47 protein-coding genes, 1 tRNA gene and 3 pseudogenes (2 of these 51 cut by a window edge) are annotated in these 57,671 nt (G+C 70.9%); 23 read left to right on the forward strand and 28 right to left on the reverse strand.

All coding sequences use genetic code 11. The annotated features are described in order from the left end of the window. A protein-coding gene (locus OGH68_RS12225) for a GTP-binding protein (protein ID WP_264243412.1) crosses the window boundary here: on the reverse strand, positions 1-1,673 show its 5' portion. Its footprint begins 136 nt before the window's first position; 1,673 of the gene's 1,809 nt are visible here — the first part of the coding sequence; it begins with the start codon at positions 1,671-1,673; its stop codon lies beyond the left edge, outside the window. A 6-nt stretch (positions 1,674-1,679) separates the two neighbouring features. Beyond that, entirely contained in the window at positions 1,680-3,293 is a 1,614-nt protein-coding gene (locus tag OGH68_RS12230; RefSeq protein ID WP_264250044.1) for a dynamin family protein, read from the reverse strand. A gap of 303 nt (positions 3,294-3,596) precedes the next feature. Here OGH68_RS12230 and OGH68_RS12235 point away from each other — a divergent pair. After that, a tRNA-Arg gene (locus OGH68_RS12235) sits at positions 3,597-3,669 on the forward strand. A gap of 562 nt (positions 3,670-4,231) precedes the next feature. Here the strand turns inward: OGH68_RS12235 and OGH68_RS12240 are convergent. Continuing rightward, complete coding sequence (locus tag OGH68_RS12240) at positions 4,232-4,786, reverse strand: flavoprotein (RefSeq protein ID WP_264243413.1); 555 nt, start codon at positions 4,784-4,786, stop codon at positions 4,232-4,234. 105 nt (positions 4,787-4,891) lie between these two features. On the opposite strand from OGH68_RS12240, the gene OGH68_RS12245 reads away from it, so the two are divergent. Both OGH68_RS12245 and OGH68_RS12250 read left to right on the forward strand, forming a co-directional pair. After that, positions 4,892-5,335: a cytidine deaminase gene (locus tag OGH68_RS12245; RefSeq protein WP_264243414.1), complete on the forward strand. Its 444-nt coding sequence runs from the start codon at positions 4,892-4,894 to the stop codon at positions 5,333-5,335. A gap of 510 nt (positions 5,336-5,845) precedes the next feature. Continuing rightward, on the forward strand, positions 5,846-6,547 hold the full coding sequence (locus tag OGH68_RS12250; RefSeq protein ID WP_264243415.1) for a DUF4142 domain-containing protein: 702 nt from the start codon (positions 5,846-5,848) through the stop codon (positions 6,545-6,547). A 254-nt stretch (positions 6,548-6,801) separates the two neighbouring features. On the opposite strand, the gene OGH68_RS12255 is transcribed toward OGH68_RS12250, so the two are convergent. Both OGH68_RS12255 and OGH68_RS12260 read right to left on the reverse strand, forming a co-directional pair. Next, complete coding sequence (locus tag OGH68_RS12255) at positions 6,802-7,305, reverse strand: MarR family winged helix-turn-helix transcriptional regulator (protein WP_264250045.1); 504 nt, start codon at positions 7,303-7,305, stop codon at positions 6,802-6,804. A gap of 135 nt (positions 7,306-7,440) precedes the next feature. Beyond that, positions 7,441-8,445, reverse strand: a complete 1,005-nt coding sequence (locus OGH68_RS12260) for a PP2C family protein-serine/threonine phosphatase (RefSeq protein WP_264250046.1) — start codon at positions 8,443-8,445, stop codon at positions 7,441-7,443. 400 nt (positions 8,446-8,845) lie between these two features. Between OGH68_RS12260 and OGH68_RS12265 the strand changes: the two genes are divergently transcribed. Beyond that, on the forward strand, positions 8,846-9,349 hold the full coding sequence (locus tag OGH68_RS12265) for a nitroreductase family deazaflavin-dependent oxidoreductase (protein WP_264243416.1): 504 nt from the start codon (positions 8,846-8,848) through the stop codon (positions 9,347-9,349). A gap of 23 nt (positions 9,350-9,372) precedes the next feature. On the opposite strand, the gene OGH68_RS12270 is transcribed toward OGH68_RS12265, so the two are convergent. The 4 genes from OGH68_RS12270 to OGH68_RS12285 all read right to left on the reverse strand — a co-directional run bounded on the left by OGH68_RS12270 (position 9,373) and on the right by OGH68_RS12285 (position 15,426). After that, complete coding sequence (locus OGH68_RS12270; protein WP_264243417.1) at positions 9,373-9,846, reverse strand: DUF1772 domain-containing protein; 474 nt, start codon at positions 9,844-9,846, stop codon at positions 9,373-9,375. A gap of 149 nt (positions 9,847-9,995) precedes the next feature. Further along, a complete protein-coding gene (locus OGH68_RS12275; RefSeq protein WP_413471106.1) occupies positions 9,996-11,600 on the reverse strand; it encodes a YfbK domain-containing protein in 1,605 nt (534 codons plus the stop codon). Positions 11,601-11,737: 137 nt separating this feature from the next. After that, positions 11,738-12,625: an ABC transporter permease gene (locus OGH68_RS12280; protein ID WP_264243419.1), complete on the reverse strand. Its 888-nt coding sequence runs from the start codon at positions 12,623-12,625 to the stop codon at positions 11,738-11,740. Further along, entirely contained in the window at positions 12,622-15,426 is a 2,805-nt protein-coding gene (locus OGH68_RS12285; RefSeq protein WP_264243420.1) for an alpha/beta fold hydrolase, read from the reverse strand. The genes OGH68_RS12280 and OGH68_RS12285 overlap by 4 nt, the downstream gene beginning before the upstream one ends. 354 nt (positions 15,427-15,780) lie before the next feature. On the opposite strand from OGH68_RS12285, the gene OGH68_RS12290 reads away from it, so the two are divergent. After that, entirely contained in the window at positions 15,781-16,971 is a 1,191-nt protein-coding gene (locus tag OGH68_RS12290) for a S8 family peptidase (RefSeq protein WP_264243421.1), read from the forward strand. 32 nt (positions 16,972-17,003) lie between these two features. Here OGH68_RS12290 and mmsA read toward each other — a convergent pair whose 3' ends face one another. From mmsA to iolC, 5 genes are read right to left on the reverse strand one after another with little or no spacing between them, the layout of a single operon-like run. After that, positions 17,004-18,506 carry a CoA-acylating methylmalonate-semialdehyde dehydrogenase gene (gene mmsA / locus OGH68_RS12295; RefSeq protein WP_264243422.1) on the reverse strand — a complete coding sequence of 501 codons (1,503 nt, stop codon included), beginning with the start codon at positions 18,504-18,506 and terminating at the stop codon, positions 17,004-17,006. A gap of 14 nt (positions 18,507-18,520) precedes the next feature. Continuing rightward, the gene (gene iolD / locus OGH68_RS12300; RefSeq protein ID WP_264243423.1) at positions 18,521-20,425 is read right to left on the reverse strand and encodes a 3D-(3,5/4)-trihydroxycyclohexane-1,2-dione acylhydrolase (decyclizing); all 1,905 of its coding nucleotides are present in this window, start codon (positions 20,423-20,425) and stop codon (positions 18,521-18,523) included. After that, a complete protein-coding gene (gene iolB / locus OGH68_RS12305; protein WP_264243424.1) occupies positions 20,422-21,240 on the reverse strand; it encodes a 5-deoxy-glucuronate isomerase in 819 nt (272 codons plus the stop codon). The genes iolD and iolB overlap by 4 nt, the downstream gene beginning before the upstream one ends. Before the next feature lie 9 nt (positions 21,241-21,249). Further along, the gene (locus tag OGH68_RS12310) at positions 21,250-22,140 is read right to left on the reverse strand and encodes a deoxyribose-phosphate aldolase (protein ID WP_264243425.1); all 891 of its coding nucleotides are present in this window, start codon (positions 22,138-22,140) and stop codon (positions 21,250-21,252) included. Further along, positions 22,137-23,177, reverse strand: coding sequence for a 5-dehydro-2-deoxygluconokinase (gene iolC, locus OGH68_RS12315; RefSeq protein ID WP_264243426.1), 1,041 nt, complete (start codon positions 23,175-23,177; stop codon positions 22,137-22,139). The genes OGH68_RS12310 and iolC overlap by 4 nt, the downstream gene beginning before the upstream one ends. 138 nt (positions 23,178-23,315) lie before the next feature. Here iolC and OGH68_RS12320 point away from each other — a divergent pair, with 138 nt between their 5' ends. The 3 genes from OGH68_RS12320 (at position 23,316) to OGH68_RS12330 (ending at position 25,234) form a co-directional block, all read left to right on the forward strand. After that, on the forward strand, positions 23,316-24,227 hold the full coding sequence (locus OGH68_RS12320; RefSeq protein WP_264243427.1) for a sugar phosphate isomerase/epimerase family protein: 912 nt from the start codon (positions 23,316-23,318) through the stop codon (positions 24,225-24,227). A 212-nt stretch (positions 24,228-24,439) separates the two neighbouring features. Further along, complete coding sequence (locus tag OGH68_RS12325) at positions 24,440-24,637, forward strand: helix-turn-helix transcriptional regulator (protein ID WP_264243428.1); 198 nt, start codon at positions 24,440-24,442, stop codon at positions 24,635-24,637. Between the two features lie 276 nt (positions 24,638-24,913). Then, positions 24,914-25,234 carry a heavy-metal-associated domain-containing protein gene (locus OGH68_RS12330; protein ID WP_264243429.1) on the forward strand — a complete coding sequence of 107 codons (321 nt, stop codon included), beginning with the start codon at positions 24,914-24,916 and terminating at the stop codon, positions 25,232-25,234. Positions 25,235-26,036: 802 nt separating this feature from the next. On the opposite strand, the gene OGH68_RS12335 is transcribed toward OGH68_RS12330, so the two are convergent. The 7 genes from OGH68_RS12335 to OGH68_RS12365 all read right to left on the reverse strand — a co-directional run bounded on the left by OGH68_RS12335 (position 26,037) and on the right by OGH68_RS12365 (position 32,716). Next, positions 26,037-27,326 carry a citrate synthase gene (locus OGH68_RS12335; RefSeq protein ID WP_264243430.1) on the reverse strand — a complete coding sequence of 430 codons (1,290 nt, stop codon included), beginning with the start codon at positions 27,324-27,326 and terminating at the stop codon, positions 26,037-26,039. 247 nt (positions 27,327-27,573) lie between these two features. Continuing rightward, positions 27,574-29,790, reverse strand: coding sequence for an ATP-dependent RecD-like DNA helicase (locus OGH68_RS12340; protein WP_264243431.1), 2,217 nt, complete (start codon positions 29,788-29,790; stop codon positions 27,574-27,576). Positions 29,791-30,077: 287 nt separating this feature from the next. Further along, positions 30,078-30,770 (reverse strand): hypothetical protein, encoded by a 693-nt coding sequence (locus OGH68_RS12345; protein ID WP_264243432.1) that lies wholly within the window; start codon positions 30,768-30,770, stop codon positions 30,078-30,080. 13 nt (positions 30,771-30,783) lie between these two features. Continuing rightward, on the reverse strand, positions 30,784-31,284 hold the full coding sequence (locus tag OGH68_RS12350) for a SigE family RNA polymerase sigma factor (protein ID WP_264243433.1): 501 nt from the start codon (positions 31,282-31,284) through the stop codon (positions 30,784-30,786). A 109-nt stretch (positions 31,285-31,393) separates the two neighbouring features. Then, on the reverse strand, positions 31,394-32,020 hold the full coding sequence (locus OGH68_RS12355; protein WP_264243434.1) for a hypothetical protein: 627 nt from the start codon (positions 32,018-32,020) through the stop codon (positions 31,394-31,396). 118 nt (positions 32,021-32,138) lie between these two features. After that, entirely contained in the window at positions 32,139-32,438 is a 300-nt protein-coding gene (locus OGH68_RS12360; RefSeq protein WP_264243435.1) for a hypothetical protein, read from the reverse strand. Next, positions 32,435-32,716, reverse strand: a complete 282-nt coding sequence (locus OGH68_RS12365) for a hypothetical protein (RefSeq protein WP_264243436.1) — start codon at positions 32,714-32,716, stop codon at positions 32,435-32,437. Before OGH68_RS12365 ends, OGH68_RS12360 begins: the two co-directional genes overlap by 4 nt. A 130-nt stretch (positions 32,717-32,846) precedes the next feature. Here OGH68_RS12365 and OGH68_RS12370 point away from each other — a divergent pair, with 130 nt between their 5' ends. The 8 genes and pseudogenes from OGH68_RS12370 to OGH68_RS12405 all read left to right on the forward strand — a co-directional run bounded on the left by OGH68_RS12370 (position 32,847) and on the right by OGH68_RS12405 (position 41,690). Beyond that, positions 32,847-33,698: a helix-turn-helix domain-containing protein gene (locus tag OGH68_RS12370; protein WP_264243437.1), complete on the forward strand. Its 852-nt coding sequence runs from the start codon at positions 32,847-32,849 to the stop codon at positions 33,696-33,698. Further along, positions 33,685-33,909: a DUF397 domain-containing protein gene (locus tag OGH68_RS12375; protein WP_264243438.1), complete on the forward strand. Its 225-nt coding sequence runs from the start codon at positions 33,685-33,687 to the stop codon at positions 33,907-33,909. The genes OGH68_RS12370 and OGH68_RS12375 overlap by 14 nt, the downstream gene beginning before the upstream one ends. Before the next feature lie 143 nt (positions 33,910-34,052). Beyond that, on the forward strand, positions 34,053-34,541 hold the full coding sequence (locus OGH68_RS12380; protein WP_413470973.1) for an SseB family protein: 489 nt from the start codon (positions 34,053-34,055) through the stop codon (positions 34,539-34,541). Beyond that, positions 34,538-34,801: pseudogene (locus tag OGH68_RS12385) on the forward strand (hypothetical protein); the annotation flags it as partial. The gene OGH68_RS12380 and the pseudogene OGH68_RS12385, both read left to right, overlap by 4 nt. A gap of 232 nt (positions 34,802-35,033) precedes the next feature. After that, a complete protein-coding gene (locus tag OGH68_RS12390) occupies positions 35,034-36,224 on the forward strand; it encodes an IS110 family transposase (protein ID WP_264241780.1) in 1,191 nt (396 codons plus the stop codon). 15 nt (positions 36,225-36,239) lie between these two features. Beyond that, a pseudogene (locus OGH68_RS12395) lies at positions 36,240-36,626 on the forward strand (hypothetical protein); the annotation flags it as partial. Next, positions 36,626-41,254, forward strand: a complete 4,629-nt coding sequence (locus OGH68_RS12400; protein WP_264243441.1) for a putative T7SS-secreted protein — start codon at positions 36,626-36,628, stop codon at positions 41,252-41,254. The pseudogene OGH68_RS12395 and the gene OGH68_RS12400, both read left to right, overlap by 1 nt. Before the next feature lie 22 nt (positions 41,255-41,276). Beyond that, on the forward strand, positions 41,277-41,690 hold the full coding sequence (locus OGH68_RS12405; RefSeq protein ID WP_264243442.1) for a hypothetical protein: 414 nt from the start codon (positions 41,277-41,279) through the stop codon (positions 41,688-41,690). 4 nt (positions 41,691-41,694) lie between these two features. Here the strand turns inward: OGH68_RS12405 and OGH68_RS12410 are convergent. The 4 genes and pseudogenes from OGH68_RS12410 to OGH68_RS12425 form a co-directional block, all read right to left on the reverse strand. Next, positions 41,695-42,016, reverse strand: a pseudogene (locus tag OGH68_RS12410) (hypothetical protein); the annotation flags it as partial. A 731-nt stretch (positions 42,017-42,747) separates the two neighbouring features. Further along, positions 42,748-43,545, reverse strand: a complete 798-nt coding sequence (locus OGH68_RS12415; RefSeq protein WP_264250047.1) for a sugar phosphate isomerase/epimerase family protein — start codon at positions 43,543-43,545, stop codon at positions 42,748-42,750. A gap of 32 nt (positions 43,546-43,577) precedes the next feature. Further along, positions 43,578-44,732 carry a dihydrodipicolinate synthase family protein gene (locus OGH68_RS12420; protein WP_264243444.1) on the reverse strand — a complete coding sequence of 385 codons (1,155 nt, stop codon included), beginning with the start codon at positions 44,730-44,732 and terminating at the stop codon, positions 43,578-43,580. Continuing rightward, positions 44,729-45,880: a Gfo/Idh/MocA family protein gene (locus OGH68_RS12425; protein ID WP_264243446.1), complete on the reverse strand. Its 1,152-nt coding sequence runs from the start codon at positions 45,878-45,880 to the stop codon at positions 44,729-44,731. Before OGH68_RS12425 ends, OGH68_RS12420 begins: the two co-directional genes overlap by 4 nt. A gap of 139 nt (positions 45,881-46,019) precedes the next feature. On the opposite strand from OGH68_RS12425, the gene OGH68_RS12430 reads away from it, so the two are divergent. The 5 genes from OGH68_RS12430 (at position 46,020) to OGH68_RS12450 (ending at position 51,407) form a co-directional block, all read left to right on the forward strand. Then, positions 46,020-47,093, forward strand: a complete 1,074-nt coding sequence (locus OGH68_RS12430; RefSeq protein WP_264243449.1) for a LacI family DNA-binding transcriptional regulator — start codon at positions 46,020-46,022, stop codon at positions 47,091-47,093. A gap of 642 nt (positions 47,094-47,735) precedes the next feature. Continuing rightward, positions 47,736-48,170 carry a hypothetical protein gene (locus OGH68_RS12435; RefSeq protein ID WP_264243450.1) on the forward strand — a complete coding sequence of 145 codons (435 nt, stop codon included), beginning with the start codon at positions 47,736-47,738 and terminating at the stop codon, positions 48,168-48,170. A 142-nt stretch (positions 48,171-48,312) separates the two neighbouring features. Continuing rightward, a complete protein-coding gene (locus tag OGH68_RS12440) occupies positions 48,313-49,641 on the forward strand; it encodes an ion channel protein (RefSeq protein WP_264243451.1) in 1,329 nt (442 codons plus the stop codon). 36 nt (positions 49,642-49,677) lie between these two features. Continuing rightward, a complete protein-coding gene (locus tag OGH68_RS12445) occupies positions 49,678-50,634 on the forward strand; it encodes a helix-turn-helix domain-containing GNAT family N-acetyltransferase (RefSeq protein ID WP_264243452.1) in 957 nt (318 codons plus the stop codon). Next, positions 50,631-51,407 carry a sugar phosphate isomerase/epimerase family protein gene (locus OGH68_RS12450; protein WP_264243453.1) on the forward strand — a complete coding sequence of 259 codons (777 nt, stop codon included), beginning with the start codon at positions 50,631-50,633 and terminating at the stop codon, positions 51,405-51,407. The genes OGH68_RS12445 and OGH68_RS12450 overlap by 4 nt, the downstream gene beginning before the upstream one ends. Positions 51,408-51,453: 46 nt before the next feature. Here the strand turns inward: OGH68_RS12450 and OGH68_RS12455 are convergent, their stop codons facing one another. Further along, on the reverse strand, positions 51,454-52,362 hold the full coding sequence (locus tag OGH68_RS12455) for an EamA family transporter (RefSeq protein WP_264243455.1): 909 nt from the start codon (positions 52,360-52,362) through the stop codon (positions 51,454-51,456). Between the two features lie 107 nt (positions 52,363-52,469). On the opposite strand from OGH68_RS12455, the gene OGH68_RS12460 reads away from it, so the two are divergent. Both OGH68_RS12460 and OGH68_RS12465 read left to right on the forward strand, forming a co-directional pair. Next, positions 52,470-53,381, forward strand: a complete 912-nt coding sequence (locus OGH68_RS12460) for a LysR family transcriptional regulator (protein WP_264243456.1) — start codon at positions 52,470-52,472, stop codon at positions 53,379-53,381. 504 nt (positions 53,382-53,885) lie between these two features. Beyond that, positions 53,886-55,718 carry a glycoside hydrolase family 3 protein gene (locus OGH68_RS12465; protein WP_264243458.1) on the forward strand — a complete coding sequence of 611 codons (1,833 nt, stop codon included), beginning with the start codon at positions 53,886-53,888 and terminating at the stop codon, positions 55,716-55,718. A gap of 81 nt (positions 55,719-55,799) precedes the next feature. On the opposite strand, the gene OGH68_RS12470 is transcribed toward OGH68_RS12465, so the two are convergent. Then, entirely contained in the window at positions 55,800-57,233 is a 1,434-nt protein-coding gene (locus OGH68_RS12470; RefSeq protein WP_264243460.1) for a S28 family serine protease, read from the reverse strand. A gap of 89 nt (positions 57,234-57,322) precedes the next feature. Further along, positions 57,323-57,671, reverse strand: partial view of a hypothetical protein gene (locus OGH68_RS12475; protein WP_413470974.1) — the 3' portion only. The gene runs 17 nt beyond the window's last position; only the last 349 of its 366 coding nucleotides appear in the window; the start codon falls outside the window, past its right edge; its stop codon occupies positions 57,323-57,325.

The following is a 57,671-nucleotide window of genomic DNA, read 5'->3' on the forward strand; positions in this document are numbered from 1 at the left end:
CGCCCGCACCCCGCCGCCGCCTGGTGCAGCCGGCGCCGGGCCTCCTGCCCGTACCGCCGTGCGGGCCCCTTGGTCGCCGCCGCGCACGCCCATTCCACCAGCGGGCCGCCCAGGATTCCGCCGAGCATCACCAGCACCGGCGGAATGAGCCCCGGCTCCAGTACGCCGACGATCTGGCCCACCAGCCACAGGCCGCCGAAGATCTGCAGCAGCGTCATCGCCGCCTGCGCGAGCACCGCGGCCGGCCACCATGCGGGACGCAGCGGCCGTCCCTTGGTCTCCGCCGCCTCACGCGCCGCCAGTTCGTCGAGCGCCTCCGGCAACCCTTCGGCCCCCCGCGCGGCCGCTTCCCGTACCGCCTGCCCCCATGGCGTCGGCAGACCGTGCGCGGCCTCGTCGGCAACGGCGCGGACCGCCTGCTCGACCCGCTGGCGTGCAGTCGGCTCCTCCTCCGTGGGCACCGGGGGCTCGGACGACGCGGCCCCCGGGGTGCGCTTGCGCTCGTACCAGCGCCACAGCCTCAGCCACGGAGTGCCGCACGCCCGGCCGGCGTTCCTGCGCCACTCGCGCTCCGCCGCCTCACCGACCGCCGTCGCGCCGATCGCCTCCGCGAGGCGCGCCGAGAAGTCCTCGCGGGCCCGCTCGTCCAGACCGGTCCGGCCGTCGGCGACGTACACGGGCCGCAGCTTCGCCGCCGCCGCGTCCACATCGGCGGACAGCCTGCGCGCCGCCGCGCTCCGCTCCTGGACGAACGCACCGACCATCTCGCGCAGTTCCCCCACTCCCTCCCCGGTGAGCGCCGACACCGCCAGGACGGTGGCGCCCGGATCGCCGTGCTCCCCCAGCGCCATGCCGTCCTCGTCGAGCAGCCTGCGCAGGTCGTCGAGGACCTGGTCGGCGGCCTCGCCGGGCAGCCGGTCGATCTGGTTGAGCACGACGAAGGTGATCTCGGCGTGTCCGGCGAGGGGCCGCAGATAGCGTTCGTGCAGGGCCGCGTCGGCGTACTTCTCCGGGTCGACCACCCAGATCACCGCGTCGACCAGGGCCAGCACCCGGTCCACCTGCTCCCGGTGCCGCACGACGGCCGAGTCGTGGTCCGGCAGGTCGACCAGTACGAGCCCGTGCAGCTGTTCGTCGCCGTCACCGCCGGCGAGCGGCTTGCGCCGCAGCCGGCCGGGGATCGCGAGCCGGTCGAGCAGCCCCGCCGCCCCCTCCGACCAGGTGCAGGCGATCGGCGCGGACGTGGTCGGCCGGCGCAGCCCGGTCTCGGCGATGCGCACCCCGGCGAGCGCGTTGAACAGCGCCGACTTGCCGCTCCCCGTCGCACCGGCGATGGCCACGACGGTGTGGCGGGACGAGAGCCGCTGCCGCGCGGCGGCCTCGTCGAGCACGCGTCCCGCCTCCGCGAGGGTCTTCCCGTCCAGCCGGGTCTGCGACAGGCCGAGCAGCTCGCGCAGGGCGTTGAGCCGCTCCCGCAGCGGGCCGCCGTACGTGCCGCCGATGGGCAGGTGGTCGTCGCCCGCCTGGTGACTTCCGTCGAGACCCTCGCCGCCCCGGGCCGCGGTCATGCCCTCTCCCTCGCCCGCCTCCGGCGGCTGACCGGCCCGGCGGGCGATCAGACCGTCGTCCCAGCGGTCACCGGTCTCGTTCTGGTCGTCGGTGATGGCGGTCACCCGCGGTCACCTCTCCTTCTGCAGTAGAGACAGCGCTGCAATCAGCTCGGCCTGTGGTTCCGGGCTCACCTCGAGCCCGTCGAGGGGCGCGAGGCGGCGCTCCCGCTCGCTGTTCAGCACGTCGTCGACGTACGTCGTCACCAGCTCGCCGCCCTTGTCGCGCAGCCGCAGCGCGCTCTGGGCGCCGATCCGCTCGGCGAGCCGCTCGCCCGCGCTGCGCGCCCGGCGACCGCCCAGGAGCGCTGCCGCGAGCAGTGCGGCGACCGTCTCGGGGTCGGGAGCGGCGTTGCGTTCCATGCCCCGCACCTCTTCCTCCGCGAGCTCCTCGAGGACCCGGCGCCAGCGCCGTACGGCCATGCCGATCCGCTCCCCCACCTCCAGGTCGCGCCGGCGGTTCACCGTGACGGCGGCGGCCGCGGGCTCACGCCGCCAGGCGTTCTCGACCTGTTCGTCGGCGGCGGCGACGGCGCACTGCAGCAGGGCGGACAGGCTCGCGACGAGGGAGTCCAGCAGCTCGCCGGCCGAACTGTCGCGTGGATAGCCGCGCCAGCGCGTCCGCGCGTCACCCGCCAGCACGGCACCGGCCCGCACCTGCTTGCGCACCCGTCCGCGCTGCGACTCGTACGCCTCCTCCACCGCGCCCGTGAGCCGTACGGCCGCCGCGTACTGGGCGGCGACGGCGCTCGCGAGCTCCGGCATCCGCACATTGAGTGAATCGATCACGCCACCGGCCGTACGTCCCAGGGCCTGCTGACGCGCCGCCGGGTCCTGCGCCCGGTGCGCGAGCCAGGAGAACAGCCCCGCGACGGCCGTGTTGGGCAGCAGCCCGTTCGCGCCCCCGGCCGACTCCGGCAGCTCCGGGATCGTGAACCTCGGCACCTCGCCGAGCCCGGCCTTCGTCAGCAACGCCGCGTACTGCCGCGACACCTCCTCGATCACCTGGTGCGGCACCCGGTCGAGCACGGTGACCAGCGTGGCGTTGTACTCCTTCGCCGTACGCAGCAGATGCCACGGCACGGCGTCCGCGTAGCGGGAGGCCGTCGTCACCATCACCCACACGTCGGCGGCGCAGAGCAACTCCCCCGCGAGCAGTCGGTTCTCCACGACGAGGGAGTCGATGTCCGGCGCGTCGAGCAGCGCGAGCCCGCGCGGCAGGGACGACGCGGTCTCGATCCGCAGCGCCTTCTCGTCGACGGCAGGCCGGCCGCCCGTCCTGCGGGGCGGGTGCTCCTCCTCCACCTCGTCCTGCGGCGGCAGCCAGACGCGGGGGAGCTGGGGCAGCACCCGCATCCCTGCGAACCAGTGGTGATCGTCGGGATGGCACACCAGCACCGGCGTCCGGGTGGTGGGCCGCAGAACCCCCGCCTCACTGACCCGCCGCCCCACAAGGGAGTTGACGAGCGTGGACTTCCCGGCCCCCGTGGATCCGCCGATGACGGCGAGCAGAGGCGCTTCGGGTTCTTTGAGGCGGGGCACCAGATAGTCGTCGAGCTGAGCGAGCAGTTCGGCCCGCGTCTGCCGCGCCCGTGGCGCCCCTGCGAGGGGGAGCGGTAGACGCACGGCGGCGACACGGTCGCGCAGGGCGGAAAGTGCGTCGATGAGCTGAGGCCGTGCATCCAAGGTCACCACAAGCGAAGAATGCCCAATTTTGGCGGCTTTTTGAAGCGTATGACGATCTCTGCGCGCCGATCCGACAGACGGGACACACGGGACGAGTGGGACGCAGGCATAACGAGTGCACAACACCCGCGACGTGAGACGTCAAAAGCGATGCATGAATCGCACCTGCCTGCGATTATCGTTCCGCTTCACCGAACCTCCACATCGTGCCACGCAGGTGAAGCAACCGGGCCAAGGGGATCGGAGCCCTATCCTTGTGCCCGGCAAGGTCACGGACCACCCGACCGGGGCTCCAGGCCACCGGCCCCCGTAGCTCAGTGGATAGAGCAGGCGCCTTCTAAGCGCTTGGCCGCAGGTTCGAGTCCTGCCGGGGGCGCTCCCAGCGCACCACTGCGAGGCCCTCCGACCCGGAGGGCCTTTTCGCTGGTCAGGGGCACGGTAGCGGGTCGGGCGTAGCGGACACGTAAGCGCCGGACCGATCGAGGCGGCCCCTTTCCACTCGCCGCGCGCGGCATCCGGTCACTCGCTCAAGGCCGCTCCCTTCACCACCCCTCGTGCGGCGGCTCCGGTCGCCTCCCCTGCCACACTGGCGCCCAGCCGCCGAAGAGCGGCTTCAAGGGGGTAGGCGTGGGAGCGGCTTTCGGGGCGATGGCGCTGGTTGTACTGATCCTGGTGATCACACTCGCGTTCGCGGGGACCGTGCTCGGCATTCATGGGCTGCTACTCGGACGAATGCCGGGCAGTTGGCTGCCGCGGCACGTCAGGCGACCAAGGGTGTGGGGCGCCGGTGCCTTGCTGCTGGTGGGCGGCACATTCTGGTCTCCGACCGTCGCCGTCATCGGAGTGGGGCTCCTCGCTATCGCTCACGTGAGGACAGGCTGAACCGGGGACGCAGTGATCAGCCAGAGGGCGGGGCGGCCTCCCCGGGAGCCCGGGGGTCAGGTCCCGGGCGCCGGGGCGAGGAGTTCCAGGGCCTCCTCCCAGTGGAAGTCCGGCTCGTCGTCGGACTCCGTGCCGCGAGGGCGGTGTGAGCCGATCAGGACGCCCATCTCCCGGAGGCGTTCCAGGCTGCGCGGGTACGCGGGGTGGGCGGCCTGGGCCGCGTTCAGGTACGGGAGGGCGGCGGTCGGGATGCCGGAGCCGTAGGCCTCGCACAGGATGCCGAGCGCGAGGGTGTCGGAGACCCCGGCCGCCCACTTGTTGATCGTGTTGAAGGTGGCCGGGGCGACCGCGATGGCGTCGGCCGGAGGCAGCGGGCGCGGTTCGCCCGGCAGGCGCCAGGCCGAGCGGATCGGGTAGCCGGTCTGTACCTCGACCGCTTTGTCGTCGATGAAGCGCAGGCCCTGCGGGGTGGCGACGACGCCCACCTCCCAGCGCTGCTCCTGTGCGGCGGTGATCAGCTTGCCGACCTCGCCGGCGATTTGGGAGGCGCAGACGACGACGTAGAGGAAGGGTTTCTTCGGCGGTACGGGCTGCTCTGGCTGCTCGGTCACGCGGGGACTCCCGATGTGCGGCTGGAAGGGGTGGAGTTCAGCAGCGTACGGCCCCGCGGGCCATGGCCGGCGGCCCGGACAAGCCGCTGTGACAGACTCCCGCGCATGGGACTCGACCAGGAACTCGTGGACGCGGCCATGGCGCTGCTGAACCGGCGCTGGCCCGCGGAGGAGCCCGGCGGGGCGGCCGCCGTGCGGCTGGCCGACGGGGGAATTCTGAGCAGCATCGGACTGGACAACATGAACGGAGCCGTGACGCTCTGCCACGAGACGGGGGCCTTCATCCAGGCGTACACCCAGGACCGGGCCGTCACGGCATCCGTCTGCGTCTGCCGGGACCTGGACCACGACAGGGTCCTGATCCTGCCGCCCTGCGGCATCTGCCAGGAGCGGCTGGCGCTCTGGGGACCGGCCGTCGAGGTCGCCGTCCCGCAGGAGGACGATCCGACCCGCTGGGAGTCGCGCACCCTCGAGCAGGTCAGCCCCTACTACTGGGGAAGGTATTTCACCGACGGCAAGTGGCCCTCGACGGCACAGCACAGTGAATGACAAGAGAGGGGCAACGGGCGCGTACAACGCTCCAGGACGCTGCGACGCTCGGGCAGCTCGGATCGTCCGGTTCGGCGAAGGCACGCCGGGCCGTCACCGAGGGGGTGCCCGTCGTCGACGAGCGGGAATCCTCAGGCTCCTGGACGACGTACGGTCCGGAGGCGCACGACCTGCCGGTGCCGGCGACCGCCCCGGTCCCGTCGGCCCCGCCTGCCGGGACCACGCGGCGCCCGCCGTGGCAGTCGGTACAAGGCCCTGCGTACAACCGTGCGCAGGGCCTTTCGCATTGCTGCCTGCCCACTGCCCACTGCCGCTCACCACCCGCTCACGACGCGTACAGCCACGCGATCAGTCAAGTGAACAGCCATCCGCACGGTCTCCGTACGGCGCGCGTTGAACGCCCCGGTCCTCGCGCCCGTACTCACCCCTGTGTGCCGTGCCAGTCACCACAGCGGCTCCCCGAGTGCCATCACGCAACTGTTTCCTCACATGCCGAGCCGGGAGGCATCTATGCATTCGAACCGACGCGCAGCACGTTCCGGGGTCTCCATGCGGGTCGTCGCAGTGGTCACCGCCGCTGTGGCCGCGATCGCCCTGGTGGTCGTCCTGGTCCAGACGGGCAGCGGAGAGGCCACCGCCGGCACCACGGCGGCGGGCGGGTCCGCACAGCACGGAGCCGGTCACGCGGGGGCCGGATTCTCCGGTGCGACGGCCGCGGAGGCCCAGGGGCCGCAGAAGGTGACCGATGTGGACCGGACGTTTCTCGTGAAGGTGCGGCAGGCCGGGCTGTGGGAGATACCCGCCGGGCGGCTGGCTCAGACGCATGCCTCCAGCGAGGCCGTGAAGCGTGCCGGACTGCATCTGATCGACGGTCACAGCAAGCTCGACCAGCTCGTGCGCGAGGACGCCGAGATCCTCGGTGTCGAACTGCCGAACGAGGCCACCGAGGAGCAGCAGGGCTTCGTGCGGCAGATGGAGAACGCCCGGGGCGAGGAGTTCGACCGGCTCTTCGCCAACCTGCTCCGTTCGTCGCACGGCAAGATCTTCGCCACGATCGGTGAGGTCAGGGCCGCCACGCAGAACGATCTGATCCGCCGTCACGCCCGTCAGGCCAACCAGACGGTGCTGGACCACCTCGAGGTCCTGGAGGACACGGGGCTCGTCGATGCCGCGACGTTCGCCGAGGTCGAGGCCGCGGTCGAGCCGAAGTAGTCCGCGCCCACCGCGCCGCGGCGCACCGGACCCCCTGGCCGTGGACACGGCGCGGCCAGGGGGACGAAAAATCCCTTGCACTGTGCAATGCTTCTCGTGGTGGAGGACCCGGCGGCCCGCCGGCCTCTGCCCGGGAGCGGCACTGGCACGGTGACGCAGCTCGACCACCGCATGCCGGCGATGTCGACCGGGTCCTCCCCGTTCAGCCCAGACCGCTCCTCATGCCGCCGCCGGCGTCGCCGGCGGCGGCCTCGTCAGCGCGTGGGACGCGGCGGGCCCAGGTCCGACCAGCCGAGCGGATACAGCCCGCCGTCCTCGTCCGGAACCGCCGGTTCACCGCCGGCCTCCGTGAAAGCAGCAAGTGCGTCGACGAGCGCGGCCCGCTGTGCCGGGCCGAGCCGTTCGACGATGGCCGCGATCTCCTTGCGGCGCTGCGCGGTGACGTCCTCCACGATGCGCCGGCCCTCCGCCGTCAGCCGCAGCACCGTCTCGCGCCGGTTGTCGGGGTTGACCTGACGGTCCGCGAGGCCCGCGGCGATCAGCCGGTCCATCATCCGCATGGCGGTCGACGGGTTCACCCCGAGCCGGTCGGCGAGTGCGACCAGTTTCGCCGGCCCCTCCAGTGAGAGCACGACCAGCAGCCGGAACTGCGGCAGCGTCACCTTGTCCTCGACCGCGGCGAGCGAGCGGGCGGAGACGGCGACGAGCAGCCGGGAGGCGGTCAACACCGCCCGGGTCACGGCGTCGACATCGTCCATCCCTCGTGAGGAGTACGAGGAGTGCGCTGGTTCCGTCATTTCTTCTTTGTACCGTGCGCCGGCCCCGTACCGCGTGCCGGCCTCGCAGCAGGCGCACCGCCCGGGGCTCCCGCCACGCCCCGGCACCCGCCGGACTCACACGCGGCGGTAGCGGATCAGCAGCATCGCGGCGTCGTCGTGCGGCGGTGCCTGCGCGTACTCCTCCATGTCCGCGCGCAGCGCCCCGAGCGCCGCTTCCGGGTCGTCGGTCTTGAGCAGATGGCCGCGTTCGCCGAGCGGGTAGAACCGGCCGGCCGGGTCGCGGGTCTCCGTGACGCCGTCCGTGTAGAGGAACATCTGGTCCCCCGGCGCGAACTCCGTCGCGAACGGCTCCGGACCGGCCGTACCGTGCAGGCCCAGCCCGAGCGGCAGCGCGCGCCGGGGCGGCTCCGCGAAGGTCACCGTGCCGTCGGCGCGCACGACCAGCGGCGCGGGGTGCCCGTAGTTGAGAAGGACCACCCCTTTGTCCGCCGCGAGTTCCGCCAGGACCGCCGTGACGAACTTCTCCCCGCCCTGCAGCTCGCGTTCGAGTGCCCTCTCCAGCCGTTCGCCGACCCCTTCGAGCTCGTCCTCCTCGTGCGCGGCCTCACGGAACGCTCCGAGGACGACGGCCGCCGTCTCGACCGCTTCGAGCCCCTTGCCCTGGACGTCACCGACGATGACCCGGACACCGCCGGGTGAGGTGACCACCTCGTACAGGTCGCCGCCGATCCGGGCCTCCGCGAGCGCCGAGGTGTACGAGACGGCCACCCGCAGATGGCCCGCCGTGCGCGGCACGGGCCGCAGCAGTACGCGCTGCGCGACCTCCGCGATGGAGCGCATGCTGGCGAGTTCGGCCTCCCGCCGCTGCCGCATCACCGCCGCCGCGATGCCCGCGCCGGTCACGCCGGCGACGGAGGCCATGGCGGAGTACCAACGGCGTTCGCCGATCACGTCGTCGTAGATGCCGAGGCCGAGGCAGAACACCAGTGACAGAAGGCCGATCAGGGCCGTGCGCCGCCAGCCGCCCACCAGGCCGGCGAAGGCGGGACCGAGAGAGACGAGCGCCAGGTATCCCACGCTCGATCCGGCTGTCACGTCGACCACGGCCACGATGCCCATCACCAGGAAGGGCAGGGCGGACAACAGTCGGAACCGCGACTGCTTCTCGTCGGCCAAGGCGGACTCCGGGCGTTTGGTCGGACGGTGACGGTGGCGGATACGGGAGCGGACGGTGGCGGGCACAGGGGAAGTGACGGGTGGCGGTGGAGGTGGCGGGGACGGCCCTGGCCTGCGGCGCAACCGAGCGGCCGGTCGAGCGGGCGGGGAGCGGCGGCTCCACCACCCCTGGCTGACCTGGCCACCACCTTTAGACTATGCAAAGGTTGCACAGTCGAATCGCCCTGTTCCGCCCCCGTTACCGAATCGAAGCCGCTCTCACAGAACTCCCGGCCGAGGTTCTCTGCCCCGCCCGCCAAATGTCCATGCCACCCCCGCACCGCCGCTGACGAGAGGCAGGTTCGTGACTCATCCGCACCCCGCGCCGCAGCGCCGCCCTCCGCTCCCCCGCGGCTGGAAGCGCTTCGCGGCCCGCCTTCCGATCCATCTGTACCGGATCGGTCTCGGACCCCTGTTCGGGCGGCGTCTGCTTCTGCTGATCCACACCGGCCGTACGTCCGGCCTGACCCGCAAGACGGTCATAGAGGTCGTGGAGCACGACCGGGTCGGCGGGGCGTGGACGGTGGCGTCCGGCTTCGGGCCCGGGGCCCAGTGGTACCGCAACCTCCTCCACACGCCGCAGGCCACCATCCAGGTCGGCCGCCGCTACTACCCCGTGACCGCCCACCCGGTCACGGCGGAGGAAGGCGGTCGCCTCATGGCCCGCTACGCGCCCCGCCACCCCTTCGCCGCCCGGCAGCTCTGCCGGTTCATGGGGTACGAGGTCGACGGCAGCGAGGCGGACTACCGGCGGGTGGGCGAGTCCATCCCGTTCCTGCGCCTGGAGGCGGCGCCGGGGAGCTTCTGACCCGGCCCGGTCCCGTCGCGGCGTCACGGCGTCGCGGCGCAGACCAGGAGGACGAACGCGGCGAGGGCGAGAAGAGTACGGACCAGGTGCAAGGCGTTCCACCTGGACTCGAAGGCCGCTCGCGCCTCCCGGGCGGGTACGGACCGTGCGGAGCTCTCCGACGCCGCCAGGGCGTTGTTCAACGGGACGTTGCCGGCGGAGGTGACCAGGTGGCCGGCGACCGCGCAGACCAGCGCGGCGACGACCAGCCACCGGTCCGTCGCTGTGCGGCCGTCGACGGGGACGAAGAGGGCTGCCGCCGGGAAGCCGACGCTGCCCAGGAAGACCAGCATGAACGTGGCGCGCGGCACCTTCTCGTTGAGGCGTCGCATGGCGGTCACGAACTGGTCGTCGGACAGGCGCGCGAGCGCCGGCATCACGCCGGTGAGGAAGATGACGAAGAAACCCGCGTACAGACCTGTGGTGACGACGGCGAGAGCGAGCAGCAGGGCGGCCATGCCGTTCATGATGGCGTGACGCGGAGGCCGATGCGCCGTCTTTTCACACACGGGGTTGTCGGGGTCCGGTCGCCGCCCGACTCCCGACCGGCCCCGTCCGACCCCGCCCAGCCCTACCTCAACAGACCCCGCCTCCTTGTCCGCAGCGCTCAGTCGCGCGAGCGCCGCTGCGCCTGGTCGATCGCGTCCGCCAGTTCACCGACCGCGCTGTCCTCGGTCACCTCGGCCAGCGCCCGCGCCCGGTCCTCCAGCGCGGCCAGTCCCGGCGCGCCCGGCATCGAGCCGCCACGCAGCGACTCGGCGAAGTACGCGGCCACCGCGGTGATCTGGAGCCGCTCGGACGGCGCGCCCCACAGGGCACCCTCGACGGCGTCGGTCTCGATCGAGCCGCTCTCCTCGTGCGGTGCCCGGGTCTTCGGGTCGAGCCAGCGCACCGTCGCGGTCGCGACATGGCCACTGGCGCCGTCCCGCAGACGCACCGCGTACAGCGCGGTGACGGTGTGGCCGGGGCCCACCTCGCCGCCGTCGACGCGGTCGTCGCGGAAGTCCTCGTCCGCGACCTCGCGGTTCTCGTAGCCTATGAGCCGGAACTGCTTGACCGTCTGCGGGTCGAACGCGACCTGTGCCTTGGCGTCCCGCGCCCGCAGTTCCACATGGCGGGGCAGCTGGTCGACGAACACCTTGCGGGCCTTCTCGTCGGTGGACACATAGGTGGTGTGCCCGTCGCCCTTGTCGGCGAGGCGTTCCATCAGCTCGTCGCCGAAGGAGCTGCCGACACCGACGCCGAACAGCGTGATGCCGTGGTCCCGGCGGGCGTCCTCGATCCGTTCGAGGATGGCCTCGGCCTCCGTCTCACCGGTGTTGGCGAGGGCGTCGGACAGCAGCACCACTCGGTTGGTCGCCCCGGTCCTGCGGCCCTCGACCGCCTCGTCGTAGCCGGTGGTGACGCCCGCCTCCACGTTGGTGGAGTCGGTGGGCTCCAACTCGTCGATGACCGAGTGGATGCGGTCGCGATTGCCGTCGAGGCGCGTCATCGGCAGCCGGGTCTCCGCCTCGCCGCTGAAGGTGACGACGGCGACCGAGTCGCTGCCGCGGAGCTGGTCGGTGAGGGTCCCGAGGGACCTCTTGACGAGGTCGAGCCGACCGCGCTCCGCCATGGAACCGGAGATGTCGATCACGAAGGTGAGGGCGGCGGGAGGCCGGTCGGCCTCGGGGTCGGTGGGCCGGGTGGAGAGCCCGACCCGTACGAGGGCCCAGTCCTCGCCCTCGTACTCCGCGGAGTCGGGTCGGGAGGCCTTGATCTCGCCGTCGGCGCCGCCGTTCGGCCGTGCTCCGTCGACGGTCACGGAGAAGCCGTTGTCCTTGGGCCGCGGGTAGTCCTGACGGAAGCTGTTGATGAACTCCTCGGGCCGGACCTGCCCCGGCGTGGGCGTCCCGCCCTCTTTGAGAAGGCGGCGCGTGTAGTCGTAGGAGGCGGTGTCCACGTCGAGGGCGAAGGTGGACAGATAGTCGGCGGGCGGCGCGAAGTCCCGCTTACCCTCCGCGCTCTCGTCGCCCTCCCGGTTCGGCCCGCCCTTGCCGCCGTCCGGCAGGACGGGCGCGGGCGCGCCGTCGGGCCGCCCGCCGTCGTAACTCGCGTCGGTGGCCCGGTTCCCTGAACCGGACCCGCAGCCTGCGGTCAGCAGTACTCCACCGGCCAGGACGGCCGCCGCAACCGTCCTGCCCATCCTCGAACCCACCCCTGCACGGAACATCATCCGGTCTCCCCCTCGGGTCGTCGGCACTTGTGAATGTGACGTCCCAGTCGGCCGGACGGAGCAGTCGGTGGCGTTGCGGAAGGGTCTCGATGCGGCAACAGGGCGCATGGTTCGCCCGCTATGCGCATGATGTCCTACGACACGATGTCCTTGCGGGCGAAGTTCCGGAACGCGAGCGCGAACAGGACCAGTGCGTACGTGACGGAGACCGCCGCCCCCTTGAGCATGCCCGTCCACTCCAGCTGCGGCTGCAGCGCGTCGATCCAGGCGAACTGCCAGTGCGCCGGCAGTACTTCGCGCCAGCCGCCCAGTGCGGTCACCGCGTCCAGCACATTGCCGATGATGGTCAGGCCGACGGCGCCGCCGACCGCGCCCAGCGGGGCGTCGGTCTTGGTGGACAGCCAGAAGGCCAGGCCTGCGGTGACCAGTTGGGAGACGAACACGAACGCCACGACGAGCCCGATACGGGCCAGCGTGTCGCCCGCCGCCAGTGAGCCGCCGGTCGGAAGCTTCAGCGGCCCCCAGCCGTAGGCGATCGTTCCCGAGACGAGCCCGACCAGCGGCAGCAGCAGCATCGCCGCCGCGCTGAAGCCCAGCGCCACGGCGAGCTTCGACCACAGCAGCCTGGTACGCGGCACGGGGGCGGCCAGCAGATAGCGCAGTGAGGACCAGTTGGCCTCGGAGGCGACCGTGTCACCGTGGAACAGCGCCACCGGCACCACCAGGAGAAAACCGGCGGACACGAACAGGCAGGTCGCCGCGAAGTTCGCGCCGGAGGCGGTGGCGGTGTCCATCAGGGTGATCCGGCCGCCTTCCCGGCCGCCCGGAGTACCGCCGATGGCGAACGCCGCGATCAGGATCAGCGGCAGCACGCCCAGCACCCCGGCCATCACCAGGGTCCGGCGTCGTTTCAGCTGCCGCACCGCCTCGACCCGGAGCGGCAGGGTGTGCCGGGCCCGGTAGCCGGGGGCGGAGTCGACGAGCACCGCGCTCGGCGTGCCGGTCTTCACGGGCGCGCTCATGCGGAACCTCCGATCAGGGTGAGGAACGCGTCCTCCAGGCGGCGGTGCGGGCCCACGCCCGTCAGGGGCACGTCCAGCCGCACCAGTTCGGTGATCATGGCCGTGGCGGTGGCTCCGTCGAGCCGTACGAGCAGTCCGTCGTCCGTACGCGCCGCCGAGCCGATCCCGGGCAGCGCCGCGATCTTCTCGACGACCGCGTCCGGCACATCGCCGGCGGTGGTGACGAGCAGGGTGTCGCTCCCGCCGGTGATCTCGGCGACCGGCCCGGCCTGCACGAGCCGGCCACGGTCCATGACCACCAGGTGGGTGCAGGACTGCTCGACCTCCGAGAGGAGGTGGCTGGAGACGATGACGGTCCGGCCGCCCGCGGCGTAACGGATCATCACGTCCCGCATCTCACGGATCTGCGGCGGGTCGAGCCCGTTGGTCGGCTCGTCGAGGATCAGCAGGTCCGGCATGCCGAGCATGGCCTGGGCGATGGCGAGCCGCTGCCGCATGCCCTGCGAGTAGGTGCGCACGGCGCGGGCGAGCGCGTCCCCGAGGCCGGCGATCTCGAGCGCCTCCTCGATGTGCGCGTCGGCCGCGGGGCGGCCGGTCGCCCGCCAGTACAGCTCCAGGTTGTCGCGCCCCGACAGGTGGGGCAGGAATCCCGCGCCCTCGACGAACGCGCCGACCCGGGAGAGCACGGGCGCGCCGGGCCTGATCGCGTGGCCGAAGACGCGGATCTCGCCGTCGTCGGGCCGGATGAGACCCATCAGCATGCGCAGTGTGGTCGTCTTGCCGGCGCCGTTGGGACCAAGGAGGCCGAGCACCTGGCCCTTCTCGACGCGGAAGGACAGGTCCTGTACCGCGTACCGGTCGGCGGACTTCGCGTACCGCTTGGTCAGGCCGGTGATCTCCAGCGGCACGTCGGCACGCTCCGGGTCGGGGGCCGGTGCGACGGTGCGGCGGTGAGCGGTCAGCAGCAGCGCCACGGCCACGAGGGCGCCCGCGGCGGGCAGCCCCCAGACCCACCACGGCAGACCGGCCGCCTCGGTCCGCACGGCGGGCGCGGTGGGCACGGAGAGCCGCCCCGCGAGGGAGACGGTGTAGGTGGCCGGGGCGGCCGGTGAGGCGTAGCCGAGGTCGGTCGCCGACAAGGCGAGACGCAGCCGGTGCCCGGCGTCGACCTCGTGGTCCACGGCCGGGAGGGTCAGCTCGACCTCCTTGCCGGCCTTCGCGTCCTCGACCAGGACCGGGGCGACGAGTTGGGCGGGCAGCACCTGCTGCCGGCCGTCCGGGCCGACGTCGTAGACCTTGCCGAACAGGACGGCCTCGCCGCTGTCGGAGGCCACCTTCACCCTGATCGACGGCGAGCCGGTGATGCGCGTGGAGGCGCCGAGCGGCGCCGACTCGAAGCTCGCGAACTGGCCGGGGAAGTCGAGGGACAGACCGACGCCGAGCGAGGACAGCGCACCCGCGCCGCCGGTGAGGCCCGGGACCGCCGAGATGGCGGGCGGTGTGCCGCCGGCCGGGTTGGAGAAGCGCTGCTCGCGGCCGGTGAGCGTGAACTGCCGGGCGCTGTCGGTGAGACCGGGGTAGGCGGGGGCGGTCGCGCCCCGCAGCAGCGCCTGGCCGTCGGTGGAGTCGACGCCGCCGGTGCGGCTGACGCGGAAGGCGGGCCCGGTGTCCGCGCCCTTGTCCTCCTTCAGGTACCGGTCGAACCAGTCGGCGATACGGGCCTCGACGCGGTCGGTCTCCCGGTCGCCGCCGTCGTGGCCGCCGGCGATCCAGTCGACGGCGACGGGCGCGCCGTTGGCCTTGATCGTCTTGGCCATGGCGTCGGCGTGTGTGAGGGGGAAGAGCGAGTCGGACTGGCCCTGCACGATGAGCGCGGGCACCTTGATCCGGTCGCCGACGGCGGAGGGACTGCGGCTTTCGAGGAGCTTTCGCGCCAGGGCGTCGGCCTTCCCGGCGACGGCGACGCGCTCGTACATGGCGCACAGCACGGGCTGGAAGCGGCCGCATCCGTCGGGGTTCACCGGCACGGCGGTGCGGCCGGAGGCCGTGGTGGTCCGTGTGCCGCTGCCGGCGGCATCCTGGCCGGCAGCGCGGTCCTGGCCGGCCGGGGCTTCGCCCGCGGGCGGTTCGGCCGGCTCGCCGGGGTCGGCGGGCGGGCGGCCTCCCGGGGCCGTGCCGTCCGCCGCGGCCGTCGAGCCGGTGGTGAAGAAGATGCCGGCCCAGAGCTTCTTGAAGACGCCGTCGGGAAAGAGCGCGTCGGCGAGATTCCAGTAGGTGATCTGTGGCGCGATCGCGTCGACCCGCGGGTCGTACGCCGCGCCCAGCAGCGAGACGGCGCCCCCGTAGGAGGAGCCGCTCATGCCGACCCGCGGGTCGCCGTCCGCGTCGAGCTCGACCTCCGGGCGCTTCGCCAGCCAGTCGATCAGCCGGGAGACGTCCTTGACCTCGTGGTCCGGATCGTTCATCCCGATCTGCCCGGTGGACCGGCCGAAGCCGCGGGCCGACCACGTGAGCACGGCGTACCCGTCGCGGGCCAGCCGCTCGGCCTGCGCGCGGACGTCGTCCTTGCTGCCGCCGAAGCCGTGGCCGAGGAGGACGGCAGGTCGGCGGCCGTCGCCGCCGCTCGTGAAGTACGAAGTGTCGATCTTCGCCCCGGGCATGCTGTGCACCCGGTCCTCGCGGTGCACGGCGGGCGCGGTGTCGTCGGCGACGGCGGTCCACGTGCCGGCGCCGGCGAGGACGGCGAGGGCGGCGGCACCCGCGAGCCAGCGGTCCCGCGCCCGGGGAAGTCGGATCTGCATGGTTGAAACCCTAAGCGCACGCCGACCGGACGTCGGCTGCCGCCGGGCGGAACCTGTACGCCTCCTCGGGTAGTACGCGGCACCGCAGCCGTACACCAGGTGCGGTATCCGCAGAGGTTTCTGAGACGGTGACAGGGGCGCTCCCGACAACGGACATTCCGGACCGTGACGACGGGGCACACAAGATCCACACCTGGTGAACCCCCTTCAGGAGGGGTACTTTTCCGGCCAGTTACCCACCAGCCGCCCTCTTGTGGCGCAGGTCACATCACAGCACTCTGGTTCTCATAGCCGCACGTCCTGGCACCATGCACGCCCGTACTTGCCCGTAACAACCGGTCAACGAAAGGTCAGGTGCACGAGATGAGAGCCACTGCCCGTCGCGCCGGGGCGCTGATATCAGCAGTCGCCGCCGCGACCGGTCTCCAGTTCGCCGTCTCCCCCACCGCGCACAGCGCGTCCATCGGCGATCTTCGTCTCGCCCCCACTGCAACTGCCGTCCCGGGCAGCTGGATCGTCGTCCTCAAGGACGGCACGACCCGAGCCGCCGACCTCGGCGTCGCACCGAAGCACACCTACAGCAGCGTCCTCTCCGGCTTCTCCGCCGCGATGTCGCCCTCCAAGGCGAAGGAGCTCGCGGCCGATCCGCGGGTCGCCTACGTCGAGCAGGACTCCACGGTCCGGCTGAACGACACCCAGGCGAACGCCACCTGGGGCATCGACCGCATCGACCAGCGCGACCTGCCGCTGTCGAAGACGTACACCTACAACACGTCGGCGTCGAACGTGAACGCCTACATCATCGACACCGGGATCCGCACCTCCCACGCAGAGTTCGGCGGACGCGCGAGCGTCGGCACGGACACGGTGGGCGGCGGGCAGAACGGCCAGGACTGCCAGGGCCACGGCACCCATGTCGCGGGTACCGTCGGCGGCAAGAACTACGGCGTCGCCAAGAGCGTCAACCTCATCGCCGTACGGGTCCTCGACTGCAACGGCTCCGGCACCACCGCCGGGGTCATCGCGGGCGTCGACTGGGTCACCGCCAACGCACAGAAGCCCGCCGTGGCGAACATGAGCCTCGGCGGCAGTGCGAGCACCGCGCTGGACAACGCCGTGAAGAAGTCCATCGCTTCCGGCGTCAGCTACTCCGTCGCGGCGGGCAACGGGCTCCCGATCCTGGGCATCCCCGCGAACGCGTGCAACTACTCACCCGCCCGCGTCCCCGAGGCGATCACGGTCGGGGCGACGGACAGCGCGGACCGCCGGGCATCGTTCTCCAACTACGGAACCTGCCTGGACCTGTTCGCGCCGGGCGTGGGCATCACCTCCGCCTGGAAGGACAACGACACCGCCACCAGCACCATCTCGGGCACCTCGATGGCGAGCCCGCACACCGCGGGCGTGGCCGCGCTCTACCTCTCGTCGCATCCGACGGCCACCCCGGCGCAGGTCCGGGACGCCCTGGTGGCGGGCGCGACGTCGGGCAAGGTCCAGAGCCCGATGACCGGTTCCCCGAACAAGCTGCTGTACTCGCTGTTCTGACCCACCGCATCGCCGTGCCGGCGGGCGTCGCCTCAGTGGTTGCGGGGGAAGCCCAGGTCCACACCGGCCGGGGCGTCGGCCGGGTCGGGCCAGCGGGTGGTGACGACCTTGCCACGGGTGTAGAAGTGCACGCCGTCGTTGCCGTAGATGTGGTGGTCGCCGAAGAGGGAGTCCTTCCAGCCACCGAAGGAGTGGTATCCCACCGGCACCGGGATCGGCACGTTCACACCGACCATCCCGGCCTCGATCTCCAGCTGGAAGCGGCGCGCCGCGCCGCCGTCACGCGTGAAGATCGCCGTGCCGTTGCCGTACGGGGAGCCGTTGATCAGCGCCACACCGTCCTCGTACGTCGCCGCGCGCAGCACGCACAGCACCGGACCGAAGATCTCGTCGCGGTAGGCGTCGGAGTCGGTGGAGACCTTGTCCAGGAGCGACAGCCCGATCCAGTGGCCGTCCTCGAAGCCGTCGACCGTGTACCCGGTGCCGTCGAGGACGACGTCCGCGCCCTGGGCGGCGGCGCCCTTGACGTACGAGGCGACCTTGTCGCGGTGGGCGGCGGTGATCAGCGGGCCCATCTCGGACGTGGGGTCGTTGCCCGGACCGATCTTGATCTTCTCGGCGCGCTCGCGGATCTTGTCCACCAGTTCGTCGGCGATCGCGCCGACCGCGACGACCGCCGAGATCGCCATGCACCGCTCGCCCGCCGAGCCGTACGCCGCGGAGACCGCCGCGTCGGCGGCCGCGTCGAGGTCGGCGTCGGGCAGCACCAGCATGTGGTTCTTCGCGCCGCCGAGAGCCTGGACCCGCTTGCCGTTGGCGGAGGCGGTGGTGTGGATGTAGCGGGCGATCGGGGTGGAGCCGACGAACGAGACCGCGGCCACGTCGGGGTGCTCGAGCAGCGCGTCGACGGCGACCTTGTCGCCGTGGACGACGTTGAGCACGCCGTCGGGCAGACCGGCCTGGGAGGCCAGCTCGGCGAGGAGGTTGGCGGCGGACGGGTCCTTCTCGCTCGGCTTGAGGACGAAGGTGTTTCCGCAGGCGACGGCCAGCGGGAACATCCACATCGGCACCATCGCCGGGAAGTTGAACGGGGTGATGCCGGCGACGACGCCCAGCGGCTGCCGGATCGCGGCGACGTCCACCCGGCTGGAGACCTGGGTGGACAGCTCCCCCTTGAGCTGGGTCGTGATGCCGCAGGCGAGCTCGACGATCTCGAGACCGCGGGCCACCTCGCCGAGGGCGTCGGAGTGCACCTTGCCGTGTTCGGCGGTGATCAGGTCCGCGATGTCGTCGCGGTGCGCGTCCAGCAGAGCGCGGTAGCGGAAGAGGACCGCGGTGCGCTGCGCGAGCGAGGACGTGGACCAGGTCGCGTACGCCTCGCGCGCCGCCGCCACGGCCGCGGCGACCTCGTCGGCGGAGGCGAGGGCGACACGCGTGGTGACGGCTCCCGTCGCCGGGTCGGTGACCGGGCCCCAGTTCCCCGACGCACCTTCGACGGTCTTGCCACCGATCCAGTGGTTGACGGTCTTCGTCATGACGAAAAGCTCCTTCAGAGATGGCGGCGTCGGGCGGCGGCCTGCCGGTCGTACTCCTCACGGGCCTTCACCGCCGACGGGCGGGTCGCGGTCTCGGCCACAGGAACATCCCACCACGCCTGTGCTGCGGGCGGGCCCGACACAGTGTCTGCCGTTTCGGTCTCGACGTAGACACATGTGGGCACGTCGGCGGCGCGGGCCTCGGCCAGTGCTTCCCGCAGGTCACGCACGCTGCGGGCGCGGATCACCCGCATGCCGAGCGATGCGGCGTTGGCCGCGAGGTCGACGGGCAGCGGGGCGCCGGTGAAGGTCCGGTCGTCGGCGCGGTGCCGGTAGGCGGTGCCGTAGCGCTCGGAGCCCACCGTCTCGGAGAGTCCGCCGATTGAGGCGTAGCCGTGGTTCTGCAGGATCACCATCTTGACCGGCACTCCTTCCTGGACGGCGGTGACGATCTCGGTGGGATTCATGAGGTACGTACCGTCGCCGACGAGGGCCCACACCGGGCGGCCGGGGGCGGCCATGGCGACGCCGATCGCTGCCGGGATCTCGTAGCCCATGCAGGAGTAGCCGTACTCGACGTGGTACTGGTCGGCGGAGCGGGCGCGCCACAGTTTGTGCAGGTCGCCGGGGAGGGAGCCGGCGGCGTTGATGACGATGTCGTCCTGCGTGACCAGCGAGTCGAGCGCGCCGAGGACCTGCGCCTGGGTGGGCGGCAGGTCGGGGTCGGGGGCGGTGAAGGCCGCGGTCACCCGCTGTTCCCAGGCCGCCTTGGCCCGGCCGTATCCGGCTTCGTACGCGGCGTCGACGCGGTGGCCCCCGACGGCGGCGGTGAGCTCCTGGAGGGCGGCGCGGGCGTCGGCGACGAGGGAGAGGCCCGACATCTTGTGGGCGTCGAAGGCGGTGATGTTGATGTTGAGGAAGCGGACCTGCTCGTCCTGGAACAGGGTCGAGGATGCGGTGGTGAAGTCGGACCAGCGGGTGCCGACGCCGATCACCAGGTCCGCGGTGCGTGCCAGGTCGTCGGCCGTGGCTGTGCCGGTGTGGCCGATGCCGCCGACGTCGCACGGGTGGTCGTACGGCAGCGACCCCTTGCCGGCCTGCGTGGAGGCGACCGGGACGCCGGTCGCCTCGGTGAAGACCCGCAGCGCGTCCTCCGCCTCCGAGTGGTGCACGCCGCCGCCCGCGACGAGCAACGGCCGGCGGGCGGAGCGCAGAGCCGTCGCCGCCTCCGCCAGTGCCTCGGCGTCGGGACGCGGCCGGGGGATCCGCCAAGTCCGCTCGGCGAAGAACTTCTCGGGCCAGTCGTACGCCTCCGCCTGCACGTCCTGCGGAAGCGCGAGCGTGACCGCGCCGGTCTGCGCGGGGTCGGTCAGGACCCGCACGGCCTGGAGCGCGGCCGGCACCAGCGCCTCCGGGCGGACGATCCGGTCGAACCAGCGGGAGACGGGACGCAGGCAGTCGTTCACCGACACGTCCCCCGCGTACGGCACTTCGAGCTGCTGGAGGACCGGGTCGGCCGGACGGGTGGCGAACGTGTCGCCGGGCAGCAGCAGGACGGGAAGATGATTGACGGTGGCCAGCGCCGCGCCGGTGACCAGGTTGGTGGCGCCGGGGCCGATGGACGTGGTGACGGCGTGGGCGGCGAGCCGACGGGACTGGCGGGCGTGTCCGACGGCGGCGTGGACCATGGCCTGTTCGTTGCGGCCCTGGAGGTAGGGCATGTCCTGAGCGGATTCCAGGAGTGCCTGCCCGACACCCGCCACGTTGCCGTGGCCGAAGATGCCCCAGGTCGCGCCGATCAGACGGTGGCGCCTGCCGTCGCGTTCGGTGTACTGGCGGGCGAGGAAGGCGACGAGGGCCTGGGCCGTGGTCAGCCGCCGGGTCGTCGGCGGCGGGCCGGCCGGGCGCGAGGTGGTCACCGGTAACCCTCCGTGTGGTCGGGGTGGAAGCGGATCAGCCACTCACGCTCGGCGCCCGCCATCACATTCAGGTAGTACATGGTGTGGCCCGGCTCCGCCATGGACGGGCCGTGCCAGCCGTCGGGCACGAGGACGGCGTCGCCCGTGCGGACCTCGGTGAGCAGTTCGGCGCCGCCGGGCCTCGACGGGGAGACGCGCTGGTAGCCGAGGCCGCCGTCCTCGATCTCGAAGTAGTAGATCTCCTCGAGTTCGCTCTCCTCACCCGGTCGGTGCTCGTCGTGTTTGTGCGGCGGGTAGGAGGACCAGTTGCCGCCGGGCGTGAGCACTTCGACGGCGATCAGCCGGTCGCAGGCGAAGGCGCCCGCGGCGGCGAAGTTGTGGACCTCGCGGGCCTGGCTGCCGCTGCCGCGGGCCTCGACAAGTACCTCCGGCGCGGGGCCGTAGCGAGCGGGGAGTCGGCGCTCGCACCTCGCTCCTGCCAGGGCGAAGCGGCCTCCCGCGCCGGAGGCGATCTGGGCACGGGCGTCGCGCGGCACATAGGCGAAGTCACTCACTCCGCCGAACACGCTCTTCCGCCCCTGCAGTTCAAAGATCTCGCCTTGCGTCCGCACGGTGCAACCACCGGTGAGCGGCAGCACGATCCACTCGCTGTCTCCTGCGGCCAGCAGATGCGAGCCTCCCGGATCCAGCTCGAGCACGCGCAGGGCGGAGTAGTCCCAGCCGGCCTGCTCGGGACCGATGCTCACGGCGTACGGCGGGCTCGCGGTGCAGCCTGCGGGAAGGTGGAGGTCTCGCGGCTCGTGGTTGTCTTCCATGCCTTCTCCCTACCCCTGAAGCAGTCCGACGGCCGTGTCGACCGCGCCCGCGACGTCGCCGTCGACCGGATAGAGCAGCGAGCGGCCCACCACCAGGCCCTGGACCGTCGGCAGTTGCAGGGCACCGCGCCATTTCTCGTACGCACGGTCCTGGTCGTCCCCTATGTCACCGCCGAGCAGCACCGCCGGGAGGGTGGAGGTCTCCATCACCGTCCGCATGTCGTCGGGGTCGTCGGTGACGGGCACCTTCAGCCAGGTGTACGCGGATGTGCCGGCCAGTCCGGAGGCGATGGCGATGGAGCGGGTGACGGCTTCGGCACTGAGATCGTTGCGGAGCCGGCCGTCGGTGCGGTGACAGATGAACGGCTCCACGAAGACGGGAAGCCGGCGCTCGGCCATCTCGCCGACGACGCGTGCCGCGGCAGTCAGGGTGTCGAGGGAGGACGGGTCGCCGTAGTCGATGCGCAGGAGCAGTTTGCCCGCGTCGAACCCCAGCCGCTCCAGGTCGCGGGCGCGGTGACCGGTGAACCGGTCGTCGAGTTCGAAGGCGGCCCCGGCGAGTCCGCCGCGGTTCATGGAACCCATCACGACCTTGTCGTCGAGGGCTCCGAGGAGGAGCAGGTCGTCGAGGATGTCGGCGGTGGCGAGTACCCCGTCGACGCCGGGGCGGGACAGTGCGAGGCACAACCGCTCCAGCAGGTCGAGGCGGTTGGCCATGGCGAGGCGGCGGTCACCGACGGCGAGGGCCCCGCGCGCGGGGTGGTCGGCGGCGATGACCATCAGCCGGCCGCTGTCGCCGACGAGCCGGGGACGCCGGCGCCGGCGGAGGGCCGCCTCGGCGACCGCTTCCGGATGGCGTGCACGGATCCCGACGAGCTCGGAGAGTGCGACCCGGCTCACGAGGGCTCCCCACGCCCGGGGCGGGGGTCGAGGCCGGGGGCGGCGGGGTTGCGGACGGCCGCGCCGGGTGCGCTCGGGTCCGGTGGGGGCGGGCCACCCGCGAGGACGCTCTCGACCTCCTTTGCGTACGGCATCGCCGTCGAGCAGGCGAGCCGCGACGCCACGATCGCCCCCGCCGCGTTGGCGTACCGCATGGTCTCTTCCAACTCCCGCCCGGCGAGCAGCCCGTCGCACAGCGCGCCGCCGAACGCGTCGCCGGCTCCCAGGCCGTTGACGACGTCGACCGGCACGGGCGGCACCGATGCCTGCGTGCCGTCCCGGTGCACGGCGAGCACGCCTTTGGGGCCCTGTTTGACGACGGCGAGTTCGACCCCGGCGGCCAGCAGCGCGCGGGCGGCGGCGTGCGGTTCCCGCTCGCCCGTGGCGACCTCGCACTCCTCCAGGTTGCCCACCGCGACGGTGGCACGGGTCAGGGCCCGGGCGTAGTACGCCCTCGCCTCCCGCGGGTCCGGCCAGAACATCGGCCGCCAGTCGAGGTCGAACACGGTGATCCCCGACCGGGCCCGGTGCGCCAGCGCCGCAAGCGTCGCCGACCGGCTCGGTTCCGCGCACAGACCCGTACCGGTCGTCCAGAAGACCCGGGCGTCACGAATGGCGTCCAGGTCCAACTCGTCTTCCCGGATCTCGAGATCGGGCGCCTTCGGCAGCCGGTAGAAGTAGAGGGGGAAGTCGTCCGGCGGGAAGATCTCGCAGAAGGTGACCGGCGTGGGGTACGCGTCCACGGGGGTGACCCAGCGGTCGTCGACACCGAACTCGCCCAGCGCCTGGTGCAGATAGTCGCCGAAGGCGTCGCGTCCCGTCCGGGTGATCACCGCGGTCCGCCGGCCCAGCCTGGCCGCGGCGACGGCGACGTTCGCCGCCGAACCGCCGAGGAACTTCCCGAACGTGTCGACCTGTGCCAACGGGACCCCGGCACGCAGCGGATAGAGGTCGACCCCGATCCGGCCCATCGTGATCACGTCATACGGCTGAGGCATGCGCGTCCCTTCGGTTCGAACCCGCCGGTGCCGGCTGACACCAGGTCTAGCCCTCTCCGGCGAACCCTGTCAACATTTTGTCCTTACATTCGGACCAAGCCTTGACACCTTTCTTCGGCGGCCGGAAAGCTGACCGGCATGACCTCATCCGTCCCCGCCCTGAACCGCATCCGGGTCGGCTCGGCCCCCGACTCCTGGGGGGTGTGGTTCCCCGACGATCCCCGCCAGGTCCCCTGGCAGCGCTTTCTCGACGAGGTCGCACACGCCGGTTACGAGTGGATCGAACTCGGGCCTTACGGCTACCTGCCGACCGACCCGGCCCGCCTGGCGGACGAGACCGCGCGGCGCGGCCTCAAGGTCTCGGCCGGGACCGTCTTCACCGGACTGCACCACGGCCCCGCGGTGTGGGAGGAGACATGGGCGCATGTCTCCGACATCGCGGCGCTGACCCGGGCGATGGGCGCCTCGCATCTGGTGGTGATCCCCTCGTTCTGGCGCGACGACAAGACGGGCCGGGTGCTCGAGGACCGCACGCTGACCCAGGAGCAGTGGCGGGATCTGACGGAGCAGACCGAGCGGCTCGGCCATGAGGTGCGCGAGCGCTACGGCCTGGAGATCGTCGTGCACCCGCACGCCGACACCCACATCGACACCGAGGAGAACGTCACCCGCTTCCTCGACGCCACCGACCCCGACCGCGTCTCGCTCTGTCTGGACACCGGCCACTACGCCTACTGCGGCGGTGACAGCGTCAAGCTCATCGAGACCTACGGGGAGCGGATCGGTTACCTCCATCTCAAGCAGGTCGATCCGGAGGTGCTCGCCCATGTCGTGGCCGACGAGGTGCCGTTCGGGCCCGCGGTGGGCCGGGGTGTGATGTGCGAGCCGCCGGCCGGGGTGCCCGCGCTCGAACCCGTGCTGACCGCCGCCCAGTCGCTGGGCGTCGATCTGTTCGCCATCGTCGAGCAGGACATGTATCCGTGTCCGCCGGACAAACCTTTTCCGATCGCCGAACGCACGCGCGGATTCCTGCGCTCCTGCGGCGTCTGACGCACTGCATCACATCTGTCACGGTTGTCGCCGGTGCATCACACATGTCTTCATTACGCGGGCGTTCCGTCACAGGCGTTCAACAGGCACCTCCCTACGGGCACTCCGAGTCGTTCAACGGGCAAAGACTCAGTGAACACCAGCGTCCGCGCGGCAGTTCCCCCCGACGGCATACCGACCGCCCCTGTCGCGCACGCAGGGAGGTGCCACACATGACGGACGGAAGACTCTGGTCCTACAAGGACATCGCCGCGCACATCAAGGTGCAGCCGGACACCGTCCGCTCCTACCGCAAGCACGGCCTACTGCCGTCCCCCGACCACGTGGAGTCCGGCAAGCCGTACTGGTACCCGGAGACCATCCGCGTCTGGGTGGCCAACCGGCCCGGTAACAGGGGTCGTAGAGAGTGAGGCACAGCACGCCCTGAGAGCGGGCGGCTCCGCACCGACCACGGTGCCGGGGCCGCCCGCTCGTCGCGGGGACGCCGTCCCGCCAGACCTCGACCCCCGTCCCGCTCGGCGGCCGCCGCAACGACGCCGCGCGGCCTCTCGACGGGGCGGACACTGGAATTCATACCCCCTAGGGGTATAGTGGTTTCCGCACGGCAGGAGGATGCGTCGTCCGCAGCCCCTGGCGCACCGTGTCCGCACCATGCACGCGTCCAAGCCCTCGAAGAGGAGAACGCCATGACCGCCGAGACGAACACCACCATCGAGATCGAGGACACCAAGGCCGCGGGCTCCTGCTGCTCGCCCACCGGCTCCTGCCACGACACGTCCGCTGCCCCTCAGGGCGGCGTGACCACCGTCTACCAGGTCACCGGAATGACCTGTGGCCACTGCGAGGGCGCCGTCGGCAGCGAGATCTCCGAGATCGCCGGCGTCACCTCCGTGACCGCCGTCGCCGCCACCGGTCTGGTGACCGTGGTCTCCGAGGCACCGCTGGACGACGACGCGGTGCGCGCGGCCGTCGACGAGGCCGGCTACGAACTCGCGGGCAGGGCCTGAGGACACCCGGGGCAGGCGCCCCGGACCGTGCCCGGGCCGGGCCGCACCCGACCGTAAGGACACCGGTGGGGTACGGCCCGGCCCGGCTGCACGTGCGGCCCCGACGAGGGTGCCGGTGATGACACCGGTATGGGTGTGGCGATCGAGGCGGGGGCCTTCAGCCCGTACGGCCGGCCCATGCGTCGTGGCCGTGGCCATCCGTCTCGCAAGGCGGACTTCGGCCACCGTCGAAGGCAATCTTTACCCAGCCTTTGGCCGCCACGCCGCCGCACCCACTCTGACGGCATCCGGCCTGCTCAGGCCCATGACCGCCGGATTCACCGCAGCCCTTTCGTCCGTGTTTGCGATGGTCGGCACCCCAGGCCCGCACTCCTTCTCGCGACTACAAACAGGTCACAAGACCTTCACAACGAGACCTAGATCACAGATATTTGGGGGTAACCATTCAGGCTCGCCGCGAGTCTGAATGGGCGATGCCGAGAACGTCTTGGGGGACGTTCATGGGATGTCTTGGGGGACGTCCCAGGCAAGCGTTGGCCGGGGCACGTGCACCGGGGAGCTTTGAGCGGCCCTCCCGTACGTACCCCGGCATACCGCGTGAGGAGCTTCTGCGCGGTCCACAGACGCCCGGCCGGATCCCGTGGGGGGAATCCGTTGTCGGGGATATGGGAAGCGCCCCGCCCGCCGACCCGTGGGGGGATCGGCAGCGGGGCGCTTTCCGCTGTTCGGGGTTTCCGGGGCCGCACCGGCCCCGGAACGAACAGGACGAGGCCGGAGACGGCCCGCCCGGACGGTGCGAGGCTCAGCGGGCCTCCACCGTGACGAAGTCGCGCAGGACCTCGCCGGTGTAGATCTGGCGCGGGCGGCCGATGCGGGAACCCGGCTCCTTGATCATCTCGTGCCACTGGGCGATCCAGCCGGGCAGCCGGCCCAGGGCGAACAGCACGGTGAACATCTCGGTCGGGAAGCCCATCGCGCGGTAGATGAGACCGGTGTAGAAGTCCACGTTCGGGTAGAGGTTGCGCGAGACGAAGTATTCGTCGGAGAGCGCGTGCTCCTCGAGCTTCAGCGCGATGTCGAGCAGCTCGTCGGACTTGCCGAGGGCGGAGAGGACATCGTGCGCCGCCGCCTTGATGATCTTCGCGCGCGGGTCGAAGCTCTTGTAGACCCGGTGGCCGAAGCCCATCAGGCGGACGCCGTCCTCCTTGTTCTTCACCTTGCGGATGAAGGAGTCGACATCGCCGCCGTTGGCCTGGATGCCCTCGAGCATCTCCAGCACCGACTGGTTGGCGCCACCGTGCAGCGGACCCCACAGGGCGCTGATGCCGGCGGAGATCGAGGCGAACATGTTCGCCTGCGAGGAGCCGACCAGGCGGACGGTGGAGGTGGAGCAGTTCTGCTCGTGGTCCGCGTGCAGGATCAGCAGCTTGTCGAGCGCCGAGACGACGACCGGGTCGAGCTCGTACTCCTGCGCCGGGACCGAGAAGGTCATGCGCAGGAAGTTCTCCACGTACCCGAGGTCGTTGCGCGGGTAGACGAAGGGGTGGCCGATCGACTTCTTGTACGCGTACGCCGCGATCGTCGGCAGCTTGGCGAGCAGCCGGATCGTCGACAGGTGGCGCTGCTTCTCGTCGAACGGGTTGTGGCTGTCCTGATAGAACGTCGACAGCGCGCTGACCACGGAGGACAGCATGGCCATCGGATGGGCGTCGCGCGGGAACCCCTGGAAGAAGCGCTTGACGTCCTCGTGCAGCAGCGTGTGCTGCGTGATCTCACCCTTGAAGGACGCCAGCTCGTCCACTGTCGGCAGCTCGCCGTTGATCAGCAGGGACGCCACCTCGAGGAAGGTGGAGCGCTCGGCCAGCTGCTCGATCGGGTAACCGCGGTAGCGCAGAATGCCCTGCTCGCCGTCGAGGTAGGTGATGGCGGATTTATAGGCGGCCGTGTTGCCGTATCCGCTGTCCAGGGTGACCAGACCGGTCTGGGCTCGGAGCTTCCCGATGTCGAAGCCCTTGTCGCCGACGGTGCTCTCGACCACCGGGTAGGTGTATTCACCGTCCGCGTACCGCAGTACTACAGAGTTGTCGCTCACGTCATCCCTCACCGACGTAGTGCCTCTTCTTCGAGGTGCCCTGACTGTCTCTACCATCCCCCATTTGGCTCAGGAGAGTGCACTCGGGGTCGACCATTGGGCCTATCGGCGGCACTCAGTGCCGCCAACCTGCTCATCTTGCCCCCTTCGCCCGGGTTCCGGAAGCCGAGGGGGGTCGAGGTGGTGTTTCCCACCTCCGAGGATGCCCGAACCGTCGTCCGGCCGGGCGGGGCCGGCCGGTACGGGGTCACACGGCGAGCCGGTGCGCGAGAGCGGTGCAGCGCCTGCCTGCGGAAACGGTCCGGACGGCCTGACCTATCGCCTTGCGGGACCCGACGAGGACGACGAGCCGCTTCGCCCGGGTGACGGCCGTGTAGAGCAGATTCCGCTGGAGCATCATCCAGGCTCCGGTGGTGACCGGGATCACCACCGCCGGGTACTCGCTGCCCTGCGAGCGGTGGATCGTCACCGCGTACGCATGCGCCAGCTCGTCCAACTCGTCGAAGTCGTACGCGATCTCTTCGTCCTCGTCGGTCAGCACGGTGAGCCGCTGGTCGTCCGTGTTCAGCGAGGTGACCACGCCCACCGTGCCGTTGAAGACACCGTTACGCCCTTTGTCGTAGTTGTTGCGGATCTGGGTGACCTTGTCGCCGACGCGGAAGACCCGGCCGCCGAACCGCTTCTCCGGGAGCTCCGGCCGCGCCGGTGTGATCGCCTGCTGAAGCAGCCCGTTGAGCGTCCCTGCGCCGGCCGGCCCGCGGTGCATCGGCGCCAGCACCTGCACGTCACGGCGCGGATCGAGACCGAATTTCGCGGGAATGCGGCGCGCCGCCACATCGACCGTCAACCGGCCGGCGTCCTCGGTCTCCTCCTCCACGAACAGGAAGAAGTCCTCGAGCCCCGTGGTGAGCGGCTGCTGTCCGGAGTTGATCCGGTGGGCGTTGGTGACGACGCCGGACTGCTGGGCCTGCCGGAAGATCCGCGTGAGACGCACGTTCGGGACGGGGCCGCCGTCGGCGAGCAGGTCGCGCAGGACCTCACCGGCACCGACGCTCGGCAGCTGGTCGACGTCCCCCACCATCAGCAGGTGCGCGCCCGGAGCCACGGCCTTTACCAGCTTGTTCGCCAGCAGCAGGTCGAGCATCGACGCCTCGTCGACGACGACCAGGTCGGCGTCCAGCGGCCGGTCCCGGTCGTACGCCGCGTCGCCGCCCGGCTTCAGCTCCAGCAGCCGGTGCACGGTCGAGGCCTCAGCCCCGGTCAGCTCGGCGAGCCGCTTGGCGGCGCGGCCGGTGGGAGCCGCGAGGACCACCTTCGCCTTCTTCGCCCGGGCCAGCTCGACGACGGAGCGGACGGTGAAGGACTTGCCGCAGCCCGGTCCGCCCGTCAGCACGGCCACCTTGCTGGTCAGCGCCAGCTTGACCGCGGCCTCCTGCTCGGGCGCGAGCTCGGCCCCCGTGCGCTCGGCGAGCCAGGCCAGCGCCTTGTCCCAGGCCACGTCCCGGAAGGCCGCCATCCGGTCATCCTCGGCCGTCAGCAGCCGCCGCAGCTGCCCCGCGAGGGACAGCTCCGCACGGTGGAAGGGGACCAGGTACACGGCCGTCACGGGCTCGCCCCCGTCCCGCCCTGGCACCCGTTCCCGTACGACGCCCTCCTCGTCGGCCGCGAGCTCGGCGAGGCAGTCGATGACCAGGCCGGTGTCGACGGCGAGCAGCTTCACCGCGTCCGAGATCAGCTGTTCCTCGGGCAGGAAGCAGTGCCCCTGGTCGGTGGACTGGGACAGGGCGTACTGCAGGCCGGCCTTGACCCGCTCCGGACTGTCGTGGGGTATGCCGACCGCCTGGGCGATCCGGTCGGCGGTCAGGAAGCCGATGCCCCACACGTCGGCCGCGAGTCGGTACGGCTGGTTCTTCACGACCGAGATCGAGGCGTCCTCGTACTTCTTGTAGATCCGCACCGCGATGGACGTCGACACGCCCACGCCCTGGAGGAAGACCATGACCTCCTTGATGGCCTTCTGCTCCTCCCACGCGGCGCCGATCAGCTTCGTCCGCTTCGGCCCCAGTCCGGGCACCTCGATGAGCCGCTTCGGCTCCTGCTCGATGACGTCGAGGGTCTCTGTGCCGAAGTGGTCGACGATCCGCTCGGCGATCTTCGGCCCGATGCCCTTGATCAGACCGGAGCCCAGATACCGGCGTATGCCCTGGACGGTGGCCGGCAGGACCGTCGTGTAGTTCTCCACGGTGAACTGCTTGCCGTACTGCGGGTGGGAGCCCCAACGGCCCTCCATCCGCAGCGACTCGCCGACCTGCGCGCCGAGCAGCGAGCCGACGACGGTGAGCAGGTCACCGCCGCGACCGGTGTCGACTCGCGCGACCGTGTAGCCGTTGTCCTCGTTGGCATACGTGATCCGCTCGAGGACGCCCTCGAGCACGGCGGGTTGGAAGACGGCCGGATTGGACATGACCCGACGTTATCGCCCCGGTCGGACACGGCGGTCGGCCTGTGGACAACCGGCCGCGGAAAGCCAAGGGGGCCCGATCGACGACCGGGCCCCTCACGCTCCCCCCATCACGTCAAGGCTCGGCGCCGTCCCCCCGGATGCGCACCCCCGTGAACCTGACGACACATACGACTCCGGTCACGCAGAGATGGTTGCACGAACGCGGGGAGTAGTTTCCGCCATGTTCACCGCTCGGTTCCGGCCGGCGTCACGGCCCGGCTTCGGACTCCCCGCCCGCCGCGCCGGCGTCACCGCCCGAAGCGTCCGAAACGCTGCTCCAGCAGCACCGAGCCGTCCGCCGCGTACGCGGTCACCGTCCACCCCTCGATTCCATGGCTCGCGTCGCCGAAGGCGTAGTACGCGCCCCAGTCCACGGGACCGGGCAGACGCAGGACGGGGGCCGGGAGCCGCTCGCCCGAGTCGAGGCGGACCTCCATCCTGGCCGGGACCGAGTCCGCGCGGAACGCGCCCTGGAAGAGAGGGTGTCCGGCTCCGGTGGACAGGCCCGAGCTGAGACTGTTCGGACGGATGCTGTCGCCCGCGTACTGCCTCGCCTGCTCCACGGACGCCCGGATGTCGCCCGTCCCCACGACGTAGTTCTGCCTGCCGTCCGGCAGCAGCGCCATGCTGTGCCCGTGGCCGAGGGGCACCGGCCGGTACGGCCGGACCGTGCTGACCGCCGGCGGGTCGGGCGCCGGCAGCACCGTGGCCGGGGGCGCCGTGGCCGGGGGCGCCGGTTCCCGGGCCGGAGACGGGCCGCCGACGGCGGCGAAGGCCAGCAGCGCGGCCGCCGCCGTGGCCGTTCCGGCGAGCCCGGCCGTGCGCCGGCGGCGCGCCGTGCGTCCACGGCACAGCACTTCCTCGACCGGCGCGGGACCGTGCGGCACCGTGTCCGCCTCGCGGCGCAGTGCCTCCCGCAGGCGCATGTCGTCCTCGTTCACGGCCGCCGCTCCCTCATTGCCCCACCGGTACCAGGTCCGGCTGCTCACGCAGTTTCTTCAGTGCCCGCGCCGCATGGCTGCGCACGGTTCCCACGCCGGTGCCCAGCAGCCGGGCCACCTCGCTCTCGCTGCGGTCCTCCAGATAACGGAGCACGACCACCGCCCGCTGCTTCGCCGGCAGCCGGGCCAGCGCGTCAAGAACGGCGCTGCGTTCGGCGACGGAGTCGGCGCGGTCCGGCACGGATGACTCCGGGAAGCGATGGGTGAGCCACTCACGGAGCCGCATGCGCCGCAGACGGTCCACGTTTGTATTGATCATGATGCGCCACACATAGGAGTCCGGGTCGTCGGCGCCCTGTATGCGCTCCCACTTCACATAGGCCTTGGCGAGCGCGGCCTGCACCAGGTCCTCCGCGTCGTGGTGATGCCCGGTCAGGAGATGGGCGGTCCGCAGCATGCGAGGCCAGCGGCTGACCACGAAAGCCCGGAAGTCCGCCTCCGTACTGCTCTTCAATCGAGTCCTCGAGTCCGCCGTCCGCATGCGGCGCACGCCACGCTGTCGTGCCGCTCCCTCGTCATCGGCACGACAGCGTGGCACGAACGCACCACGGGCGGCTCTGTCGTCAGCGGCCGGCGAGGAAGGGCTTGAACGACAGGGTCGCGAGCACCGCGCCGTCGGCGCCGTACGCGGTGACCTCGGTGGTGTCCTTCGGGGCACCGGCCCCGGCGGCGTCGAGGTAGTACGTGCCCCACCCGGGATCGCCCGGCAGCATGAGCACACCGGCGTCCCGCTCGGGGCCGGTGCCGACGCGGACGGTGATGCGCGCGGGCACCGTGTCGGTCCGGAAGGCGCCGGTGAACAGCGCGTCGTCCCCGTCGGTGTGCAGCCCGCCGCTGAGGCTGTTCGGCCGGATGCTGTCGCCCACGTACCCCTTGGCCTGTGCGACCGACTCCGCGAAGTCGTCCCCCCAGACCACCACATAGTTCTGCCTGCCCTGCGGCAGCAGCCCCATCCTGGCGCCCTGGCCTATCTCCACGGGCTCGTAGGGCTGCACGACGCGCGGCCCGGGCGCTTCCGCGGCATCGGCGCCCGCCGCCCGCAGGGATTCAGTGCTTCCGGCCGCGGCCTCGGGGGCCCCGGCCACGGCCTGCGCCTGCTGGGCCGAGCCGCCGAGGGCGAGCGCCGTGCCGGCACCACCCGCGAGAGCCATCGCCACGGCCCCTGCCATGACGAGCCTCTTGGTCTTCATGTGTCCTCCGCTGATCGGGACTTGCCTTCACGTCTCAGACGACGGGCGGCCCTCGCTTCTATGTCGTCGGCGGAGAATTTCTTTCCGGACCTGCCACAAGCCCCGGCACAGGAGCACCTCACCACGGCCGGTCAGGACCACCGCCCTCGCGGCGGCTCTCGGCCACCCGTCTCACGTCCCGCAACGACTCACTCAGCCGGGCAGCCAGAAAGTGCAGTTCGCCGTATGTCACCCGGCGGTCCGCCAGCATCTCCGCCGCATGGTCGAGCAAGTCGCCCGCCATGCCGAGCTGGACGCTCTCCACGGCGTCCGCGACGCGCGAAACCGGGCCGGTCCCGTCACCGATGACGTAGCAGGGCTTGCCCTCCGGCCCGGTCCAGGGCAGCAGCCTCACCCGGTCCGGCGGCGACCCGTTCATCCGCCCCACTCCCCCGTGCGGTTCCACCGATGCCCGATGTCCACCCCGCGCACGGCGAACCACACGGTGCGCCGCCGCGCCCGCTGCCGTCTCTCGTGCTCCACGAGATACGGGCGGACCAGTGCGCTGTCCTCGCCACACAGGGGGCGCTCGCCGACGCGGCGGGCGGTGAGGCCCGCGACGTAGCGGCACGAGTACGGGGTGGGCGGCGGGTGTTCACCGCCGCCGTCGCGTCGCGGCGGCAACGACGCCACCAACCATCCGAGAAGTCGTGTCATGAGCTCTGCTCTCCGGTCCACAGGGCCACAGCTCTCTGTGGCCAACCGCTCACAGAGTGAGGTCGCCACTGGCTAGGCTGCCAGTACCGGACGCTTGACAGCGCGCCCGTCAGGTTGGGGAGTTGGTCCTATGGAACACGGTCGCAGGCAGCGGACACCGCGCCCCTCGCGCATCCCGCGCACTCCGCGCGAGAAGTACGGGGAGGAGCTGAGACTGAGGCGGACCGCCGCCGAACTGACCCAGGAGGCCCTGGGCGAGCAGGTCGTGTGCTCGCCGACGCTGATCAGCCACTACGAGGCAGGCCGGCGGCTGCCGAGCCCGGACGACGCCCGGCGGATCGACCGGGCGCTGGGGACGGACGGGTTCTTCGCCCGCTGGCTGGAGGACCTGGAGACGAAGTACGCGGACCATTTCGCGGCGGTCGCGGAGCTCGAACAACAGGCCTGCCTGATCCAGCAGTTCGCTCTCTCGATCGTGCCCGGACTGCTCCAGACCGACGACTACGCCCGGGCGATCTTCCGTTCCTACCGCCCGAACCACCGGCCGGAGGAACTTGACCGAGCGGTCGTCATCCGAACAGAGCGTGCCCGAATCCTGGAGGGACTCTCGAAACCCGTCATGTGGACGCTGCTCGACGAGGCGGTGCTGCGCCGGCAGGTGGGCGGCCCTCGAACCATGGCAGATCAGTTGCACAAGATCGCGGACATGGCGGAGGCGGGACGGCTGCGCCTGCATGTCCTCCCCTTCGGCTCAGGCGCGCACGCGCTGATGGAGAGCCTGCTGACCCTCATGGACTTCGAGGACTCGGCCCCGATCGCCTATGTGGAAGGCCTGTTCACCGGCCGCCTGATGGACGAACCGGCCCTGGTGAGCGCCAGTCAGACCGCCTACGCTCTTGCGCTGAGCGACGCCTTGTCGCAGCAGGAGTCCCTGGCCCTGGTGAGGGCGGCAGCAGAGGAACACGAACATGGTCAGCAGTGAGCCCACCGTCCGCGACGCGTCCACGCTCGGCGGATGGTTCAAGTCGAGCTACAGCGGCGGTGGCCAGGGCGAGTGCCTCGAAGTCGCGCACGGCCACGCCGACGTCCCCGTACGGGACAGCAAGCGCGCGACCGGCCCCGCCGTGGTGTTCTCGGCGGGCGGCTGGTCGGCGTTCGTGACGGCGATCCGGAGCGGCGACCTGGCCGCGTGAGCGGCCCGGACACGGCGGCGCCTTTACGCCATCGCGCCCGAGGTACTTCGTTGCTCGCGAGAAGTTCCTCGTGACAGCATTTGTGCGTGCGTGACAACGGGGACGAAATACCGGAGCCTTCTCGGCTCTCCAGACTTTCGGAGTTGGCCGACCTTCCGGAGTGGACCGAGCCCGCCGAACCTGCCGACCCTGCCGGCCCGGGTGCTTCCGCGGCATCAGCGGAGCTGCCTGAGCAACCGGCATCGCTCGCGAGCGCGTCGGTCGTGGACGAGGCGGCTGCTGCGCGGCGTCGGTTCGCGCGGTTGCTGGGTGAATTCCGGCGTACGGCGGTGCTGGTGCCGTTCGATGCGCACGGGACTTTGTGGACGGCGGATTTCAACGGGGTGCGGTGGATCTGCGCGTTCTCCGACGAGGAGGCGCTGTCCCGGTTCGCCCGGGCCCAGGGGGGCGCGGGGCGTGAGTGGGAGTACCGCACGATCCTGGGTGCGCGGCTGCTGGATGTGATGGTGCCGATGCTGCCGGGGCCGGCGGGGGTCGCGTTGGATGCGGGCAGTGAGGAGGGCATGTTGTTCCCGCCGGTGGCGGGGATCGTGCCGGATGAGGTTGCGGTGGATCTCGGGGGGACGCGGTGAGTGGGGAGAACGCTGATCTGGTGGCGCCGCCGTCGGCTTTGGCGGAGATCGCGAAAGGTATCAATCTGGCGCATGCCGAGCTGAAGGAGCTCGGGATGATCGGTCAGGCGTCGGTCGGCCGCGGGTTTTCGGACCTTGCGTTGTCGGGCCTGGAGTTGGGTCACGGCGGGCTGACGGCCCAGTTCGAGACGTTCTGCAACCGGTGGGAGTGGGGAGTTCGGGCCCTGACCCTGAAGGGAAACGCGTTCGCTCAGGGGGTCCTACGTTGTTCGTGGGTTGGACGGGCCGTCGTAAGGTCCAGAGGCCCAGAGACACCGGGTGTGGCTTTCAGGGGGTTGCCCTCGATGGTTCCCGCCACCTGGCCGCCCGGTGTCTCACGACGACTCGGCCGCTGATTAGGAGCTGCGAGCCCCTGCGGGTGCATCGCTGAGTAGGACCACGCTGGCGAGGTCGTCCGGGAGGACAACGCATATCGAACGACCGGAGGAACAGGTGGCCCAGATCTGGGCGGGTACGGACATCGGCAAGACGCACCATCACTGCGTGGTCCTTGACGCCGAGGGCAAGCGGCTGCTGTCGCGGCGGGTGCTGAACGACGAGCCGGAGCTGCTGGCTCTGCTCGCCGATGTGCTGGCGATCGACGAGGACGTGGTGTGGGCGGTCGACGTCGCCGACGGCATGGCCACTCTGCTGATCAACGTGTTGCTCAACCACGGGCAGCAGCTCGTCTACATACCCGGCCTGGCGGTCAACCGGGCATCCGCCGGCTACCGGGGCGTGGGCAAGACTGACGCCAAGGACGCGACCGTCATCGCCGACCAGGCCCGGATGCGACGGGACCTGACGATCCTGCGGCCGGACGACGAACGGGCCGTCGAACTGCGGATCCTCACGGACCGCCGCGCCGACCTCAACGCGGACCGCACCCGCCGGATCAACCGCCTTCGTGGCCAACTCACCAGCATTTTCCCGGCGTTGGAACGCGTACTGGATCTCGGCAACGTCGGCCCGCTGATCCTCCTGACCGGCTACCAGACCCCGGCCGCCCTGCGCCGAACCGGCCGCAGCCGACTGGAGACCTGGCTCAGGAACCGCAAGGTCCGCAGCGCCGAAGCCCTCGCCGAGGCCGCCCTCGAAGCTGCCGGGCGCCAGCACACCGCCGTCCCCGGGGAGAAGATCACCGCCCAGGTGATCCACACCCTGGCGAAGGAGGTGATGAGCCTCAACGAGCAGATCGCCGAGATCGACAAGCTCATTGCGGCCCGGTTTCGCGAACACGAGCTCGCCGAAGTGATCTCCAGCATGCCCGGCATCGGCCCCCTCCTGGGCGCCGAGTTCCTTGCCGCCACCGCGGGCGACATGAGCCGCTTCGGCAGCTCCGACCGCCTGGCCAGCTTCGGAGGCGTGGCTCCGGTGCCCCGGGACTCCGGCAACGTCAGCGGCAACCTGCATCGCCCCCGGCGTTACCACCGCGGCCTGCAGCGCGTCTTCTACACCTCCGCGCTGATCAGCATCCGCAACTGCGACGCGTCCCGCCGCTTCTACGAACGCAAACGCTCCGAAGGCAAGCGGCATACGCAGGCGGTCCTCGCCCTGGCCCGCCGACGGGTCAACGTCCTGTGGGCCCTGATCCGTGACGGACGGTGTTTCCAACGCGAACTCCCGGTCACAGTCCCGGCTTGACAACATCATTAGGAGGTGGGGTTGTCCGCGGGCTCGTTCGCCGAGCAGGAGCAGTACGTCAAGGACTCCATCAAGATCGGTGTGAACTCGCTGAACGGCAACCCGCATCTGTCCGAGGACGAGGTCAAGCAGATGAGTTGGGACACGATCAGCACCCAGTCCCCGATCGACAACGCGGACTACAGCCTGGAGTCGATGGCGCAGGCACACGGCGAGGTCAAGCAGACCTGGGCCAACACCACATATGACGTGATGGACGCGCAGAACGATGCCCTGGAGCGTGCGGGGATCATCGATCCGGTCGTGCGGGAGCGGATGGACGAACAGATCAGGCAGGATCTCGATCCGGATCAGGCCACGGTCGACCAGGCTGAGCAGCCGCGGTGGGGGGAGAGTCGCTGATGGGTGGTCTGGGGGATCTGACCGACAAACTGGTCGACGGTTTCGACAAGGGGATCGACAAGGGCAAGGAACTGGTCGGCGAAGGTGTCGACTGGACGACGGACAAGGTTGGCGCGGGTCTGGAGAAGGTCGGCGCGGACGACTGGGCGGACGCGGTCGAGGACTGGGGTGATGAGACCGCGTCCTCAATGGGCGCGGAGGTGGGTGAGCAGCAGCTCGGCCAGAGTGAGGAGGCCGATGAGCTGATCCACGGCCGGCCGGAGAAGATCGCTGCGACGGTGAAGAACCTGCGCGATTTCCAGAAGGCGTTCGATCTGGTCGGCGGGGGGATGAAGAAGCTGGACTCCGGCCGCTGGAAGGGTGAGGCCGCCGACACCTTTAGGGAGAAGTTTTCCACTCTGCCCACGGACTGGCTGCGCGCGGCGGACGCGTTCGAGGACGCGGCCAAGGCACTGGAGACCTACTCGAAGGCGGTCACCGGCGCGCAGAGCAAGGCCAAGGAGGCGATCGCCCTCTACAAGGAGGGCGAGGCCGACTCCAAGACGGCGGTCGACGCGTACAACAAGAAGGTCGACGCCTACAACGCCGCCCGCAACGGGGACAGTCCGCTCCCGCACCCCGGTCAGTTCTCCGACCCGGGCAAGGCCAAGCGCGCCCGAGCCCGGGAGATCCTCGCCGATGCGCGCAAGGCACGTAACGAGGCGGGGGAAACCGCGAAGAGTGCGGTCACGGCGGCCATGGCGCATGCCCCGCAGGAGCCCACCGGGCGGGAGAAGCTCAAACTCGAGTTCCTGGATCACCAACTGGCTCAGAGTGTGGAGGTCATGCACCTGGCCGGCGGCGTGGTCAAGGGCGCAGCGGGCATCGTGAACTTCGTCCGCTCCATCGCCCCGATCGACCCGTACAACCTGACCCACCCGGCCGAGTACTACAAGGGCGTCAACATGACGCTCGCCGGCATCGCCTCCACCGCCGCCAACCCCGACCGGGCCTTGAAAAACGCCTGGGACGCCGCCAAGGGCGACCCGTCCGAATTCATCGGCCGCCTCATCCCCGAACTCCTCGGAACCAAAGGCGCAGGCGCAGCCAAGGGCCTGGTGACCGCGGGCAAGCACCTCCCCGACGGCCACAAGCCCGGAGGCGCCCGAGGAGATCACGACCGGGATCCCGACAGCGGTGGCAAGAAGTGCACGGACACCAAGTGCGACGGAGACCCGGTCGACGTTGCGACCGGCCGGATGCTCCTGCCCCAGACCGACATCGCCCTTCCCGGCTCCCTGCCCCTGCTTTTCCGGCGCACGCATGACTCCTCGCACCGCTCCGGCCGCTGGTTCGGCCCCACCTGGTCGTCCACCGTCGACCAGAGACTGGACATCGACTCCGAGGGAATCGTGTTCAGCTGCGCCGAAGGCAGCCTGCTCGCCTACCCGCACCCGGCCCCCGGGGTGCCGGTCATGCCCACCCACGGACGGCGCTGGCCGCTGGACCGCGTCGACGGCGGCTACACGATCACCGACCCCGACACCGGACAGGTCTGGCACTTCACCGACCACACCCCGGAACTCGCGCTCCTCGCCCAGATCGACGACCGCAACGGCCGCTGGATCACCTTCGAACACGATGAGACCGGCGCCCCGACCTCGATCGTCCACCACGGCGGCTACCACCTGAAGCTGACCACGAGCAACGGCCGAATCACGGCCCTTCACCTCGTGGGCGCGGCGAGGGACGGCTCCGACCAAGAGATCCTCCGATACGACTATTCCGACGGACATCTCACCGAAGTGACCAACTCCTCTGGTCGGCCGCTGCGCTTCGGCTGCGACGAACACGGCCGCATCACCTCGTGGACCGACACCAACGGCAGCCACTACGACTACGTCTACGACGACCAGGACCGCTGCGTATACCAGAGCGGCACCAACGGTCACGTCGAATCCCGCTTCTCCTGGGACGACACCGACCCAGAAACCGGCCTGCGGATGACGTCCATCACCGACGGCCTCGACCACACCAAGCGCTACGTGATCAACAAGCGTTCCCAAGTCGTTGCCGAAATTGACGCGTTGGGGGCGATCACCCGCTTCGAGTACGACCGCTACAACCGACTGCTGGCGCGGACGAATCCGCTGGGCCACATCAGCCGCTTCTCCTATGGAGAGCACGGCCGCATCACGGTGCTGGAGCGTCCGGACGGACGGCAGGCGCGGGCCGAGTACGACGACAACGGGATGCCGATACGCCTCGTCGGCACCGATGGGAACGTCACACGCCAGACCTTCGACGAGCGCGGCAACCGCACCTCTGTGACCGATCCCTCGGGCGCGACGACGGAGTTCGAGTACGACGAGGCCAGCCGGCTCACCGCGGTGACGGACCCGCTCGGCGCCACCACCCGTCTCATCCTGGACCGTCGGGGTCTTCCCTTCGAGGTCACCGATCCGTTGGGTGCCACGACCCGCTACGAACACGATGCCTTCGGCCGTACGGTGCGGATCACCGACCCCCTCGGCGCAGAGACGAGACTGGAGTGGACGGTCGAGGGCCGGCTGTCCCGGCGCACTGCACCCGACGGCACGGTGGAGTCCTGGACGTACGACGGCGAGGGCAACTGCCTCAGCCACACGGACGCGATGGGCGGCACCACCCGCTTCACATACACGGACTTCGACCTGCTGACGGCACGCACAGGCCCGGACGGAGTCCGCCACAAGTTTTCCCACGACACCAACCTGCGGCTGACGCGGGTGACCAACCCACAGGGCCTGACGTGGGACTACGCCTACGACGCGGCAGGCCGACTGGTCACGGAGACGGACTTCGACGGCCGGGCGCTGAGCTACGACTACGACGCGGCGGGCCGTCTGGTCTCCCGGGCGAACGGCCTCGGGCAGACGATCAGGCTCGACCGCGACACCCTCGGTCGGATCGTCCGCAAGGACGCCGCGGGGGCGGTCAGCACCTACGAGTACGACATCTTCGACCAACTGGCGGCGGCGACCGGCCCGGACGCGACCCTTGTCCGTCTCCGGGACCGCTTCGGCCGCCTGAAGTCGGAGACAGTGAACGGCCGCAGGCTCTCCCTGACCCATGACAAGGCGGGTCGCCGAACGGGGCGGACCACTCCGGGCGGGGCAGTGAGCTCATGGTCGTACGACGTGTCGGGCCGAAGAACGGAACTCACCACTTCAGGCCGCACACTCGCCTTCGGATACGACGCAACGGGTCGCGAAACGTCTCGTACGGTCGGCGACTTCGCGTCCCTGATCTCGATGTTCGATGTGATGGGCCGTCTTACCACCCAGGAGGTCACCGGCGGCCGGGGCCACCACCTCCAGCACCGTGCCTATGCCTACCGCCCCGACGGCAACCTCGTCTCCCTCACGGACGAACTCTCCGGCCCCCGGCGCTTCGACCTGGATGCGGCGGGCCGCGTCTCTGCTGTCCATGCAAACGGCTGGAGCGAGCAGTACGCGTACGACGAGGCGGGAAACCAGACGGAGGCGTCCTGGCCGTCGACCCATCCGTCCCACGATGCAACGGGTTCGCGGACGTACCAGGGCACCCGCATCACCCACGCGGGCGCGGTCCGCTACGAACACGATGCCCAGGGCCGCGTCACACTCCGCCAACGAACTCGCCTCTCTCGGAAGCCGGACACCTGGCGCTACACATGGGACGTCGAGGACCGCCTGAGCTCCGTCACCACCCCGGATGGCACGGTCTGGCGGTACCTGTACGACCCCCTGGGTCGCCGAATATCGAAGAAATCCCCGCTGGAAACCGTCCACTTCACCTGGGACGGCACGACCCTCTGCGAACAGACGGCGGGCGAGATCACCCTCACCTGGGACCACGCGGGCCTACGCCCCCTGACCCAGACGGAACGCCGGGCCGACACCACCGACGACCGCTTCTTCGCCATCGTGACGGACCTGATCGGCACCCCGACGGAACTTGTCGACGAGTCGGGCGAGCTTGCCTGGCGGACCCGCACCACCCTCTGGGGCACGACCACATGGACCCGCGACGCCACGGCATACACCCCGCTCCGCTTTCCGGGCCAGTACTTCGACCCGGAGTCGGGTCTCCACTACAACTACTTCCGCTACTACGACCCGGAATCGTCCCGCTACCTCAGCCCGGACCCGCTGGGCCTCGCCCCGGCTCCGAATCCGGCAACATACGTCCACAACCCGCATAGGTGGAGCGACCCGCTCGGGCTTTCACCGTGCCCGGAAGAGCGCGGAAAATACGACTTCCGGCAGCCCAACCCTGATTTTCCGCCCGACCCGGCCGCCGTAGACGCCATGAGGTCGGCCCCGCGCGGCGGAAACATCGACTGTTCGGAAATCGCGGAGCGAATACTCGAGGGCTCTAGCGGCAACGGGAAGATCATCAATTTTACTCTCCGGGAAAGCGGCGAAATCAATATCCCCGAGAACATGGGCTCACAGGTGACTGAGTACCGGTATCATGATGTATATACGGACGGAAAGTACGTATACGACCCGGCAATGAGCAGCGATCCCATTCCCTTCGGGGACTATGAACGTGCGATTCGACTGAATAACCCCGATAAGAAATTGATCGTTGGCAGCGGAGGCTACGACGGCCCCCTTTGGTGACGAAAAGAAAGGCATCGGATCCATGTCGACACGTTTCCGTGTGGCGGGCGAGACCCTCAGACGTCTGGGGGCCTTGGAGTGGCTCAAGCTCAGCGCGGGGTCTCACCCGGACCACGGTCACCTTCAAGTTCCCTACATCGGCTGGCGGTTCGCTGAGCCGAGCGACGAGAAGCTCCGGACCATCGAAGACGCCGTCCGAACGACCCCGACTCAGGTGGACTGGGATGTGGACACCTCCCGGCGGAATTGGCTTCTCGCACCGGCACGCCTTCTAGGGGACGGTGCGAACCCAGCAGCCTCACCGGCCTTCGACGAACGCGTTGAGGCGGCGACCCGGGATCAGGGTTTCTGCGCACAGGCCTTGACTGACCTCGACGCGATCATGCGGACCCTGGGCGAGCTCACCGCCGTGCAAGAGGACCCGCACGGGGACTGAGCTGTTACTGCCGCTGATCCATGGCCCACCGCCCGTTCGCGCGGGCGGGCGATACGCCGGTGAGGTCCAGGTCGACTGCCTCCATGATCGGGCGGCCGTCGGTCGGCTTCTCCAGGGCCTTTTCCACCCGTTTGCGCAGCTGGGTGTTCAGTTCGCGCAGGCGGCCTCTTCCAGCTCCGTCGGGGCCCCATCAGCAGGCCCTGCGCGTTGCAGTTGAGTGGGAAGGCGATCGGCTCGCGGATGTTCGGCTCATCGGCCAGGAACATGGCGCATTCGCCAGCGTCCGCCGCTTCGGCACGGATTCGACCGGCCGCGTCACGACCGACCCTGCGCGGGGCCGGAGACGGAAGCCTCCCGGCCGGCCACCCACCATCCCCTACGCGGCGGGCACGCGCGCGCCTATCAAGGCACTCGGATTGGCTGCCCACTTGGACGTAGAATTTCTCTCGCCACAAAAAATCTGGCTCGCACCACCTCGAACCGGAATCTACTGAAAGGATCTGGCTTGGCTTTCTTTCGGGGCGTCTCTGCACGCCGCTAAAACTAGAGACGCACATCTCGATGGAGTAGTTATCGCGATTCACTCTTTTCGATTCCCACTGGCAGACCACAGACCCGAAGTGGCGTCTCTGGCGATAGAGGATGGATCAGGTAGGAACTTCGCCTATCCGAGACAGGAGTCAAGGCGGAATTCAACAGCGACCGGACCTACTCTTTCCATTGGGGTATTGAGACATCCCCCTCACTGATTCGTGAGCCGGAACAGACGTGTTCGGCCGGCCGGGAGCCAAGGGACGACGCACCGTGATTCGCGCGAACAGCTTCCGGCCCGCCACGCGGCCGATCAGGGTGCGCGCAGCCCCGCCCGCCAGCGCGGGAAGCGCGGAGGGCGGGGACCGTGGCCACGGGCGGGCGGGGCGAAGCGCCCCTCAATCCGAGTACCTCGAACCATGAACCCACCGACAGACCGGAGCATCCAAACGGAAGAGGGCACTCGCACGCCGTCGAGCCGGTGACTCGGCTCAGGACACAGGCGGCAGTCCGGCTGGAAGCCGGTTCAGAACACCTCCCGCACGAACCTCCTTGCCGTCTCCTCCAGCACCTCCACCCCGTCCCGCGCCCACAGCTCGTCGTTGAACAGCTCCACCTCGATGAAGCCCGTCCAACCCGCCGCCTCCACCCGCTGCCGCCACCCGCGCATGTCGATCGCGCCGTCGCCGAGCTGGCCGCGGCCGTTGAGGACGCCGGCGGGCAACGGGGTCGTCCAGTCGGCCAGTTGGAAGGAGAGGATGCGTCCGGACGCGCCCGCCCGGTCGACCGCTTCCGGGGCCCGGTCGTCCCACCAGATGTGGTAGGTGTCGACGACCACGCCCACCTGGTCCGCGGGGAAGCGTTCCGCGAGGTCCAGGGCCTGGTCGAGGGTGGAGACGACGCAGCGGTCCGAGGCGAACATCGGATGCAGGGGCTCGACGGCGAGGCGGACCCCGCGTTCGGCCGCGTAGGGCGCGAGTGCGGCGAGCGCGTCCGCGATGCGCTCGCGGGCCGCTGCCAGGTCCCTGCTGCCGGGCGGGAGACCGCCGGAGACCAGCACCAGCGTGTCCGTGCCCAGGGTCGCCGCCTCGTCGATCGCGGCGCGGTTGTCGTCCAGGGCGCGGGCCCGGTCGGTCTCGTCGATCGCGGTGAGGAAGCCGCCGCGGCACAGGGAGGTGACCTCCAGCCCCGCGTCCCGTACGAGCTTGGCCGTGGCGTCGAGCCCGTACGCGGCGACCGGTTCGCGCCACAGGCCCACGGCGGGGACGCCGAGCCGGACGCACGCCTCGGCCAGTTCGGGCAGCGACAGCTGTTTGACCGTCATCTGGTTGATGCTGAAGCGCGTCAGGTCAGGGCTCACTTCGGGACTCCGTACACGTCGAGCAGGGACTTCATACGGGACTCGGCCAGCGCCGGGTCCGGGAACAGGCCGAGCCCGTCGGCGAGTTCGTACGCGCGCGCCAGGTGCGGCAGGGAGCGCGCCGACTGGAGTCCGCCGACCATCGTGAAGTGGGACTGGTGGCCGGACAGCCAGGCGAGGAACACGACGCCCGTCTTGTAGAAGCGTGTCGGCGCCTGGAAGAGATGGCGGGACAGTTCGACGGTCGGGTCGAGGAGCTTGCGGAAGCCCGCCGTGTCGCCCGTGTCCAGGACGCGTACGGCGTCCGCCGCCAGGGGGCCCAGCGGGTCGAAGATGCCGAGCAGGGCGTGGCTGAACCCGTGGTCGTCACCCGCGATCAGCTCCGGATAGTTGAAGTCGTCGCCGGTGTAGCAGCGCACTCCCTGGGGCAGGCGGCGGCGCAGCTCGACCTCTCTGCGCGCGTCCAGGAGCGAAACCTTGATGCCGTCGACTTTGTCCGGGTGGGCCGCGATGACCTCCAGGAAGGTCTCCGTGGCCGTGTCCAGGTCGGGCGAGCCCCAGTAGCCGTCGAGCGCCGGGTCGAACATCGGGCCGAGCCAGTGCAGGATCACGGGTTCCGACGCCTGGCGCAGCAGGTGGCCGTAGACGTCCAGGTAGTCGTCGGTGGATGCCGCGGCGGCGGCCAGTGCCCGTGAGGCCATGAGGATCGCCTGCGCGCCGGTGGACTCGACCAGGGCGAGCTGTTCCTCGTAGGCGTCGCGCACGTCGTCGACGGATGCCGGGCCGGTCAGCTGGTCGGTGCCCACGCCACAGGCGATGGCGCCGCCGACGGCCTTCGCCTCCGCCGCCGAGCGCCGGATCAGCTCGGCCGCGCACGCCCAGTCCAGGCCCATTCCGCGCTGCGCCGTGTCCATGGCCTCCGCCACGCCGAGCCCGTGCGACCACAGGTGGCGGCGGAAGGCGAGCGTGGCGTCCCAGTCGACGGCGGCGGGAGAGTCGGGGCCGGTGTCGGCGTACGGGTCGGCCACCACATGGGCGGCGGAGAAGACCGTACGGGAGGTGAGCGGGGCGATGGAGGTGAAGCCGAGGGGCTCGGCACGCGGCTCGTACGCGGCCAGGGAGCCGTCGGCGCGCGGGAGGCGGATCGTCACAGTGTCAGCTCCGGTACGTCGAAGCGCCGGCCCTCGGCGGAGCTGCGCAGGCCGAGTTCGGCGAGCTGCACGCCGCGCGCGCCCGCCAGCAGGTCCCAGTGGTACGGCTCGTCGAGCGCGACATGGCGCAGGAACAGCTCCCACTGGGCCTTGAAGCCGTTGTCGAACTCGGCGTTGTCCGGCACCTCCTGCCACTGGTCGCGGAACGACTCGGTGACGGGCAGATCCGGGTTCCAGACCGGCTTGGGCGTGGTGGAGCGGTGCTGGACGCGGCAGTTGCGCAGGCCGGCGACCGCCGAGCCGTGTGTGCCGTCGACCTGGAACTCGACGAGCTCGTCGCGGTTGACCCGTACCGTCCAGGAGGAGTTGATCTGGGCGACCGCGCCGCCCTCCAGCTGGAAGATGCCGTACGCGGCGTCGTCGGCGGTCGCCTCGTACGGCTTGCCCTGCTCGTCCCAGCGCTGCGGGACGTGCGTGGCGATGTGCGCGTTGACCGAGGTGACCCGGCCGAACAGCTCGTGCAGCACGTACTCCCAGTGCGGGAACATGTCGACGGTGATGCCGCCGCCGTCCTCGGCCCGGTAGTTCCAGCTCGGCCGCTGCGCCTCCTGCCAGTCGCCCTCGAAGACCCAGTAGCCGAACTCGCCGCGCACGGAGAGGATCCGGCCGAAGAAGCCGCCGTCGATGAGGCGCTTCAGCTTCAGCAGGCCCGGCAGGAAGATCTTGTCCTGGACGACGCCGTGCTTGATGCCCCTGCTCCCGGCGAGGCGGGCCAGCTCGAGGGCGCCGGCGAGATCGGTGGCGGTCGGCTTCTCGGTGTAGATGTGCTTGCCGGCCGCGATGGCCTTCTTCAGGGCCTCGACGCGGGCGGAGGTGACCTGCGCGTCGAAGTAGATGTCGATGCTCTCGTCGGCGAGGACGGCGTCGAGGTCGGTCGAGATCTCGGTCAGTCCGTGCTGTTCGGCGATCTCGCGCAGCGCGTGCTCGCGCCGTCCGACGAGCACCGGCTCCGGCCAGAGCACTTCGCCGCCGCCGAGGTCGAGACCGCCCTGCTCACGGATCGCGAGGACGGAGCGCACCAGGTGCTGGCGGTGGCCCATCCGCCCGGTGACGCCGTTCATGGCGATCCGCACTGTCCTGCGTGTCACGAAGTGCCTCCATGTTTCATCTCGGTTCTCCCGAGTTCCCTCGATATGAGCGTAGCAAGCGCTTTCTACGCGGTATGAAGCTAGCCTGCCGACAGCGGCCCGGACAAGGGGGCCGCTCCATCTCACGCGGAGGAAAGCGATGACAGTCACCCTGGCGGATGTGGCGGCCCGCGCCCGGGTGTCCCCGGCGACCGTCTCTCGCGTGTTGAACGGCAACTACCCGGTCGCCGCGTCCACGCGGGAGCGGGTACTGCGCGCGGTGGACGAGCTCGACTACGTCCTCAACGGCCCGGCGAGCTCGCTCGCCGCCGCGACGTCCGACCTCGTCGGCATCCTCGTCAACGACATCGCCGACCCCTTCTTCGGGATCATGGCCGGAGCGGCGCAGACCGAGATCGGCGGGCAGGAGGGCACGGGCCGGGCAGGCGGCGAGAAACTTGCCGTCGTCTGCAACACCGGTGGTTCACCCGAACGTGAGCTCACCTATCTCACCCTCCTGCAGCGTCAGCGCGCCGCGGCCGTCATCCTCACCGGCGGTGCGCTGGAGGACCCTGGCCACATCGAGGCCATGACTGTGAAACTCGGCAGGCTTGCCGACGCCGGGACGCGGATCGTGCTGTGCGGACGCCCGCCGCTGCCCGGCAGCGACGCGATCGTCGCCTCGCTCGCCTTCGACAACCGCGGCGGCGGGCGGCGGCTCACCGAGCACCTGCTCGCGCTCGGCCACCGGCGCATCGGCTACGTCGCCGGCCCCGCGGAACGCACCACGACCCGCCACCGGCTGGAAGGCCACCGGGCGGCGATGGCGGCGGCGGGTCTCGGCGGGAACCCCGCCGAGGAGGAACGGCTCACGGTGCACGGGCCGTACGACCGCCGGTCCGGATACGACGCCACGCTCGAACTGCTGCGCAGAGAACCGGGGCTGACGGCGATCGTCGCCGCGAACGACACCGTCGCACTGGGCGCGTGCGCCGCGCTGCGGGACCAGGGCCTGCGGATACCCCAGGACATCTCCGTCGCGGGCTTCGACGACCTGCCCTTCTCCGTGGACGCGGTCCCGGCGCTCACGACGGTCCGCCTCCCCCTCTTCGAGGCGGGCGCCAGGGCAGGCCGCCTGGCCATGGACAACGAGACGCCCCCGCCGGGCGGTATCGCGACGATCGCGGCGGAACTGATGGCCCGGGACTCGACGGCGCCGCCGCGCGAGCGGTGACGAGCCGTACTACCGGTACGACAGATGCGACGGGTACACGCGTCGGCGCCCGGAGCGGCGGCAGCGGGCCCCTGCGGCGGGGCGGCGCCCCGGCGACCCCGGGCACCCCTGCGGGGGCGGCCACGGCCCGGGGCGAGGCCCGTGGCCTCGCGCGCCCCACGGGGACGGACGCGGCCCGGGATGTCGGGCAGCACTCAAGCGGTTGACCGCCAGCCCTGCGGCCAGGCCGTGGCCTCGCACCCTGCGGGCGCGGTTGCGGCCCGGCAGGGACCGCAGGACGCCGGCGAGTACGGCGCCCACGCAGTGACCACCGCGGCCTGCGCCTCGCCCGGCTCACGGTCGCGCCGGCACCTCCCGCCGACAGGAAGCGCCCGATCCGGCTCCCGGCTCCTGCACCGCACCACCACGTCGGCGGGAACCGGCGGAACGGCCGGCCGGCGAACGCAACCTCACCCGGGCGGCTCACGACCCGCACGGAGCCCCACCCGGCCCGCGGCGCACCGCACCACCGCGCCCGCGGGTCGGGAGGACCACCGGACGTCACCCCACCGGCTCAGACCCGCTCGCCGTCCCCCCGGCCAGAAGGCAGGCTGGAGCCCTTGCTCCGCAGGGACGGAGCCGGAAGAGAGACGGAGAACGGACATGGCCAACGCAACCCGAGGCTCCGGGCCCGCGCCGCACAGCGGGAGCGCCGGACGCGCCTGGGCGTCCGGCGGCACGGTGTTCGCCGGTGTGCTGCTGCTGGTGGAAGGCATCCTGGGCATCCTCGCCGGGATCGCAGCCATCGCGGGCGACGACGTGTACACCGTGGTCGGCGACTACGTCTTCGAGTTCCACCTCACCGCCTGGGGCTGGATCCACCTGATCCTGGGTGTCCTGCTGGCCGTCACCGGCTGGGGCATCCTCCAGGGCGCCGCCTGGGCACGCGGACTCGGCGTGGGGCTGGCCGCCCTGGCTGTCGTCTTCCAGTTCATGTGGCTGCCGTACCAGCCGATCTGGGCGGTCGTGTCCATCGCGATCGGCGTGTTCGTCATCTGGGCACTGTGCACCGATCGCGGCCGTACGTCCGCGCCCTGAGCCGGCGCCGCTCGGGCGATGGACCGCGCGGCCGGGGCGACGCGCCACGGCCGCGCCACCGCGCGCCCCGGGCGAGCCGGAGCGCGGAGTCGCCCGCGTCGGAGGGCCGGGCCGCCCCCGCCCGCCGCCCCCAGAGGAAGCCATGACGCGCGAGGCGGCGCCCGGCCCGTCCGCCGCCGGGTCCCACCGGCCGGGCCTCTGGCCGCCGCAGGCCCGCGCCCTCTTCCCGCTGGTGCTGCCCGCGCTGCTCGTCGGCGTCGGATCGAGTCTCGTGCTCCTCGGCGTCAGCAGGCTCGCCGAGCGGGTCCAGCACGTGCTCTGGAAGACGCTGCCCCACGGCCTGGGCGTCTCCGGCACCTCTGCGCTCTGGATCCTGTCGGTCCTCACCGCGGCCGGGCTCGCCGCGGGTCTGGTCGTATGGAAGTTCCCCGGCCGCACCGGGCCGGACCCCGCCACCCGAGGCCTGGTCGATCCGCCGCTGCCGGTCCGGGTCCTGCCGGGCGTCGTCATCGCCGTCGTCGTGACCCTGGCCGGCGGAGTGAGCCTGGGCCCAGAGAACCCGATCACCTCCGTCAACGTCGCGCTCGCCTGCGCGCTGGGCATCAAGGCCATGCCCCGCGCCCCTGCCTCCGTCTGGATCTCGCTCGCGGCCGCCGGCACCATCGGGGCACTGTTCGGCACGCCGGTCGCGGCCGCCCTCATCCTCTCCGAGATCTCGGGCGGGCCGGATCCACGGCCCTTGTGGGACCGGCTGTTCGCGCCGCTGATCGCGGCGGGCGCCGGCGCCCTGACGACCGTGCTGCTCGCCGGTCCGCTGCTGACGGTGCGCGTCACCCCGTACACGGGGCCGCGGTTGGTCGACGCCGTGTCCGCCACGGCCGTCGCCTCGGTCGCCGCGGTCGTCGGCCTGGCCGCGGTGTACGCCTTCCCGCTCGTGCACCGGATCTTCCACCGGCTGGGGCACCCGGTCCTCATGCTGACCTCGGGCGGTCTGGTGCTCGGCGGGCTGGGGGTGCTCGGCGGACCACTGACCCTCTTCAAGGGCCTGGAGGAAATGAAGGAGCTGACGGCCCATCCGGAGGAGCACGGTGCGGCGAACCTGCTGCTGCTCGCCCTGGTGAAACTTGCGGCGCTCGTCGTCGCCGCCTCCTGCGGCTTCCAGGGCGGCCGGATCTTCCCCGCGGTCTTCGTCGGGGTGGCGCTGGGCATGTTCGCCCACGCCCTCGTGGGCGCGGTGCCGATGGCCCTGGCGACTGCCGCCGCCGTGCTCGGGATGCTGGTCGCCGTCACACGGCAGGGCTGGCTGAGTCTGTTCATGGCCGCCGTCCTCGTCGGCGACATTCAATTGCTGCCGATGCTGTGCGTGGCGACCCTGCCCGCCTGGCTGATCGTCACCGGACGGCCGGAGATGCAAATTCGCGGCACGCCGGGCCCGGAGAAGGGTCTTGTGGGCAGCGGCGCCCCGGCGTAGCGTTGACTCAGTCAAAGATGATACTCGGAGCCGATCATGCCGGTCACACCGCCCACGCCGATCCACGAGATCCGTGCCTTCAACCGCTTCTACACCAATGTCATCGGCGCCCTCGACTACGGCAGGCATCTGTACACGCCGTACACGCTCACCGAGTCCCGGGTCCTGTACGAGCTCGCGCACAGTCCCCGCACCGACGCCGCCGACCTCCGCGGGGAGCTCTCACTCGACGCCGGGTACCTCAGCCGGCTGCTCGCCGGGTTCGAGCGGGACGGGCTCGTGGAGCGGGCGCCGTCCGAGCGTGACCCGCGACGGCAGCGGATCACGCTCACCGAGCGGGGCCGGGAGGCCGCCGCGCTGCTCGACGAGCGGTCGCGGCAAGCGGTGGGCGCGCTGCTCGACGCGGTGCCGGCGCAGGACCGGGAGCGGCTCTCCGGGGCGCTGCGCACCGTCCGGGAGCTCCTGTCGGGGGCCCGTGGCCACGCCGCGCCGCCGGAGCCGGTCCTGCGCGGCCCCGGCCCCGGCGACCTGGGGTGGATCGTCCAGCGGCACGGCGCGCTGTACGCCGCGGAGTACGGGTGGGACGCCGGCTTCGAGGGCCTGGTCGCCCGCATCGTCGCGGATTTCGCGCAGGACCACGATCCGCACCTGGAGCGGGTGTGGATAGCTGAGCTGGACGGACGTCCGGTGGGCTCGGTGATGTGCGTACGGGACGAGGCCCCGGCCACGGCCCGGCTGCGGCTGCTGCTCGTCGAACCCGAGGCGCGGGGACACGGACTCGGCGACCGGCTGGTGCGCACGGCCGTGGATTTCGCGCGCGAGGCTGGGTACCGGGACATGGTGTTGTGGACCAACGATGTGCTGACCGCCGCCCGCCGGATCTACGAGCGGGCCGGATTCACCCTCGTCGCCGAGGAGCCGCACCGCTCGTACGGGGCGGATCTGGTCGGTCAGGACTGGCGGCTGGAGCTGCAGGAAGGAACGGATCGATGAAGTTCGCCTTCTCGACCCTCGGCGTGCCCGGCAGGCCGCTGAGGGAGGTGGCCCGTCTCGCCGCCGACAGCGGATACCAGGGCGTCGAACTGCGCGCCCATCCGGAGGAACCGGTGCATCCGGGCATCGGCACGACGGAACGGGCGGAGGCGATCCGGGAGTTCGAGCGCGCGGGCGTCGAGATCCTGACCGTCGCCGGGTATGCGCGGATCGCGGCGCCCGGCGACGACGGCTCCGTGATCAAGGAGATGGACGGCCTCTGCCGGCTGGCCAAGGATCTCGGCGCGTCGTTCGTCCGGGTCTTCCCCGGCGGCGGCGACCTGGATCCGGCCGAGGCCGACGCGATCGCGGCGCGCAGGCTCGGCGCCGCCGCGGAGACCGCGGCCGATCTCGGCGTACGGATCCTGCTGGAGACGCACGACTCGCACCGCACCGGTGCCGACGTCATGCGCGTCCTCGGTCTGGTCGGCCACAAGAACGCGGGCGCGTTGTGGGACGTGATGCACACCTGGCTCGGCGGTGAGGCCCCCGAGACGACGCACGCGGCGCTGAGCCCGTTCCTCGGCTACATCCAGGTGAAGGACGTGGCCTCGCGCGACGACCTCACCCCGCTGCCGCTGGGCCGGGGTGTGCTGCCGCTGGACGAGTGCCTCGCGCTCGCGGACCCGGACGGCTGGGTGTGCTGGGAGTACGAGAAGCGCTGGTACCCGACGGCGCCGGAACTGCCGGGCCTGCTGGCGGCGGGCCGGGAACATCTGCTCGCGGTGACCTGAGCACCGGGACGCAGGGGCGGTGCTGATACCGGACCGGCCGGTGCCGTCACACCCGGCCGGCGGTCAGCGGCTCCTGCTGCCGCACGGCCGGCCGCGGCTTCCGCCGGCCTCGCAGGGTCGTCAGGGCGACTCCGCCGACCAGCAGCGCCGCCGCACACCACCGCAGCGGACTCACCGGCTCGTCGAGGACCAGGAACGCCGACGACATGCCGAAGACCGGCACGAGGAGCGAGAACGGGGCGACCGAGGAAGCCGGGTGCCGTCTGAGCAGCCAACCCCAGACCCCGAAGCCGAAAATCGTGGTGACCCAGGCGACGTAGAGGACGACGCCGACACCCGTCCGGTCCAGGGAGCGCAGTGCCGCCAGGTCGCGGTCCGCGCCCTCCACGAGGAGGGAGAGGCCGAGCAGCGGGAGGACCGGGACGGTGCTGACCCACACCATGAAGTTCAGGGCGTCCGGCGGCGACGCCTGGCGGGTCAGGACGTTGGAGACTCCCCAGCAGGCCGCCGCGGCGATGACCAGAACGAAGCCGAGGAGCGGCCCGGAGGCGCCCTCGTCGACGGCGGCGACCGCGATACCGGCCAGGGCCACGGCCATCCCCGCCGTCCTCACCCTGCCCGGTCGTTCGCCGAGGACGGCGAAGGCGAACAGGGCCGTGAAGACCGCCTGGACCTGAAGGATCAGCGACGACAGCCCCGCGGGGGCGCCCTGGTCCATCCCGGTGAAGAGCAGACCGAACTTGGCCACGCCCAGCACCAGTCCGACGCCGACGATCCATTTCCAGGCGACCTTCGGCCGGCCGACGAAGAACACCGCGGGCAGGGCGGCGGCGAGGAAGCGCAGGGCGGAGAAGAGCAGCGGCGGAAAGTGGTCGAGGCCGATCTCGATGACGACGAAGTTGATCCCCCAGACGGCTGCGACCAGGGCGGCGAGAGCGATGTGGGTCGGGCGCATGGCAGGAAGCATCACGCGAGCAGACCGTGTAGCACCAGCGCGGATACGTTCATGGTTGGATGAAGTACTGCTAATGAAATGCTGGTGATGGCGAAAGGGGAGCAACCATGCTCGACCTCGGCCGGCTGCGCGCACTGCATGCCGTCTCCGTCCACGGCACGGTCGGCGCCGCGGCCGCGGCGCTCGGTTACACGCCGTCCGCGGTCTCGCAGCAGATCGCCAAGCTCGAGCGCGAGACCCGCACCACGCTCCTGGAACGAGAGGGCCGCGGGGTCCGGCTGACCGACGAGGCGACACAGCTGGCGGCCACCGCACAGCAGCTGCTGTCCCTGGTCGAAGAGGCGGAGGTACGTCTCGAGGAGCGGCGCGGCGAGCCGACCGGGCGGCTCTCCATCGCCTGTTTCGCCAGCGCCTCCCGCGGGCTGATGCCGTACGTGCTCGCCGATCTCGCCCGTCGCCACCCCGAGCTGGACGCCCGTCTCCATGAGGTCGACCCGCACCTGTCCGTCGACCTCGTCGCACGCGGCGCGATCGACCTGGCGGTGGCGCACGACTGGGACATCGCGCCGCTGCCGGCCCCGCCGGGTGTCGAACAGGCCGTCATCGGTGACGACATGTGCGATGTGCTGGTCCCTGCGGGCCACGCGCTGGCCGACGCCGACGCGGTGCGACGCGAGGACCTGAAGGACGAGCGCTGGATCACCCAGCCGCCCGGCACGGTCTGCCACGACTGGCTGCTGCGGACCCTGCGCGCGGCCGGCTGCGAGCCGCTGATCGCGCATCAGGCGGAGGAGAACCACACCCAGGTCGCCCTCGTGGCCGCCGGCCTGGGCGTGGCGCTGGTCCCCCGGCTGGGGCGCGGGGAGCTGCCGCCGCAGGTGGTGGCCGTACAGCTGGCGCCCGTGCCGACGCGCCGGCTGCACGCCCTGTGGCGTACAGGGGCCGCGAGGCGGCCTGCGATCACGGAGACGGTGCGGACGCTGCAGAAGCTCTGGCCGGAGGTCGCCACCGGCACGTGAACCGGGCCGCGTGCCGCCCCTGCGGCTCCCGGCCCGGCGAGCGTGCCGCCTCGCCGCCGGCACAGGGCCGTGCGCGCGGCCGCACCCGCCGTTGCGCAGCCCACGGGCGTGGGGCGGTGAGCCCTTACGCCGGCCGTGAACCCTGGGGGCCACGCCGGTTACGCCGGGCCGTGAACCCCGGGGGCCGCCGCGCCGCCTACACCGGCCCGCTCCCGGGGGCCGCCACGCTGCCCGCACCGGCCCGTCAACCCGGGCCGCCGCGCCGGTTACGCCGGCCCTGAACCCGGGCCGCCACGCTGCCCCATCGGGCCCGTGAGCGTGGGGCCGCGCCCGGCCGGTGCCGGTTCGGAAAGCGGCTCCGGCCCGCCGGTCCGGTGATGGTTGTGCGCGGGGCCTTGACCTGGCAGTTACTTTCCGGATATCCGTGTCACCTTGGAAGTTTCCTTCAACTCCCTTGTGCAACGCCCCTGTCGAGCATGTCGAGCAAGGCCGGAAGGAGCACCAGTGCACGACCGGAACCTCTCCAGACGCACCCTTCTCACCGCGACCGCTGTCGCCGCAGGCGCGATCGCCACGGCAGCGTCCAGTTCAGCGGCGGTCGCGGCGCCCGCCGCCGCATCCCGTGACACCCGACACCGGCTCGAGCGGATCGTCTCGAGGATGAGCCTCGGGGAGAAGGTCGGCCAGCTCTTCGTGATGAGGGTCTACGGCCACTCCGCCACCGACCCGGACCAGGCCGACGTCGACCTCAACCTCGAAGAGATGGGCGTGCGCAACGCCGCAGAGCTCATCGCCGAGTACCACGTCGGCGGCATCATCTACTTCGCCTGGGCGCACAACACCCGTGCTCCGCACCAGATCGCGGACCTCTCCAACGGCATCCAACGGGCCGGGCTCGCCCAGTCCACCCCGCTGCCGCTGCTGATCTCCACCGATCAGGAGCATGGCATCGTGGCCCGTGTCGGCAAGCCGGCGACCCTGATGCCGGGCGCGATGGCGCTCGGAGCGAGCGGGTCGGCCTCGTCCGCCCGCAAGGCCGCGCAGATCGCGGGTGCCGAGCTCGCCGCGATGGGCATCGTCCAGAACTACGCGCCGGTCGCCGACGTGAACGTCAACCCGGCCAACCCGGTCATCGGCGTACGGTCCTTCGGCGCGGAACCGGCCGCGGTGGCCCGGATGGTCGCCGCACAGGTCAAGGGCTACCAGAGTGCGGGCATCGCGGCCACGTCCAAGCACTTCCCCGGGCACGGCGACACCACCGTCGACAGCCACACCGGCATCCCGGTCATCTCGCACACCCGCCAGGAGTGGGAGGAGATCGACGCGCCACCTTTCAGGGCCGCGATCGCCGCCGGGATCGACTCGATCATGACGGCGCACATCCAGTTCCCCGCCCTTGACCCCAGCAACGACCCGGCGACGCTGTCCCACCCCATCCTCACCGGCATCCTGCGCGAGGAACTGGGCTACGACGGCGTGGTGGTCACGGACGCGCTCAACATGGAGGGTGTGCGGGAGAAGTACGGGGACCACCGCGTGCCGGTGCTCGCGCTGCTCGCGGGCGTGGACCAGCTGCTCAACCCACCGGACCTGGCGGTCGCCTGGAACGGTGTGATGGACGCGGTCAGGAGCGGTGAGATCACCGAGGCCCGTCTGGACGAATCGATCCTGCGCATCCTGCTGCTCAAGGAGAAACTGGGCCTGTTCCGCGAACCGTTCGTCTCCGGACGGGAAGTGGACCGCACGGTCGGCACCCCCGCGCACCTCGCCGCCGCCGACCGCATCGCCGAGCGCACGACCACGTTGCTGACCAACCCGGACGGGCTGCTGCCGCTGAGCCGCCGCAGCCACGGCGACGTCCTCGTCGTCGGCCCCGATCTCTCGTCGCCCAGCGGCACGACCGGGCCGCCGACGACCGTACTGGCGAACGCCCTGGGCGAACTGGGTTTCCGGGCGACCGCCCTGTCGACCGGGACCGCGCCGAGCAGCGCGAAGATCGCGGAGGCGGTGGCCGCCGCGCAGGGCAAGGACGTGGTCGTCGTCGGCACGTACAACGTCTCCGCGACGAGCTCTCAGCGCACGCTGGTGGCCCGGCTGGTCGCGACGGGCGTGCCGGTGGTGGCGCTCGCCATTCGCAATCCGTACGACATCGCACGGCTCGGCCCGGTCGCGGCGGCGCTGGCGGCCTACGCGTGGACCGATGTCGAGCTGCGCGCCGCCGCACGGGTGATCGCGGGCAGCGCGGAGCCGGAGGGACGCCTGCCGGTGCCGGTGCAGCGGGCGGACGATCCGTCACAGGTGCTGTTCCCGGTCGGCCACGGGCTGTCGTACCGATAGGGAGCCGCCTGACAGGGCCGTGCCCCGCCGCTCGTCACGAGCGGCGGGGCACGGTTCTTCGTTCGGTTGCCGGCCGGCTCCTCACGGCCGCAGCAGCGGCTCCCGCTCCAGATCACGTTTGTCGAGCTTCGCGTCGTGCTTCGCCAGCGGCCTGGCCTTCGCCGGGTCCTCCTGGACGGCGGCCGGGGCGACGCCCGCCCAGCGCAGGATGGCGGCGGTGGCCTCCGCCTTCTCCTCCGCGACCAGATCGGCCACGTCGGCACCGTGGTTGGCGCCCGGCGCGGTGTAGACATGGCTGTCGCGGGTGTACTTGCCGACCCGGAACGGCTCGGCGCCCCACGGGTCGTTCTCGCCGTAGACGAACATCATCCGGTCGGCGTTGTGCCGCACCCAGTTGTCGACGTCCTTCATCACCCACGGCTTGAAGCGCATCGGGATGTCGCGGGGGACGAAGTTCCGCGGCGGCTGGTAGCCGTAGCGGCTCAGGCCGTCCAGGTGGGGCTGCGCGATGTCGGGCGACCCGAGTTCGGTGCCCGCCTGGTAGTAGTACGGCGTGTAGTTGGCGAGCCCTTGGTCGGCGTAGGCAGAGAAGCCGGCGATCGCGTCGACCGTCTCGAAGATTTCCTGGTCGGAGGCGGTGGCCGCGGCCGGGATCGTCTCGCAGTCGGATTCGTGGCTGTACTGCCAGAACGCCCAGACGAAGTCGAGCACGACGGCCTCGTACGCCCTGTCCAGGCTGCCGACGGTGTCGAACGTGTACCCGGCGTCCGCGGCGTACTTCTCGTAGAGGGCCTCGAGCGGCTCGCGGCGGATCAGTGCCTCGCGCTGCAGGGCGTTCAGCTTGTCGCGGCACTCCTCGGTCCCGACGTTCGCCAGGAACCGGTCGTAGGCCTTGTCCTCGTTGTTGACGACGTCGTTCGGTGCGACGTACGCGACGACGCCGTCCATGTCGCGCGGGTAGTGGCGCTCGTAGTACGTGGCGGTCATGCCGCCCTTGGAGCCGCCGGTGGAGATCCAGTTCCTGTCGTAGATCTTCTTCAGGGCCTTGAAGACCCGGTGCTGGTCGCTCGCGGCCTGCCAGATGTCCAGCTTGGACCAGTCGGCGGGCGCGGGGCGGGACGGCGTGAAGTAGCGGTACTCCAGGGAGACCTGGTTGCCGTCGACGATGGCCGTGGGCTCACTGCGGCGCGGCGTGGTGGACACGTGGTAGCCGGAGGTGAAGAAGACGGTGGGGCGGCTGGTGTCCTTGTGCAGCAGGGTGATCCGCTGCTGGAACGTGCCGCGCCACGGATGCCGGTGGTCGACCGGCTGTGTGTAGTTGAGGACGAAGAATCGATAACCCGGGTACGGCTTCTCCTCGATGAGGCTCATGCCCGGGATCGACAGAATCCGGTCCTTGATGTCCGTGCCGGACGCCGGCGCGGCGGCGGTGGCCGCGTTCGCCGTGGCGCCGGCGGCGCTCACGGTGCCTATGAGCACCACGAGCGACAACAGCCATCTGAGCACCTTGCGCATTCACCCTCCCCTTTGGTCAAAAGTGGACGCGGTGAACCTAGCGGTGCCAACGCGGGTGCCGCCAGAGCAAGTTGGGCCTCAGCGGCACATCAACACAGGATCCAGCCGGTGGAACGGGAGACGCCGGAGACCGAACCGGTGGCACGGACACAGCGGTTGAGGGCGTGCACGGTGACCGGACCGGCCTGCCGGGTGAACCTGCCGCTGTCGTTGGCGGCGCGTCCGCCACGGGGCTGGAGGGACACGGACATGGACCGCCTGGCACCGGGGCGTTTGGCGAACGTGACGGCACAGGCGTAGTCACCGCGCTCGTAGACGCGCAGCTCACCGGTCGAGAAGGAGACCGTCTTCGCCAGCCGGCCCGGGCAGGGCGTGGCGGCTTCCGCGTGCGGTACGGCCGGGGCGGCCACGGTCAGCGCCGCGACCGCCGTGATTAGC

It is taken from the genome of Streptomyces peucetius (genome assembly GCF_025854275.1).
GTDB lineage: Bacteria > Actinomycetota > Actinomycetes > Streptomycetales > Streptomycetaceae > Streptomyces > Streptomyces peucetius_A.

Excerpts from the sequence above, each read along its gene's own strand:
- OGH68_RS12245 (WP_264243414.1), top strand. The coding sequence starts at position 4,892 with ATGGGACTCGACCAGGAACTCGTGGACGCGGCCATGGCGCTGCTGAAC.
- OGH68_RS12250 (WP_264243415.1), top strand. The coding sequence starts at position 5,846 with ATGCATTCGAACCGACGCGCAGCACGTTCCGGGGTCTCCATGCGGGTC.
- OGH68_RS12255 (WP_264250045.1), bottom strand. The coding sequence starts at position 7,305 with ATGGACGATGTCGACGCCGTGACCCGGGCGGTGTTGACCGCCTCCCGG.
- OGH68_RS12260 (WP_264250046.1), bottom strand. The coding sequence starts at position 8,445 with ATGGGCATCGTGGCCGTGGTCGACGTGACAGCCGGATCGAGCGTGGGA.
- OGH68_RS12270 (WP_264243417.1), bottom strand. The coding sequence starts at position 9,846 with ATGGCCGCCCTGCTGCTCGCTCTCGCCGTCGTCACCACAGGTCTGTAC.
- OGH68_RS12275 (WP_413471106.1), bottom strand. The coding sequence starts at position 11,600 with ATGTTCCGTGCAGGGGTGGGTTCGAGGATGGGCAGGACGGTTGCGGCG.
- OGH68_RS12280 (WP_264243419.1), bottom strand. The coding sequence starts at position 12,625 with ATGAGCGCGCCCGTGAAGACCGGCACGCCGAGCGCGGTGCTCGTCGAC.
- OGH68_RS12285 (WP_264243420.1), bottom strand. The coding sequence starts at position 15,426 with ATGCAGATCCGACTTCCCCGGGCGCGGGACCGCTGGCTCGCGGGTGCC.
- mmsA (WP_264243422.1), bottom strand. The coding sequence starts at position 18,506 with ATGACGAAGACCGTCAACCACTGGATCGGTGGCAAGACCGTCGAAGGT.
- iolB (WP_264243424.1), bottom strand. The coding sequence starts at position 21,240 with ATGGAAGACAACCACGAGCCGCGAGACCTCCACCTTCCCGCAGGCTGC.
- iolC (WP_264243426.1), bottom strand. The coding sequence starts at position 23,177 with ATGCCTCAGCCGTATGACGTGATCACGATGGGCCGGATCGGGGTCGAC.
- OGH68_RS12320 (WP_264243427.1), top strand. The coding sequence starts at position 23,316 with ATGACCTCATCCGTCCCCGCCCTGAACCGCATCCGGGTCGGCTCGGCC.
- OGH68_RS12325 (WP_264243428.1), top strand. The coding sequence starts at position 24,440 with ATGACGGACGGAAGACTCTGGTCCTACAAGGACATCGCCGCGCACATC.
- OGH68_RS12330 (WP_264243429.1), top strand. The coding sequence starts at position 24,914 with ATGACCGCCGAGACGAACACCACCATCGAGATCGAGGACACCAAGGCC.
- OGH68_RS12340 (WP_264243431.1), bottom strand. The coding sequence starts at position 29,790 with ATGTCCAATCCGGCCGTCTTCCAACCCGCCGTGCTCGAGGGCGTCCTC.
- OGH68_RS12355 (WP_264243434.1), bottom strand. The coding sequence starts at position 32,020 with ATGAAGACCAAGAGGCTCGTCATGGCAGGGGCCGTGGCGATGGCTCTC.
- OGH68_RS12360 (WP_264243435.1), bottom strand. The coding sequence starts at position 32,438 with ATGAACGGGTCGCCGCCGGACCGGGTGAGGCTGCTGCCCTGGACCGGG.
- OGH68_RS12365 (WP_264243436.1), bottom strand. The coding sequence starts at position 32,716 with ATGACACGACTTCTCGGATGGTTGGTGGCGTCGTTGCCGCCGCGACGC.
- OGH68_RS12370 (WP_264243437.1), top strand. The coding sequence starts at position 32,847 with ATGGAACACGGTCGCAGGCAGCGGACACCGCGCCCCTCGCGCATCCCG.
- OGH68_RS12375 (WP_264243438.1), top strand. The coding sequence starts at position 33,685 with ATGGTCAGCAGTGAGCCCACCGTCCGCGACGCGTCCACGCTCGGCGGA.
- OGH68_RS12400 (WP_264243441.1), top strand. The coding sequence starts at position 36,626 with ATGGGTGGTCTGGGGGATCTGACCGACAAACTGGTCGACGGTTTCGAC.
- OGH68_RS12405 (WP_264243442.1), top strand. The coding sequence starts at position 41,277 with ATGTCGACACGTTTCCGTGTGGCGGGCGAGACCCTCAGACGTCTGGGG.
- OGH68_RS12415 (WP_264250047.1), bottom strand. The coding sequence starts at position 43,545 with ATGACGGTCAAACAGCTGTCGCTGCCCGAACTGGCCGAGGCGTGCGTC.
- OGH68_RS12430 (WP_264243449.1), top strand. The coding sequence starts at position 46,020 with ATGACAGTCACCCTGGCGGATGTGGCGGCCCGCGCCCGGGTGTCCCCG.
- OGH68_RS12435 (WP_264243450.1), top strand. The coding sequence starts at position 47,736 with ATGGCCAACGCAACCCGAGGCTCCGGGCCCGCGCCGCACAGCGGGAGC.
- OGH68_RS12440 (WP_264243451.1), top strand. The coding sequence starts at position 48,313 with ATGACGCGCGAGGCGGCGCCCGGCCCGTCCGCCGCCGGGTCCCACCGG.
- OGH68_RS12445 (WP_264243452.1), top strand. The coding sequence starts at position 49,678 with ATGCCGGTCACACCGCCCACGCCGATCCACGAGATCCGTGCCTTCAAC.
- OGH68_RS12450 (WP_264243453.1), top strand. The coding sequence starts at position 50,631 with ATGAAGTTCGCCTTCTCGACCCTCGGCGTGCCCGGCAGGCCGCTGAGG.
- OGH68_RS12455 (WP_264243455.1), bottom strand. The coding sequence starts at position 52,362 with ATGCGCCCGACCCACATCGCTCTCGCCGCCCTGGTCGCAGCCGTCTGG.
- OGH68_RS12460 (WP_264243456.1), top strand. The coding sequence starts at position 52,470 with ATGCTCGACCTCGGCCGGCTGCGCGCACTGCATGCCGTCTCCGTCCAC.
- OGH68_RS12470 (WP_264243460.1), bottom strand. The coding sequence starts at position 57,233 with ATGCGCAAGGTGCTCAGATGGCTGTTGTCGCTCGTGGTGCTCATAGGC.